The organism is Yoonia sp. 2307UL14-13, from assembly GCF_037572755.1.
Lineage (GTDB): Bacteria > Pseudomonadota > Alphaproteobacteria > Rhodobacterales > Rhodobacteraceae > Yoonia.
Window position 1 is genome coordinate 1 of the sequence record NZ_JBBIFZ010000011.1, and the last position, 56,561, is coordinate 56,561.

The window sequence follows — 56,561 nt, forward strand, 5'->3', positions numbered from 1 at the left end:
TCGAGATGTTCTACAATCCGAAACGCAAGCACACAAACAACGGCATGCTGTCGCCCGTTGACTTCGAAGAAAGACAGCTCAAACTAAAACAGGCGGGTGTCTAGGAAACTAGGGGCACCTCACTATGCTAGTGGCCGCTTCCGCTCGCAAGTCGAGGTGAAACGCTTCTTTGAGGCACAACCTAGCTTCCCGAAAAGCGGTGCGAGCGGTTATGTGCATCCGTCCAAAGTGAAAGAGATGCTCCAGAAACCGGTCTATGCGGGTTGCGTTGAAGCGCAGTGCTGGGGCGTGTCCCTGCGCAAGGGCCACCATGCCCCCCTGATCGACTTTGCGACCTATGAGCGCATTCAGGCCAATCTGCGCGGCAATATCTATGCGCCTGCGCGCAAGGACATCAATGAAGACTTTCCATTGCGCGGGTTTGTGGCTTGCGATGATTGCGGGGAGCCGATGACCTCGTGCTGGTCCAAGGGGCGCAACAAGCACTATCCTTATTATTTGTGTGACACCCCCGGCTGTGCTTCCAAGCGCAAGTCTATCTCGCGCGCGAAGATCGAGGATGGGGCGGAGGCGCTTTTACGCGCTTTAGAGCCTGCCGGACAGGTCATTGAAATGGCCAAAGCCATGTTCAACGATATCTGGGCCATGCGCCTGCGTGAGGCGCAGAGCGCACAAAAGGAACTGGCTGACCAAATCAGGGCCGTTGAGACAAAGATCGAGAATATGCTGGATCGCATCGTTGATGCGCAGAGCGAAACCGTTATTGCCGCCTATGAATCGCGCATTGAAAAGCTGGAGCGTGAGAAACTGCGTTTGCAGGATAAAGCAGACAATTCCATGGGTCCGAAAGGACACCAAAGCGAGTTTATCGAACCGGCGCTTGAGTTTCTCTCAAGTCCTTGGAATATATATCAAAAAGGAAGTTTTGCGCTGCGCCAGACCGTCCTGCGGCTGGCTTTTGCAGAGCCTATTCGCTACCACCGGAAAACAGGTTATCGAACCGCCAAAATATCGTTTCCGTTCAAGGTGTTAGACGAATATTTTTCCGAAAATTGCGAGATGGTGGAGCCTAGGGGAAGGTCCACCACATTTCTAACATACTGACTTACTTGTACAATCTAGTGTGCTAGCTTCTGTGTGTCGCACTTCTGTGTACCACCTAGGCTTATTCTTGTGAAGTGCCTACTGAGGCAGCTTTATGGACCAAGTATATCTTATCCTGATACTATATTCTTTATAACTATATATAATATATGTATTTTATTACCTATACTTCTTTCTATTTGTTCTCATTCGAACCCATAATCTAATCTATAGTCTGATTATCTAATATATATGGTATGAGTATGACCTTATCAATCTCATATTATTATTAAGTATATGATATTATTAATATATTTCCATCTACGATGGATGATACAGATACCAATACTTTGTTCTGTCTTATAGGTTGCAAATTGCATGTATGCACATTTAGGTGGGAAATTTATTGGTTCTGTGCATTTGGTTCTGGTTAGAGCGCATCTGCCATATCCCTTGGTGGACGTTGGTTTCAAAAGAGATAGATCGGGACAAAGATCGCTAAGTGATCTGGTGGACTAGGGCCTTGGGCTGGAACTGGGGCTGGCGGCGTTGAGAGACGATTTGAGGCCCGCCAAGTGCTTTGGTATGGGTGTAGGGTAGGCAAACGTCTAAGATCGCGCTCTACGACGCTCTCAGCGGCTTTTTTGAGGGAGCCAAGAAGGAAGCTGGGGTGCTGGCTGGCTCGAAAGGTCGTGGGGCATGGGGGCAAAAGCCACCAACCGTGAGATAGATGGGCGCACGAAAAAGTTTCTGCGTTTTTCCTGCGCTGTTAGTCTGATCCAGACTTACCAATAACAATATCTGCAACACCAGTAATCACATGATTTGCAACGTCAATGCTATCGCAAGCCACTATCCACTTGACGAATTCAACCACGTCAAGACGCCTTTCTTGTGTTTCGACCTTTGCTACGAACGACTGTGGCTTGTTCAGCCGTTCGGCCAGACCTGCTTGTGTCATCCCAGCATTAAGACGCACCTGTCTTAACCTTTTGCAAAGATACACGTGCTCGGGTGTGCGAAGTGTCTTGTTCAAGGGACTGCCTATTGCTTGCGTGCAGGCAATCGGCTAATCCCAAGTCAGGATAATACCATTTTGGGATATACGTCACTTCAATGGTTCGGTGGTGGTGCTACCGTACTGTTACTAAGAAAGAAATCTGATGTTTAAGCAATTTTTGTATGTATCGTTATTGGGTTTGGCTGCATGTTCGACCACCGCTAACCTGTATCCCATCTCGGGGCCTATGACCCGGCAAGTTCCAGTGCCAACTTTAGTCGCCACAGTTGATGGCATAGCTGGCAATACCGGCAACTTTAATTTCGCAATGCCAAACGGTGCAGCTTGCTCAGGGAAATGGTCCTCTGTCGCACCACAGTTTGCGAGTGTGACCTCTAGCAACCTGTTCTCTCAGTACGGTTCTATTGCAGGTTATTCAACGACTGTTGGCAACGTTCCAAGCGTAAACAAGGGGCAGGCCTTTGCCAACTGCACAGATAACACACGGTTTGATATTGAGTTCTTCACTGGTAGCGGCACTGCCAACGGATATGGCATCGCCGAAGACACAAACGGCAATGTTTACAAAATGCTGTTCTGAGGCCTGAGCATGACTTTCATATTTCCCAGAGTTGCGACTGTGCTTTTGTTGGCCGTAAGTGCATCCGGTAAGGCATATGCGTACTGCCCAGACCCATTGACCTTCTCAAGTCAGTCTTTGGTAGCGCAAGTGAACGAACAACTTGATTGGCTTCTTTGCCTGCATAATGAGCAAGTTAACAGCCTCAACAGACACGCAGATCAGATCAATAGTCTTGCTGACAACCTAAGTAGGCTTGCTGCACTTCTAAGAGCGGAAGGCGACAGAATTGACGGTATTGTCATACGGGAACGGGAAGACAATCAGCGCATGTTGGCAATGGATGCAAGGATTGAAGAATTGATCCAACGGATCGAAGTATTGGAAGATACCAGATAGGCTAATCGCCAGACAAGCATTTTGTCGCGGTATCTTGCAATACTGGCGCATGTTTCCGTTCTACGCCAGGGGGTTGTCAAACCTCGAACTTTTGAAGGGCCTCGCTTAGCTGCTTCAACGTGTACCCCTCTCTCAGATAGTTCTGCTGTGTTACACCCTCTCTTTCATGCCCCACTATGCTTTGTATGATTGGCTGTTGGACATCCGCTTGCGCCAGTCGTGTAACCATTGTGTGTCGAAAGCTATGAAATTTGTGGCTCTCGCTCTTCACTCCCAGAGCAGGTGCAAGCTGATCATTGAACCATCGTCCTAGCTTGCGTCCGTGCCCGTTCTTTGGGCAGTAGCTGTAGTCGCTAAAGAGCCTGACATCTTTGGCACGGTCAGCAACAAAGGCGTCGAAGCCAAGCTCCGTCAGTTTCGGGTGCACAGGCACCCTGCGGCGGCTGGCATTTGCCTTGAGGCGTTTGTTCCCTTCGCCTTCGTCCGTGATGCTGATAAATTGAATACCATCTTCCATCCCAATGTCTGCAATGTTCAGTTGGCAAATCTCATTTAACCTTGCGCCTGTGAACATTGCTATGAGTGTTGCCCACTTGTGGCTCTCTGACTTGACCAGACCTTGCTCATTCTGGGTCAACTCTTGCAGCATCTTCCGCATCGCTTCGGGATCAAACGGCTTTCTCTCTTGTTTGCCGCTCTTTTGGCCCTTCACTTTCATGCCATTGAACAACTTATGTTCGACATAGCCGTTTCGCTCGGCCCAATCGAAGAATGCAGAGTAAATGCTGATATAGCCATTTACTGTAACGGTCGAAATCTTGGCGACGCCATCCACCTTGATTGCTTCTAGCAGTGGCAAGTGACGAGTTTGGGGGAGCTTGTTTCGGTTCTTAGGAACCTCTTGCAATATCTTCTTAACTTTGGATGCATCACGCTTATCGATTGAAGTTATCGATACGTCTTCACCAAGTACCTCAAGTAGCATTTGGAGACCCGCCTGCTTTTTTGCTGTCGTCTTGGCTGTCCAACCATCCTTGCCTGAGTGCTCGTGTATGTAGTCTACGATAACCTGCTTTAGACCCGCATCAGTCGTAGGAACGCCTATCTCACCGGCCTTATCTGTTTCAGCGTCGAAGGCGTAGTTTTCTCGGTTCTTTGCAGCAGATAGTACAGCGTCAATCATGCCGATGTGTGCTAGGCGTCTCTCACGTTGGATACGCGGATAGTTGTCATCCCAATCATCGTCTGAGAAGACACCGCTTCCTTTGGCACCTAAGCCGCTTAGTTCTTCATCTGAAATTTCAGCAAAACCATCCTCACCCAATGCTTCAACATGAGCGGATCGTGTCCATTCAAGAGCCGCAAGACGTTCCTTGGGCATCCCATCGCTATCCAGCACCTCTAGATACTTGGCGAGTAAGTCTTTGAAGCACTTGCGAACCGTCTTACGGATTTCATCTTGTCGTAGCTTTGCCAAGTCAATGTTTCCATGCACCAGTGGCCCAATGGATGCCAGATATCTTGCAGTCGCTCTAGCCCTTTGAGGGCAGCGTGTCCGCAAAGATAGGCGAACTGACCTCCTAGTAGTCTCCGGTTCGGCATTGGGTAAGGGGTACCGGAAGTAATAAATCCCATGTCTTGAAGGACTTACATAAGATGCAATCTTCATCTGTTGTGTTCCACCTATGTGTAACACCAGACATTCAAGTATCTAAGTCATTGTTTTTAAGAGATATGGTGGAGCCTAGGGGAGTCGAACCCCTGACCTCTTGCATGCCATGCAAGCGCTCTCCCAACTGAGCTAAGGCCCCACAATGCGCTGTTGTCTATGCAGCGCACCGGGCGAGATCAAGTGAAAATCGCGCACCGGCCGATGATTTATGGCGTTTGACGAAATGACCGAAATGTCATTTATCACGTATGGCGCTGAAATCTCCGATTTCAGAAAATGTTATGTGATATGGGTCTTTCGCTTAACGCTTTAGTCCTCATCATCCGTGGCAACTTCCGCCAGTTCGTCCAACGACACCGTATCATCGTCATCGTCATCATCCAAAACGTCATCGCCCAGATCAACATCATCTGCGTCGTCGTCGTCATCATCCAGCACCAGATCATCCTCTTCGGTGACCTCTTTGGCCTTCTTGCTCTGCGCGTCCTCGGCATCGGCGACCATCGTCCGGGTCTTGCCCGTATCGACGGTGACTTCCTTGCCGGTATAGGGGCTGATGATCGGGCTCGCGTTCAGATCATAAAAGCGTTTGCCGGTCTCGGGGCAAAGACGTTTCGTGCCCCATTCTTCCTTTGGCATTGGCTATCCCTTCGAATCTTGGTCATGCCCTTGCGGGTGATCGGTGCCACCTGCCATAAGCGGTTTGAGGTGTCAAAGGCTTTGGCATGCGGCGGTGAAGAAAGGTGCATATGGGCTGTCACAGACTGGAAGGCAACCCCCCGATCGACGTGACGATGCGACGGTCTGCGCGGGCACGACGGTTATCATTGCGCGTATCGCGGCTGGATGGGCGCGTGACGCTGACCATCCCTTCGTTTTCGCCCGAACGCGAGGGGATCAGCTTTCTCCGATCGCGCGAAACATGGTTGCGGCAGCACTTGGCAGAGGTCGGGCCAGCAGCCGCTGTTGCGCCCGGGATGACGATCCCATTTCGGGGGCGGGACCTGCCCGTGCAGACCCTGCGGAACGGCCGTGCACAGATCTCAGCCGACGCAATTCTCATCCGATCCGGCGCCGCCGCCGGCGTCCAGGTCAAAGCGTTGTTCAAGATGGCAGCGCGCGACACCTTGGCGTCAGCATCGGACCGCTACGCCGCATCCTTGGGTCGCACCTACACCCGCCTGACCTTGCGTGACACCCGGTCACGCTGGGGATCCTGCACGCAGGCAGGTGCGCTCATGTTCTCTTGGCGCCTGATCATGGCGCCACCCGCAGTTCTTGATTATGTTGCCGCACACGAAGTCGCTCATCTCGTCGAGATGAACCATTCCGCGGCCTTCTGGTCGGTGGTGGCAGGCCTGATGCCGGATCACGAAACGCACCGCCATTGGCTGCGCGTCTACGGGGATACGCTGCATCGCATTGCCTTTGATGATTGACGGGCGAGCATTGTGTGATCACAAAACCCGCATGATCATCCAACCCCGCCCAGTCGATCCGACATCTGCCGCCCATGAGCGGGTCTATCGCGCTTTGCGAACGCGGATCATGCACGGTGAAATCGATCCAGGCAAGGCGCTGACCCTGCGCGGCATCGGGAAATTCTACGACGTATCGATGACGCCCGCACGCGAGGCCGTGCGCCGCCTTGTCGCCGAAGGCGCGCTATCACTCTCTTCATCCGGTCGGGTATCGACCCCTGCACTGTCGAATGACCGGATCGAAGAGTTGGCCACGCTGCGCGCCCTTCTCGAGCCTGAACTGGCGTCGCGCGCGCTGCCGCGTGCCCATTTCGCACTGATCGAACGGTTGGAGACGATCAACCAAAGCGTCAGCCAGATGGTCGCCCGCCACGACGCCAGCGGCTACATCCGCATGAACCTCGAATTTCACCGCACGCTTTACCTGCGGGCCCAGGCACCTGCGATCCTTGCCATTGCCGAAACGGTTTGGCTGCAGCTCGGCCCGACCATGCGGGCGCTTTATGGGCGGCTGAACCGGACAGAGCCACCAACCCATCACCGCCTTATCCTCGCTGCGCTCAAGGCTGGTGATGAACCCGGCTTACGGCTGGCTGTCCGTACGGACGTCACGCAAGGGCTAAGGATGCTGAAAGGCTAAGACGGGTTGATTTCCTTGTCTTCAAAGGCCTGGTACAAAACCCTTCTGAAGTCTTCCGCCGGCATACCCAACCCGTGGGCAAGGCTGGTGACGAATTCGTATTCGGCGGGCAGCATCCGATCACCCGCCATGGTGATGTATAGCACGCCCTGCAACATCATGTCCTTTTCACGATCCCGCAGCCCCTTTCCAAAATTGATGTAGTCCTGCAATGACAGGTTCAGCTTGGCGCGGTCGGAAATCCGCATGATTTCGTTGGCGGCATAATTTTGTTTGGTCATGCGCTGCATTGTCCGCCCGATAAGCTTGATTTCACGCGAAGATACCAGACCATCGCATTTCGCCGCGTGACACAGCGCCGTCAGTATTCGGTTGGCCGCTTTCTTGCGCATCGGTGCATTCGGGTTCAGCGACAAAAGCGACCGCAATCGGTTGATGATGATCGCCACGAGAATAAGCGCGAACGCGATCGGGAATCCGTAGTTCCGCAAATTGCGGTCAAGATCGTTGGCCGCCTCCGCCGGGATGCTCGGATCGATCAGGTTCAACGGCGTCGACTGGGCGGTGATCATCTGCTCGGTGCTGAAAGGGCGCATTTCGGCCCCGGCTGTGCCGCGACATCCATCGCTGGCCAGAACATAGCCCTGGATGTCGGCGGTCAGTTGATAACCCCATATCTGAATACCGCGCGTCCGATAGCACAGCGACATGAAACCGTCATTGTCGCTGGGAATCTTGGTCGGGGCCACGAATTCCAGATCATTGACCAGCAAATCCGCGTAGAACTCCGAAATCGAGAAGTCACGCACATCTTCCAGCGTCAGGGCATGTACGGGCCCAACCATGCCGAATAGCATCAGCAAAGCGATTAGCAGATGTTTCATTGATATCCCGGACGTCTCACTCGATACATTTGCTGTAAAAGAAATAAATGTGGCGGAGTTGTGTTGGTTTAAGTGTATGTCTTAGGCATTTGATAACGTGACGTGAGGTGAAGTCAGTAATATATTCGCCCAATTTGCGCTGAAATATCGCCACAGTGTTGCGCTTTAAGCGACATAACCATTACAAACCCGGTTTGAGCTTAAGCATGGAAACAATCAGCGGCTATCTGAACGGATTTTTCGCATTGATGAACGATCGGTTCTGGTCGCTCGTCGACAAACCCTTCGACTCGTCGAGCCGCCTGTTTTGGTTGTACATAGTGAGCGGGGCACTGATCGCATTTTTCGTCTACCGGTTGAGCGCCCGAACGGCCAAGGACACGCCCTCATCCTTCTTGGGCTTCCTTTTCCCCCGCAAGGTTTGGCAAACCAAATCGGCCTGGCTCGACCTGCGCTATTTCGTGGTCAATCACTTCCTTGGAAAACTGCTCTACATCAGTCTGGCGGGCGGCACCATGATCCTCGCTTACGGTTGGGTTACTGGCGGTGACAGCCTGCTCGAGGTCGTGAAAGCGTCCGAGATGCCCGATGGCGGCGATGTCATCATCTCGATTCTTTACATGTTCGTCGTGGTCGCACTGGTCGATCTGACGGCCTATTCGATCCACTATCTACAACACAGGGTCCCTATCCTGTGGGAGTTTCACAAGGTGCATCACAGCCCCGAGGTCATGCATCCGATCTCGAATTTCCGGGAACATCCGTTCGACAACGTGGCGTATACGATCGGCGTCGGCTTGGTGACGGGTCTGATCGTCGGCGGGGTAAACACGACATTGGGTTATCTGCCTAACATGCCCGTCCTTCTGGGCGCGCCGTTGATGTCGTTTCTGTTCAATCTGGGCGGTTATCACTTGCGCCATTCGCATATCTGGCTCCGCTGGCCCGGACGATGGTCCATGGTGTTTCCGTCACCCGCCCATCATCACGTCCATCACAGCTGCCACCCCGATCACCTCGACAAAAACTTCGCTTTCATCTTTCCACTATGGGATGTGCTGTTCAAAACCTACCACATGCCGGACGACGACCGAGACGTAAAATTCGGCATTCACGGCGCGGCCGAGGATGAATACACGTCGATCTGGCGTCTGTACACGATCCCATTCCGCAACATCTATCGCAAGCTCAAGGCGGGCAAACCGCTGACGATCGCCGAAACACCGCGCGAGGACGACAAAGCGGGCATAGCCGATACCATCAATTCGTAATCAAGCGTGGATCGGCCCATCACCACAGGCAAGCGCGGCTTCCCTGACTGCCTCGGAATATGTGGGGTGCGCGTGACACGTGCGCGCAAGATCCTCGGCGGCGGCGCCGAACTCCATGGCAACGCAAATCTCGTGGATAAGGTCACCGGCCATTGGCCCGATGATATGCGCACCAAGAACGCGGTCGGTGTCTTTATCCGCCAAGATTTTTACGAAACCTTCACCTGAAAAATTCGCCTTTGCCCGTGCGTTACCCATGAAGGGGAATTTACCCACCTTGTAGGCCCGCCCCTGCTTTTTCAGGCTTTCCTCGGTCTCACCCACATTGGCGACCTCGGGATGGGTGTAGATCACGCCCGGGATGACGCCGTAATTCACATGCGGGTGCTGACCCGCGATACCTTCGGCCACGGCCATGCCCTCATCCTCGGCCTTGTGGGCCAGCATCGGGCCATCGATGACGTCACCAATGGCGTAGATACCTTTGACATTGGTGGCATAGCGCGCGTCGGTTTTGATCTGACCGCGTTCAGACACCTCGACTCCGAGGTCGGTGAGGCCGAGACCATCGGTGTAAGGCTTGCGTCCTGTGGCCACCAAAACCGTATCGGCCGTCATCTCATGATCGCTGTCATCCTTGCGCAGCTTATAGCTGACCGTCGCCTTGCCGCGCTTGACCTCCACACCCTGGACAGCGGCGCCGAGTGTGAATTTAAGCCCCTGCTTTGTCAGCATTTTCTGGAATTGCCGTGCAATCTCGGCATCCATGCCGGGCGTGATCGCATCAAGGTATTCAATAACTTCGACCTCGGCGCCCAAGCGGGCATAGACCGAGCCCAGTTCGAGGCCGATAACACCAGCGCCGATCACAACCATCTTTTTCGGAACCTTCGGCAGCTCGAGCGCACCGGTCGACGTCACGACCGTCTTCTCATCGACCTCGACACCCGGAAGCGATGACGCCTCGGATCCGGATGCCACGACGATGTGCTTGGCCTCGTGCACCTCATCTCCAACTTTGACCTTACCTGCTTCCGGAATGGACCCCCAGCCCTTCAACCAGTCTATCTTGTTCTTTTTGAACAGAAATTCGATGCCTCCGGTATTCTGCCCGATGGTCGTGTTCTTGTACTCCAGCATCTGTTTCCAATCGACGCTCTGCGCCTTGCCCTTCAGGCCCATCGTCGCAAAATTGTGCTCTGCCTCGTGCAACATATGGGTCGCGTGCAGCAGTGCCTTGGAGGGGATGCAGCCCACGTTCAGGCAGGTCCCGCCCAACGTTTCGCGCCCTTCGACACAGGCCGTTTTCAGGCCAAGTTGGGCGCAGCGGATCGCGCAGACATAGCCGCCGGGGCCGGAACCGATTACGATGACATCATAGCTGGACATGGATACTCCTTTGGCCATTTTGGCGGGTCGGATTTGCGTCGGAAACCCATCGGAATTGCATCGGACTCTTCATTCGATCAGCGCCGACAGGAACATCAGGATGGTTGCGAGAAAGCCAACCGACCAGATCAGCGATCGCCACGGGGCAAGGCCGAAATAATAGGCCGGAACATAAAGGACCCGCGCAACCAGATAGGCCCAGGCGCAGGCAGCCGTGAAGCCCGTTCCGCGATCACCCAAAGTGACGACCACCACGGCGATCGTGAAAAGGATCAGTGCTTCGAAATGATTGTTCATCGCGCGGATCAAGCGACCGGTCTTGGGGCTGACCTGTTCGATGATGGGTTGGCCCAGGCGGTCTGGGTCGCGTGCGCCAAGTGTTTTTCCCGTGCCCAGTTCAAGGTTGGACGGGACAGCCATAAGAACGAATTGAACGGCCTGCCATAGGCCAGCCAGCGCAAGGACGGTCAGTTCGGGTGTCATGCGGCCAGCAATGCCTCGCTGATTTGATCGGCTTTCTCATCAAAGCTGCCCGTGCGGGCAGACGGATGCAAGGTTCTGATATGCGCGATCCCGAAATGGTGCAAGACGCGGGCCGCGTCTGTGCCCAACGCGATGGGCCGCCTGCCCATCAATTCGTGTTGAACGACTGCCTCGAAGGACGCGCGTGCATCGGCGGGCGGGATGACCGAGGATCGGCTGGCGGTGAGCAGGTGAAAGATTGGCGTGATGTAGATATCGGCGCGTGTCAGCCCTGCCCGAACGAGGACCTTGTCCATGACTTTGTTAAATGGATTGTTCGGCAGACGTCCGGCTTTGCGCAGGACATCCCGATGCCGCAGCGTCGATGGATAGTCCAGCCAATCCTTTGATATGAACATCGGCCCGGTAAGGTTGCCTGACGTCATCTGGATCGGCGACACCCAGTTTCCATCCACGCCCGCATCGGCCAGCGTCCGATAACCGGGTAGCCGAAAGCCGCGTCGCCGGGCAACGGCAGATTGGTAGGCGGCTTCCAATGTCATTCGTCAATCGTGATCGGCGTCCCGTCCGGAACCAGTGCCCAGATCTCGCGCATTTCTGCATTCGTTACCGCGATACATCCATCGGTCCAGTCCCATCTGGTTTGCCACGGCCCCAGCCAGCCCCAGCCGTTCGGCAACCCATGGATCATGATGTTGCCGCCGGGTGAAACACCCCGCGCCTGTGCCTGCGCGACATCGTCGGCGTTCGGATACGAGATATGCAGCGAAAGATGCGCGATGGAATTGGCGTTGCGCCAGTCGATCTCATAGGCGCCGGTCGGGGTGCGTTCGTCCCCTTCCTGCGTTTTATGTCCTACGGGATTGGCCCCCATGGAAATCGGGTAGGTTCTGATCACCTCGCCATCCCGCAACAGCGTCAGGATGCGCTTGTCTTTATCCACATGGATCGCGTCGGCCCGTTCATCGGCTGCGGCCATCGCAGGCGGCGTCCCGGACCCGATCCGCATCATGACCTGCGTGTAAGCCGCCGTGCCGACACCAATCAGAACGATCACGAAAATTGCTTTGATAATCCGCCTCATGCTTCTGATGTCGCATGATCACGCGCGAAGGGAAAGCATCTGACGCGCAACGTGATTTTGTGACGTGACACCGCGGAAAGAGATTGGCATGATCGCCGATACAAGAGCGGTGTCCAACGCAGACGCCGCCAAATGGGAGGAAAAACATGACGACATTCACCATGGGCCGTCGCGCCCTTATGGCAGCCGCTATCGCCGCTTTGGGCATGGGCGGAACAGCACAGGCCGATGGCCATCAGGTGCTGGACAGCATCCACTTTCTGATCCCCGGCGGTGCCGGTGGTGGCTGGGACGGCACGGCCCGCGGCACGGGCGAGGCCCTGACCGAGGCGGGTCTTGTCGGCAGCGCTTCTTACGAAAACATGTCTGGTGGCGGTGGCGGGAAGGCCATCGGCTATCTGATCGAAAACGCCGAAAGCAATTACGGCACGCTGATGGTCAACTCGACCCCCATCGTGATCCGGTCGCTGACGGGCGTATTCCCGCATAACTTCCGGGACCTGACGCTGGTATCCGGCACGATCGGTGACTATGCAGCCATCGTCGTGGGCAAGGACAGCCCGATCAACTCCATGGAGGACTTGCTGGCTGCTTACGATGCCGATCCATCGAATACAGCCATCGGTGGCGGTTCCGTCCCTGGCGGGATGGACCACTTGGTTGCCGCGATGGTCATGGAGGCTGCGGGCCGCGATGCGCTGGATGTGAAATACATCGCTTATGATGCGGGCGGGAAAGCCATGGCTGCGTTGCTGTCGGGTGAGATCGCGGCGCTTTCGACCGGCCTGTCAGAAGCGATTGACCTGTCCAATGCAGGCGAAGTCAAAATCGTCGGTATCACCGCGGATGAGCGCGTGGATGCCGCCCCGGATGCGATGACCATGCAGGAACAGGGGATCGATACGACCTTTGTGAACTGGCGCGGTTTCTTCGGTGCGCCGGGTCTGCCGGAAGAGCAGTTGGTCGCCTATCAGGATGCTATCGCCAAGATGTATGATACGCCGCAATGGGAAGAGGTCCGCGCCCGGAACGGCTGGGTCAACATCCACAATTCCGGCGATGATTTCCTGGCGTTCCTTGAGGAGCAGGAACAGGTCATCGGCGATCTGATGAAAAAGCTGGGATTCCTCTAAGGGCTCTTTCAACGGCGGGGCGCAGGCCCCGCCGTTTTTCGTTTGGGGGGAGGACATCATGGCACTCGATCGCTGGATCGCGCTGATCCTGTTGGGGATCAGTCTGGCTTATGGATATGCAGCGTGGTTCACGATGGATGCCGGGCTGGCCCCGTTCATGCAGCGCAATCCGATCTGGCCCAGCACATTCCCCAAGGTTTTATCCGTAATTGCGGTGATCACGGCATTGGTCATTCTGCTGGGCCTTGAAAAGGGTGAACAGAAAGTCGGCGAGATCGATTATCGCCGGTTGGGCGACTATCACATCGGGCAGGCCGTGCTTTTGCTCGGCCTGATGGCGGCCTACGCCCTATGCCTGCGCCCTTTGGGTTTCATCATCTCGACCGGCGCGTTCCTGATCCTCGGATCGTTCATTCTGGGCGAACGGAAATGGCATTTCATGATCCCGATCGCCCTGACTGCCACGCTGGTGGTCTGGTATCTTGTGCAAGAGGTGTTGGGCATCTACATGCGCCCCCTGCCCGGCTTTCTGGGAGGATAGGCCATGCTAGAAGGATTGCTGATCGGCCTGCAAACGGCCTTTTCCATTCAAAATATCCTGATGGTCATCGGCGGCTGTCTGATCGGGACGTTCATCGGGATGCTGCCCGGCCTTGGGCCAATGTCGATCATCGCGATCATGATTCCGGTGGCGATATCGCTGGGCGATCCGTCAGCGGCGTTGATCCTGCTGGCTGGAGTCTATTACGGGGCGATCTTTGGCGGGTCGACCTCGTCAATCCTGCTGAACGCGCCCGGTGTGGCGGGAACTGTGGCGAGCAGTTTCGATGGCTATCCGATGGCCAAGAATGGTCAGGCGGGCAAAGCGCTGACCATCGCCGCCATCGCGAGTTTCGCGGGCGGAACGATCGGGGCTTTGTTGCTGATGATCTTCGCACCGGCCTTGTCGTCGGTCGCCTTGCTGTTTCACTCCGCCGAGTATTTCGCGCTTATGGTTGTAGGCCTTTCCGCGATCGCGGCTTTTGCGGGCACGGGTCAGGTGGCCAAGGCGATCATGATGACCGTGCTGGGCCTGATCATGGCGACCGTAGGCGAAGGGGCGCTGTTCAACCTGCCCCGCTTCACGATGGGGATCATGGACCTGCAATCGGGGTTCGGCTTCATCACGCTCGCCATGGCGATGTTCGCGCTGCCAGAGGCGCTGTTTCTGGTGTTGAAACCCAAGATTCCCAAGGGCGACGGCAGCGATGATATCAAGGATCTGCGGATCAGCCGGGCCGAAGCGAAATCCATCGCACCCGTCATCGGACGTCAATCGGTGCAGGGGTTCTTTATCGGGGTCCTGCCGGGTGCCGGCGCGACGATCGCCAGCTTCCTTGGCTATGCGGTCGAGCGGAACATCGCGCCCAAACATGAACAGGACGAATTCGGCAAAGGGTCGATCAAGGGCCTGGCCGCGCCAGAGACGGCCAATAATGCCGCCTGCACCGGTTCGTTCGTGCCATTGCTGACACTGGGCATCCCGGGGTCCGGGACGACGGCAATCCTGTTGGGCGCCCTGATCGCGCTGAACGTCACGCCCGGCCCGCGCCTTATGATAGACGAGCCGCAGGTATTCTGGGCCGTCATCATGTCGATGTTCATCGGCAATTTGGTCCTGCTGATCCTGAACCTGCCGCTGATCCCCTACATTGCCAAAGTACTGGCAGTGCCGCGCAATTTCCTGATCCCGTTCATTTTGTTCTTCACGCTGATGGGCGCCTATATCGGGCAGAACAATGCGACGGAATTGCTGATCTTGGTCGGCTTTGGCGTCTGTGCGACTGCGCTCAGGTTCGCGGATTACCCGCTCGCGCCGCTGCTGATCGGCTTCATACTGGGGAGAATGCTGGAGGACAACTTTGCGCGATCGATGCAGCTTTACGATGGGGCGTCGTTCGTATGGGAGCGGCCCATGACATTGGGCCTGCTGCTGATTGCGGTGTTCTTGGTGGTTCTACCCAGCTACCGCGCCCGACGGGCGCGGCTGCGGGCCTCAGGTATTGCGGACGGGGATTGATGGCAAGGTCCCGGCTCAGGGCCGGGGCCTCTGCCTCACCGCAAGTGCGACCGCAGGAACCACGCGAATTTCTCGTGGGTTTGCCCGCGCGCGATGCAGAGGTCCTCGGTTAGCGTGTCGCCGTGGTTCGCCGCCAATTCGCCACAACCGGCAAGCGTCCCTGCCAGCGTCTCCTGCGCCTCGAGCATCATCTTGATCATCTCTTTGTCGCTCGCCGTGCCTTCGTATTCGCTGACTTTCGAACGTTTGATCATACCCGCCAGTGTGCCTTCGGCATGGGCATCGACGGCCTTGATACGTTCGGCCAGGTCATCCTGGGCCGTAAAGTGATCTTCGTATATGTCCTGAAACAGCTGGTGCAGCGGTCCAAATGCCATGCCGGTCACGTTCCAGTGGAAATTCTGCGCGAGCATCGTCGTCACCGCGGTTTCCGCCACGGATTGGTTCAGTGCCTCGGCGATTTCGCCTTTGGCGTCAGGGGTCAGGGCGATGGCGGTCTGGGTCATTCCAACTCTCCAATTTCTATTCTGCAAGGCTGGCTGGCATGTCGTGCTGGCTCGCAAAACATAAATATAGCGGCATCGTAAAAAGCCAAGTGATTTTTAGAATAATTCTAAAGTTTGTGTGCAACGCCATTGATCAGATAAGCGATCTGGCGTTGGTATATATGCGGTACACGTGACCGGATAAGGAAAGCGAAACTGTCCGTATCACCTTGCTGCGCGCAGGTGATGGCCCGCATCACCCATGTCTCATCGAACGACATTTGTGCCGTACCGGGGCGATAAAAGGTGACTTTCCGATCAAGGGCGAGTCGCAGGGATTTCACGAGCGCGCGTGCGTACGCCTCCTGCGCGACGTCCGGGTCGGTCGATAACAATGCGCAGGCCTTGAACAGGTCTTGCCGTGGTGCCGCACGGCACCTAAGCGCCGTTACTCGCAATTCTTCCAGCCGATCATCCGCCGAAAATTGGGGCGCGACCGGCAGAGCGATTTTTTGAACTGGCTGAACCATCATGCGACCTTGCAAAGCAATATACTAACCTGACTATATTAATCAGAAATACCTTGCAAGGAAAGTCATGCTCTCCTGACCATCAACCGCGACGCGCGACGTGTCAGAGCCTGCCGCCGGATGAAGGCGCCGATAAAGATGATGGTCATGACCAGGATGATCGTCGGCGCCGGTGCGCTGTCGATATAGAAGCTGGCATAGGTACCAAGCATCATGGACCCCGCACAGACAAGCACCGCCACCCAAAGCATCGTCGCGAATTGGCGCACGAGCAGGAACGCGATCGCCCCCGGCGCGATCAGAAGGCCGATGGCAAGGATAAGACCAACCGCCGACAGCGTCGCGACGATGGTCAGCGACAAGGCGCTGAGAAGCCCGTAGTGCAACATGTTGACCGGCAGGCCCGAGGCCTGGGCTTGGGCCGGATCGAAGCTATGCAACAGCAGGTCTTTCCATTGCAGGATCAGGGCAAGGCTGACACCTGCCGCGATGATCCCCGCCAGCCAAAGCTCTCCGATATCGACCCCCAGCATATTCCCGAACAGGATGTGGTCGAGATGCGCATTCGTGTCGACCGATACATACAGTACGATCCCCAGCCCGAACATGCCCGAAAAGACGACGCCCATCACCGTATCCTGTTTCACCCGGCTGTTGGTCGCGAGATACCCCGTTGCCAATGCGCAGATCATGCCCGCAATGAAAGCGCCGATAATCAGCGGAATGCCAAATATATAGGCCGCCACCACCCCGGGCAGCACCGCATGGCTGACCGCATCGCCCATCAGCGCCCAGCCTTTGATGACCAGGAAACAAGAGAGCAAAGCGGTCGGAACGCTGACGACCAGGGCGACCAGAAAGGCGTTTTGCATGAACGGAAACTGGAAGGGCAGCAGCAGGTCGGGCATCAGACCGTCCGCTCGATGATGGGCTTTGCTTTAGGTTGTGCGACAGCGGCACGCGCTTTCCGCTTGGCCGCAAGCAGCCCGTGTTTTGGCGCAAAGACAAAGGCCAGCAGAAAGATCAGTGTCTGAAGGCAAACAATGATACCCCCCGTCGCCCCATCAAGGAAATAACTGATATAGGCACCGGCGAAACTTGTGGTGGCCCCGATGATGACGGATGTCACGATCAACCGCGGAAAGCGGTCGCAGAGAAGGTACGCGGTTGCCCCGGGTGTCACGACCATGGCGATGACAAGGAAGGCCCCGACAGTTTGCATTGCGGCGACGACAGAGGCCGACAGCAGGATGAAGAAAACCGCTTTCAACAGGTCAGGCCGCAGCCCGATTGTGCGCGCGTGCGTTTCGTCAAAGAAGGTGACCATCAGATCTTTCCACTTCGCCAACAACACGGCAAGCGAGATGAATCCGATGATGGCCAACTGCAGCGTATCGCCGGGCGTGATGGCAAGGATGTTCCCCATCGTGATCGTCTGGACCGAAATGGCGACCGGGTTGATCGACACGATGAACAGGCCAAGTCCAAAGAAAGACGTAAAAATCAGGCCGATGATGACGTCTGTTTTCAACCCCGAGCGCTCGGACAGGAACAGCATCGCCCCCGCCGCCAGCCCACCCGCGATGAACGCACCCAGCGCGAAGGGCAATCCAAGGATGTACGCCCCCGCGACCCCGGGTACGACGGAATGGGCGAGCGCGTCGCCGATCAGGGACCAGCCTTTCAGCATCAGGTAAGCGGACAGGAACGCGCAGACCCCGCCGACAAGGGCCGAGACCCACATGGCATTGAGCATGTAATTATAGGTAAAGGGCTCCCACAACACGGCCATCATTCGCGGTCCGTGATTTGCGTTTTGTCGTCGTATTGCACCAATGGCCGCTCATCATCGGTTAAGATCGTGATGGCGCGCGCGTCCTCATCATCATGCAGCGCATCGCCGCCAAGGGTAAAGTGGCGCAGAACGCCGCCAAACGCTTTTTCAAGATTTTCGCGGGTAAAGGTGGTCTCGGTCGGGCCGTGGCAAAGGACGGTCCCTTTGACCAGCACCGTCCGGTCGCAAAATTCAGGGACCGAGCCGAGGTTGTGGGTCGAAACGAGCATGACGCGGCCCTCATCCCGGAGTTCACGAAGGAGTGCCACGATCTGATCCTCGGTCTGCACATCGACGCCGGTGAACGGCTCGTCCAGGAGGATCACCTGCCCGTCTTGCGCCAAGGCCCGGGCGAGGAAAACACGCTTGCGCTGCCCGCCGGAAAGCTCGCCGATCTGGCGATAGCGGTAATCCTGCATCCCGACCCGATTCAACGCCTGATCAACGGCGGCTTCATCCGCTGTCTTTGGCCTGCGCATAAACCCCATATGCCCGTAGCGCCCCATCATCACGACGTCTTCGACCAGAACAGGAAAAGCCCAATCGACGTCCTCTGATTGCGGGACATAAGCCACAAGGTTCTGACGCAGAGCGTCCTTGACCGTCAGGTCCAGGATACGGATCGTCCCTTTGGCGGCCGGGACAAAGCCCATGATTGCCTTGAAAAGCGTCGACTTGCCCGCGCCGTTCACGCCCACAAGCGCAGTAATGGTCCCGCGCGGGATGTCGAAACTGGCGTCCCACAATGCAGTATGCCCGTTACGGTAGGTGACTGTCACATCACGCGCGCAAATACCGCCGGCGGGGGTGGCGGTATCTGTCGAAAGGTTCACCTGTTTCTGCATCATATCGCAAACCTAGTTGGTTGCGGCGGTCAGTCCATCCGCGATGGTTTGTGATGTGACGCGCAGAAGGTCCAGATAGGTAGGCACGGGGCCGTCGGCCTCACTGAGAGAATCCACATAAAGGACACCGCCATATGCCGCCCCCGTCTCGCGGGCGACCTGTTCGGCAGGGGCAGTGTTGACGGTGCTTTCGCAGAAGACAACAGGGATATTGTTGTCGCGCACCCCGTCGATGACCGCACGGACCTGCTGCGGGGTACCGACCTGATCGGCGTTCATCGGCCAAAGATACAGTTCCTGCATCCCGAAATCGCGGGCGAGATAGCTAAAAGCCCCTTCGCAGGTAACCAGCCAGCGCTGATCGGCGGGGATCTTCGCGATCGCATCGCGCAGCGGCTGGATCGTCGCGCGTAGCTCATCCTTGTAGGCAGCGGCGTTGGCCAGATATGCCTCGGCGTTGGTTGGGTCCCGTTCGGCGAAGGCATCCGCCACGTTGTCGATATAGATCAGTGCGTTATCCAAACCCATCCAGGCATGCGGATTGGGCTTGCCTTCGTAACTGCCCGCGGCGATCGAGATCGGGTCGATGCCGTCGCTGACGGTGACCGAGGGGACGTCACCGAGGTTCGCCAGAAACTGCTCGAACCATAATTCAAGATTCATCCCATTCCACAGGATCAGATCGGCATCACTGGCGCGGACAATGTCCTGCGGCGTGGGCTGATAGCCATGGATTTCAGCACCCGGTTTGGTGATGGACACGACATCCGCCGCATCACCGGCAACGTTCGACGCCATATCGGCAAGGACCGTGAAGGTCGTGACGACCTTCATGCGGTCGGCTGAGGCCCCGGTGGCCAGCAGCACAAGCGTCAAAGCGGCAACCAGTTTGACGATCACAAAGCGCATCGATTTCCCCATACGGCAATTTCATTCGCTGATGTAAATGCAAATCACTCGCAACTTGTCAAGGAAATTGAGAATGATTCTCAATAAAGGTTACGTGACCGCCGATTTCCGCTGATATTCCGGGCGATCCCACAGCCTATCGTTCATCACATCCGCCAGAATATCGACCGCCCGGACGACATCGCCCTCGTCGATGTAAAGCGGCGTAAAGCCGAACCGCATAATGTCAGGGGCGCGAAAATCTCCGATCACGTCGTGCGCGATCAAGGCCTGCATGGCGGCATAGCCTTGCGCGAACGCGAACGATACCTGCGATCCCCTTCGCGCTACATCGCGCGGGCTGGCCAGGGTCAGGTCCGGACAGCGCGCCTCGACCTCTGCGATAAACAACTCGCTCAACGCGATACTGCGGTCGCGGACGTCTTGCATATCGATACCGTCCCAGACGTCCAACGCCGCTTCCAGCGCCGACATCTGCAGCACAGGCGGCGTGCCGACGCGCATCCGCGCGATATCTGGCGCGGGGCGATAATCGGGCTCGAACGCGAAAGGCGCGTCATGGCCCAGCCAGCCGGACAAGGCCGGATCGATCCGACCAACCAGGTCGGGGCGCACATAGATGAACGCCGGTGCTCCGGGGCCACCATTGAGGTATTTATAGGTGCAACCGACCGCCATTTCACAACCGCACCCCGCCAGATCAACAGGCACAGCCCCGGCGCTATGCGCCAGGTCCCACAGCATGATCGCTCCGGCATCATGCGCGCGGCGCGTGATATCGGCCATGTCGTGCATCCGTCCGGTGCGATAATCGACCTGAGTCAGCATGACGACCGCGACGTCATCGGTGATTGCCTCCACGACGTCCTCTGGTGCGACGACACGCAATTCGTGGCGTGCATCCTGATGCGCGATCAGGCCTTGGGCCATGTACAAATCCGTGGGAAAGTTCCCACTGTCGGACAGGATGACCTTGCGGTCCGACCGCATCTGTAACGCCGCCGACAGCGCCTGGTAGACCTTGATCGACAGCGTATCACCCATCGTCACCGATCCGTCCGGCGCGCCGATCAACCGGGCAACCTTGTCACCGACGCGCATCGGCTGCGCCATCCAGCCGTCTACGTTCCAACCCTTGATCAAATGCCCGCCCCACTCATCGGCCACGACACGGGCCAGATGATCTGGCACCGCACGCGGCAAGGGACCCAACGAATTGCCGTCCAGATAGATCATGCCCTCCGGCAGATCGAACCTGTCCTTCATCGGTAATGTCTGCGCTGCGTCCTTCATCATAGTTGCCCCCGCATGTTCCAAAGTTCGGGAAACAGTTCGACCTCAAGCATCCGGCGCAGATACTTCACGCCCGATGTTCCGCCCGTCCCGCGTTTGAACCCGATAATCCGCTCCACCGTCGTGACATGGTTGAACCGCCACCGGCGAAAGTAATCTTCGAGATCGACCAGCTTTTCCGCCAGCTCGTATAGCGTCCAATACGTGTTGGGGTCCCGATAAACCCGGGTCCACGCCTGCATCACCGTATCATCGGCTTGGTGCGGGCCATCCATCCGGCAAATACTTGGATCGAACGACATTCCCAAAGCCTGCGCCAAATTGTCCAGGGCCACATGATACAGCGATTTCGTCCGCAATTCCTGCCCCAGCATCCGATGCAATTCGGGCCGATGTTCATGTACCTTCATCATCGCCGTATTGCGATTGCCCAGGATGTATTCGATCAGCCGGTATTGATGCGATTGGAAACCGGATGAGGCCCCCAGATCTTCGCGAAAGGCAGTGTATTCGCTTGGCGTCATGGTGCGCAGTACGTCCCAGGCATTGTTCAACTGCTCGAAAATGCGCGAAACGCGCGCCAGCATCTTGAAGGCGGGCGGAAAATCTCCGGCAATCAGATGGGTACGCGCGGTGGACAATTCATGCAACGCCAACCGCATCCACAATTCCGAGGTCTGGTGCTGAATGATGAACAGCATCTCGTCATGCGCGTCCGAGCGCATGTTCTGCGCCCCAAGGATCGGATCCAGCGATAGATAGTCGGCATAGCTCATGTCGCTGGCAAACGACATTTGCGCGCCGTCCTTGGCCGGGTCGTAAGCGGTCATACTGGCTCCTGATCTATGGTTGTCGACCCGACCGTATCCGCCTGATTTATCACTGTACACTCCACACACCTCGGTGTTTCGTGCCGCCTACATAACGGAGATCGAGGATGCGACAAACCTGGCGCTGGTTCGGGCCCAAAGACCAGATCACGATCGGTGATATCCGGCAAGTCGGCGTAGAGGGCATCGTCTCAGCCCTTCACCATCTGCCAACCGGTGACATCTGGACCGTCGATGAAATTGCGAAGCGGCAGCAAGAGATCACGATCCTGCCCGATGGCAAACCAACCGATCTGGCGTGGGAGGTCGTGGAAAGCCTGCCCGTGTCCGAGGCGATCAAGTCCGGCGACCCGGACAGGTATGAACATATCGGCAACTACGTCACCAGTCTGCAAAACCTCGCCGCTGCCGGATTGCGGGTGGTCTGCTATAACTTCATGCCGGTCCTGGATTGGACACGAACTGACCTGCGTGCCCCGCTGCCCACAGGCGGGACGGCGATGCGCTTTGATCTCGTCGATTTCGCCACTTTCGATCTGCATATTTTACGTCGGGCCGCTGCGACCGCGGACTATCCTGACGGCGTGATCGCTGCAGCCGATACCCGACATGCGGCCATGACCACCGACGACGCCGCACGCTTGCAACACAACATCATCGCCGGGCTGCCGGGGGCGAATGACAGCTGGACACTTGCGGATATCCGCAAACACCTGGCCCGCTATGCGGATATCGACAGCGACCGACTACGCGGGAACCTGATCACTTTCCTGCAAGCCGTTGTCCCGGTGGCGGAACGTCTGGGTCTGCGCCTCTGTTGCCACCCGGACGACCCGCCCTTCCCGCTGCTTGGCCTGCCGCGCATCGCGTCGACCACGGATGATTACATCCGGATCATGCGCGCCGTCGACAGCCCCGACAACGGCATCACCCTATGCACCGGCTCTATGGGTGTGACCGAAAACGTGGATTTCCCCGCATTCATCCACGATTGGGGTCATCGCATCCACTTTGCACATCTGCGGAACACGCGCCGAGAGGGGCCGATGATCGGTGGGCGCCACAGCTTTGTAGAGGCCGCGCATCTGGAAGGCGACACCGATATGGTCGCCGTCATTCGGGCCCTTCTGGCGGAAGAGCGCAGGCGTGCCACGGCAGGTCGCGCCGACGCGCAAATCCCGATGCGTCCGGATCACGGCCATGAACTTCTGGGCGATGTCGGCGATAATACCCAACCCGGCTATCCGCTGATCGGGCGCATGCGCGGGCTGGCTGAATTGCGCGGGATCATGACCGCACTGGCCTGACCCCGACATCACAAACCGGCCAAAGGTCGCTTTCCGCAAAACGGATCGGGGCAAACCCACCCATAATCGATGCGGAAGCGAAAGTTGTGGGAGGTCCGTTGATGAACAGCCACGATCCACTTGGCCCCGTCATGCAACCCATCAACAGGGCGCGGGGCCTTCCAAACGCGCACTATATCGACCAAGCCGTATTCGACGCGGAAAAACGCCGTCTGCTTTTCGCCAACTGGGCCGGGATCGGCTTTGCACATGATGTGGCGGAACCCAGTGATGCGAAACCGGTCGATTTCCTCGGCATGCCGCTTTTGATCCTGCGCGACCGGGCCGGTGTCGTCCGGGTTTTCCAGAATACCTGTCGGCACCGCGGCATGATCCTGGTCGACACACCCGGCAAAATCCGCGGCGCGATCCGTTGCCCTTACCATTCGTGGTGCTATGACCTGGATGGCACGCTGAAGTCCACGCCGCATGTGGGCGGGCCCGGACATAACCGACATGAAGACATCGACATGTCTACGCTGGGCCTGATCGAAATCGCCAGCTATGTCTGGCAGGGCGTCGTTTTCGCAAATATCGACGGTAGCGCACCGCCCTTCACCAAAGTGCATGCCGACCTGCTGACCCGATGGCGGGAATTCGATCAACCGCTGCATTTTGGCGGAGAAACATCTTATTTCGCGCTGGATGTCGCGACCAACTGGAAACTCGCCGTCGAAAATTATTGTGAAAGCTATCACCTGCCGTGGATTCATCCCGGCCTGAACACCTATTCGCGGCTAGAGGATCACTACAATATCACCGCACCCGGCAAGTTTTCGGGCCAAGGCACGCTGGTCTACCGACAGCTCTGCGATGACGGAAAGATATTTTCCGATTTCGCGGGGCTACCCGACAAATGGAACGAGGGCGCCGAATACATCGCCGTCTATCCCAACGTCTTACTGGGCGTGCAACGCGATCACACCTTCGCCATAGTGCTGGAACCCAAAAGCTGCGATCAGACGGTCGAACATGTCGCACTGTTTTATGCGGACGATGCGGCTGACAACGATCTAAAGGACAAGAACGCCGATCTGTGGCGCGGCGTCTTCGAAGAAGACCTCTTCGTCGTTGAAGGCATGCAGCGGGGGCGGCACGGAATCAAGTTCGATGGTGGGCGTTTTTCACCTGTCATGGACGGGCCGACCCACAACTTCCATGATTGGGTGGCGCGCCAGATGGCGAACCGCGGGTGAACGATGCCGACCTGAACACCGCGATCCTTTGCGCCCATGATTTGCGGGATCCCGCCCGCCTGATCGGGCTCTACACGAACGCTGCCGACCGACACGAACACACAGGCGATATAGACGCAGCCTGTTTCTTTCTTACGCAAGCCTACGTCTTTGCCCTCGAAGCCGGCGATGACCGGACCGACGTGTTACACCAGCGGCTGGTCAACCACCGACGGGCGTGATCCCGGGACAGCCCTCTGCGGGGCCATCGGATGCCTGCTGGTTTTCCCAAATCTCGCGCTGCCAGGCCAGCCAACCCTGCACCTTCACCAACGGTTCGGGGTCGATATGGCATGTCCGCACCCGCCCCCGCTTGACCGATCTGACGATACCCGATTTTTCAAGCACCTTGAGATGGCGCATAAAGGTTGGCAACGCCATCGCATGCGGTTCGTGCAACGCGCTGACGCTGGCAGGACCCTTGGCCAGCTGTTCGATCACAGCACGCCGGGTCGGGTCGGCCATGGCTGAGAAAAAGGAATCGAGATGCTTGGTCATTGACCATTGGATAGGGTCGCGAGACGGATAAGGTCAATAAACTGAGACACTTGGCCCCGGAACCGGCGGAAAACCGGCAACGCGCGCTGCCTTAATTTTCATCACCCATCAATGCGGCCGCGATCCCCGGCAACCAATCGCGCCTGCCAGCATCGAAAATCGGAAACCCCCCGGCAAATCCCCAATGACACCACCCCATGCCATGCGCCTCGGCTTCTTGCCGCACCGTCTTGATCCAGTCCGCGCGCGCACCCGCTTCGGTTTCAGCCGTCACCCCGAACTCACCCAGCAGCATCGGCAGTCCATACCGGCCGGCCTCCGCAATGTGACCTTTGACCCGATCCCGCTCGGCCGTGCTTCCCCAACCGGTAGGAGGTGGCGGTTCATCAAGCCATGTGGCCTGCTGATGCGTGAATTCCCACGGCCCGTAATAATGAAACGACAGTGCCGTATGTTCATCAAGCCGCGGCAATGCAGACAACTGCGTGATGTTTGACCAATATCCGCCTTCGATCACCACCCATCGCGTTGGATTTTGGGCCCGGATCACCGGCAGGATATCGGCGAATAGCGCCACCGCCATTTCGGTCGTCAACTCTTCCTGCGGCTCGTTGAGAAGCTCAAAGATCAGACGGTCGTCGTGATCGGCGTAATGACCGGCCAGCTGGCTCCAGATCGCCGTGAAGGTTTTGGCATGCGCGGCGGGGTCGGACATGATCCCTTCGAAATGATGCAGATCCAGGATGACATTCAGATCAACCGCCATCGCCCAGCCGATGACCGCATCGACCCGGACAAGGAAACTGGGGGCGATCTGCCCGTCCCAATGCGCGTCGAACCGCACGGGCAGCCGGATCGTGTCGAAACCCTGCGCGGCGATCCATTCGATGTCGGGGCGCGTGATCGTATAGCCCCAATCACCTTCGTTCGGGGCCTCGAGCGCCTGATCAAGGTTGACGCAGCGCTGCACCGGGAAGGCGTGATCGGCAAATGCGGGCCGGACGAAAAGCAGAAATAACAAAATCAATAAACGCATGGCATCAGCCTATGCGGGACTGTTTTGAAATGCACGCTCATCTTGTGCGTCGCGGGCCATCCGATAGGGTAGCGCTATGACCACATCCCCCCGATTCATCCACCTGCGCGTCCACACCGAATACTCGTTGCTGGAAGGTGCCGTTTCCGTCAAGAAACTGCCCGGCCTCGCCGCAAGCATGAACATGCCGGCCGTTGCCGTGACCGACACCAACAACATGTTCTGTGCTTTGGAGTTTTCCGAAGGTGCGGCAGCGGCAGGTGTACAACCAATCATCGGCTGTCAGGTCGACGTCGGCTATGCCACGCCAGAGCCAGGCAAGCGGCCCGATGACCCTGCCCCTATTGTCCTGCTGGCGCAGAACGAGCGTGGTTACGAAAACCTGATGAAGCTGAACTCCTGCGCCTATCTCGATGCCGGGGGTCAGCTGCCGCAGGTCACGGTCGAGGAACTGGCACAATATCATGAGGGTCTGATCTGTCTGTCTGGTGGCCCTGACGGCCCGGTAGGGCGGCTTTTGCAGCAAGGGCAACGGCCCAAGGCCGAGGCGCTGATGGATCGGCTGGCGACGATCTATCCCGATCGCCTTTACGTCGAATTGCAACGCCACCCCGGCGCCGATCATCCGGGGGTAGAGCGGGGCCATGTCGAAATGGCCTATGCCAAAAACATACCCTTGGTCGCCACCAACGATGTGTATTTCCCCAAGACAGACCTGTTCGAGGCCCACGATGCCCTGATCTGCATCGCCGAAGGCGCCTATGTCGATCAACAGGAACCGCGCCGTCGTCTGACGCCACAGCACTACTTCAAAAGCCCGCAGGAAATGACGACGCTGTTCGCCGATCTGCCCGAGGCGATCGAAAATACCGTCGAGATCGCCAAGCGCTGCGCGTTCAAAGCCTACAAACGCGACCCGATCCTGCCGAAATTCGCGGATGACGAGGTCGCCGAATTACGCCGTCAGGCGGAACAGGGCCTCAAGGACCGCCTTGCAGTCATTCCCCATGCCGCCCCCGTTGATGAGTATGAAAAGCGGCTCGAATTCGAGCTGGGGATCATTGAAGGGATGGGGTTTCCCGGCTATTTCCTGATCGTCGCCGACTTTATCAAATGGGCGAAGGAACGTGATATTCCCGTCGGCCCCGGACGTGGCTCCGGCGCCGGGTCACTCGTCGCATATGCCCTGCTGATCACCGACCTTGATCCGCTGCGCTATTCGCTGCTGTTCGAACGTTTCCTGAACCCTGAACGGGTCTCCATGCCCGACTTCGATATCGATTTCTGCATGGACCGGCGTGAAGAAGTCATCCGATATGTTCAGGAAAAGTACGGACGCGACAAGGTAGGGCAGATCATCACCTTCGGTGCGCTTCTGTCCAAGGCCGCGGTACGCGATGTCGGACGGGTCCTTCAGATGCCCTACGGCCAAGTAGACCGGCTATCCAAGATGATCCCTGTCGAAGGCGTCAAACCCGTCAGCATCGAAAAAGCGCTCGCCGACGAACCGCGTTTACGGGAAGAGGCGCGGGCCGAAGAGGTCGTGGACCGCCTGCTGAAATATGCGCAACAGGTCGAGGGGCTTTTGCGCAACGCCTCCACTCACGCCGCCGGGGTCGTCATCGGTGACCGGCCATTGGACGCGCTGGTGCCGCTCTATCAGGACCCGCGCTCTGACATGCCCGCGACCCAGTTCAACATGAAGTGGGTCGAACAGGCAGGGCTGGTGAAATTCGACTTTCTGGGCCTGAAGACGCTGACCGTCATCCAGAATGCCGTCGATCTGATCCGAAAGGCCGGTCGCCCATTGACGCAGGCGATTGACGGCACGCAGCTTTATGACGCGCCCGAAGGTTTCGAATACGATATCGGGGCCATCCCGCTGGACGACGAAAAGTCCTATGCGCTTTATTCCTCCGCCAAAACCATCGCGGTGTTCCAGGTGGAAAGCTCGGGCATGATGGATGCGCTCAAGCGGATGAAGCCCGATTGTATCGAGGACATCATCGCGCTTGTCGCGCTCTACCGCCCCGGCCCGATGGAAAACATCCCCAAATTCTGCGAGGTCAAGAACGGGCTCAGCGACCGTGATAAGCTGCATCCGTCAATCGACCATATCCTCGACGAAACACAGGGCATCATCGTGTATCAGGAACAGGTGATGCAGATCGCGCAGGAAATGGCGGGTTACAGCCTCGGCGGGGCCGACATGCTCCGCCGCGCAATGGGTAAAAAGATCAAAGAGGCAATGGACGCCGAGCGCCCGAAATTCGAGGCCGGGGCGAAAAAGAACGGCGTCGACGCAAAAAAGGCCCGCGAGGTTTTCGACCTGCTCGAAAAATTCGCCAATTACGGTTTCAACAAATCCCACGCCGCCGCCTATGCGGTCGTCAGCTATCAGACGGCCTGGCTTAAGGCGAACCACCCGGTCGAATTCATGGCCGGGGTCATGAACTGCGATATCCACCTGACCGATAAGCTGGGCGTCTATTTCCAGGAGGTGAAAAAGGGGCTGGGGCTGGATTATGTCCCACCCTGTGTGAACCGGTCCATGGCGACGTTTGATGTGAAGGACGGCAAGCTGGTTTATGGGCTGGGCGCGTTGAAAAACGTCGGTGTCGAGGCGATGAAGCTGATTGTCGAGGCGCGTGATGGCATCACAGAGCAACGCAGTCCCGGACGTGATCCGGGACACCAAGGTGCAGACCCCGGAGCGGGGTCAGGAGCGGCGACGCACAAACCGTTTGTCAATGTGTTCGACTTCGCCCGTCGCGTAGACCTCAAGCGTGTCGGCAAGCGGTCCCTCGAAATGCTGGCACGCGCCGGGGCTTTCGACGTGCTCGACCCCAACCGACGGCGGGTTTTCCACAGCCTCGACGCTCTTACCGCCTACTCCGCCGCGATCCATGATCAGAAGTCGTCCAACCAGGTATCCCTCTTCGGCGATGCGGGCGAGGACCTGCCCGAACCGCGCCTGCCCGGTGGCGATGACTGGCTGCCTGCCGAACGTTTGGCCGAGGAATTCAAGGCGATCGGTTTCTACCTCTCGGGACATCCGCTTGATGATTATATGGGCCCGCTGAAACGGCAAGGGATCATGACACTGGACGATGTAACCCAGCGCGCCGAACGCGGTGCGGCCATCGTCAAGATGGCCGGCACGGTTTCCGGTCGACAGGAACGGAAATCGGCGCGGGGGAACCGGTTTGCCTTTGTGCAACTCTCCGATCCGACCGGGCAATACGAGGTCACGATGTTCTCGGACACACTGGAGCAGGCGCGCGAATTCCTCGACAGCGGATCACAGGTCGTCATGACCTGCGAGGCGACCATGGAGGCGGATCAGCTGAAACTGCTGGGCCGCTCGGTCGCGCCCATCGACAATATCGTCGCCGATGCAGGCGGGGCCGGTCTGCGGGTCTTCATCGACGCGCCGGATGCGATCCATTCGGTTGCCTCGATCCTCGAAAATGCCGCGCGGGATGGCGTGCGCGCGGCCAAGGGACCGATCTATTTCTGCCTGATGAACCCCGACCTGCCCGGCGAGGTCGAACTGGACCTCGGTCAGGACTTCCCGGTCAACCCACAGATCAAAGGCGCGTTGCGCAGCCTCGGCGGGGTGATCGAGGTCGAGGATGCCTGAAAACTCATCATCTGCCCAACCCGACGTCGCGGTTGCTCCCAAGGGGCTTGCCAATCGCGGCCGCTAGCGGTTTGCTAGACAAAGCATGGGAGGCCGCTATCTACGCCGCATCGACAGCGCCTGACACCCAGAGACCTTGGTAAGGCGGCAGGTTGACATCATGGATGTGACGTTTCTTCTGAATGGGGAAACTCAGCATGTCGAGACCACCCCGACACGCACATTGCTGGATTGGCTGCGCGAAGATCGCGGGCTGTGTGGCACGAAGGAAGGCTGTAACGAGGGCGATTGCGGAGCATGCACCGTCATCGTGGATGACGGTGGGGGTGCGAAGGCGTTGAATGCCTGCATCCTGTTTCTGCCGCAGCTGCATGGGAAAGCCGTGCGCACGGTCGAGGGGATCAGCGGCCCGGATGGCACGCTGCACCCTGTGCAGCAGGCAATGGTGGATCACCATGGCTCGCAATGCGGGTTCTGCACGCCGGGTTTCGTGGCGACGATGGTGGCCGGGCATATGGCGGGACGAACGGATTTCGATGATCTGCTGGCGGGAAACCTGTGCCGCTGCACGGGTTACGCGCCGATCGTGCGGGCGGCAAAGACAGCTTCCACCGCACCCGCGCCGGACTGGCTGGCGGATCAAGCGCCGGATGTGGCTGCGCCAACCTATGCACCAGAGACGCTGGATGAGTTGGCCGCATGGTACGCTGCGCACCCTGATGCGACCCTGATCGCGGGGGCGACGGATGTCGGCCTGTGGGTGACCAAGCAGTTGCAGGACCTGCCGCAGGTCGCCTTTCTGGGCCGCTGCGCAGAGTTGCGAAAGATCACCGTCGGGGATGACATCCATATCGGTGCTGGGGCGACGATGAGCGAGGTCATGGCCGTGATGGGTGAGTATCACCCATCCTACGCCGAAATGATCCGACGTTACGGGTCTGACCAGGTGCGCAATGCGGCGACCATCGGCGGAAACATCGCAAATGGCTCGCCCATCGGGGACAATCCGCCTGCACTGATTGCGCTGGGCGCGACCCTGCATCTGCGCCACGGAGATGCAGTGCGCGAGATGCCGCTGGAGGACTTCTTTCTGGAATACGGCAAACAGGACCGGAAGCCGGGCGAGTTGGTGACGGGTGTGACGATCCCGAAAGAGGCCCCTGCCCTGCGTTGCTACAAGATTTCAAAAAGGTTCGATCAGGATATCTCGGCTGTGTGCGGATGTTTCAATGTGACGGTCGAGAACAATCGGGTCACCACTGCGCGCATCGTATTTGGTGGCATGGCAGGTATTCCCAAGCGGGCCACGCATGTCGAAGCGGCCTTGATCGGGCAAGAGTGGGAACATGATGCGATTCCAGCCGTCTACGATACGTGGCCAGCGTGGAGGCAGGACTTCCGACCAATGAGCGACATGCGCGCCTCAGCCGAGTATCGTTTGAAGGTCGCCCGCAATCTTCTTGTCCGGTATTACCTGGAAAGTATCGGTGAAAACACATCGGTGCTGGAGGTGAATGCATGAGCATCGCAAAGCCTCTCCCTCATGATGCCGCGAAGCTGCATGTCACCGGCAGTGCGCGATATGTCGATGACCTGCCGGTACCGGCAAACGCGCTGCATCTGGCCTTTGGTATGGCCGAGATCGCGAAAGGCGCGATTACGACGATGGACCTTGATCCGGTGCGGGCGACGCCGGGTGTCGTCGCTGTCTTGACCGCCGACGATCTGCCCTTTGCCAATGATGTCTCACCCTCGATCCACGATGAACCGATGCTCGCGACGGGCGACATACACTATCTTGGCCAACCGATCTTTCTGGTCGTGGCCGAAACGCATCTGCAGGCGCGTAAGGCAGCGCGGTTGGCACAGGTCGCTTATGCCGAAGAAACGCCGATCCTGACGATTGAAGAAGCCCTTACCGCCAACAGTCGTTTCGAGGATGGCCCACGTATCTGGACCAAGGGCCATGTGGATCTTGCCCTGTCAGAGGCCCCGCATCAGGTGCGGGGCAGCATCACGATGGGCGGGCAAGAGCACTTTTATCTCGAAGGGCAAGCCGCGCTCGCCCTGCCGCAGGAAGGCGGCGATATGGTCGTGCATTCCTCGACCCAGCACCCCACCGAGATTCAGCACAAGGTGGCCGAGGCTTTGGGCCTACCGATGCACGCCGTACGCTGCGAAGTCCGCCGCATGGGTGGAGGCTTTGGCGGGAAGGAAAGTCAGGGCAATGCTCTGGCCGTCGCCTGCGCCGTTGCCGCGCGGCTGACCGGGCGCCCGTGCAAGATGCGCTATGACCGCGACGATGACATGATGATCACCGGCAAGAGGCACGATTTCCGCATCGACTACGTGGCTGGGTTTGACAATAGTGGCCTATTGCGCGGCGTTGATTTCACGCAGATGACCCGCTGCGGTTGGGCCCAGGACCTGTCCCTGCCCGTGGCCGACCGCGCGATGCTGCATGCCGACAACGCCTATCACCTGCCCGCCGCGCGGATCACGTCGCATCGACTGAAGACCAATACCCAATCCGCCACCGCCTTTCGCGGATTTGGTGGTCCGCAAGGGGTGTTGGGGATCGAGCGGGTGATGGACCACATCGCCGCTGAGTTGGACATGGACCCGTTGGTCGTGCGGCAGCGTAGTTACTATGCGGCGATGGAGGGAGGGGGGCTGTCTGCCCCCCGCGCTGCGCGCCCCCTCGAAGGTATTTTCGAACAAAAGAAGCAGGGGCTCGACGCGACCTCGCGCGGGGCGGTTAGGTCGGATCTGGATGAGACGGCGCAAGGGCGTAAGGTGGATCTTGATCCACCCACGGTGCAGACAACGCCATATAAGATGCCGGTCACGGATTTCATCCTGCACGAGATAACCGAAGCACTGATAAAGCGGTCCGACTATCGCGCACGCCGCGCCGCCATAGCAGACTGGAACGCTGCTCAGCCCATCCTGAAGAAAGGGATTGCGCTCAGCCCGGTGAAGTTCGGGATTTCATTTACCCTTTCGCACCTCAACCAGGCCGGTGCGCTGGTGCATGTATATCAGGACGGTTCCGTTCACATGAACCATGGCGGAACGGAAATGGGACAGGGCCTGTTTCAAAAGGTCGCGCAGGTCGCAGCGCATCGGTTCGGGATCGACGTCAGCGCGGTGAAGATCACCGCGACCGACACGGGCAAGGTCCCGAATACGTCAGCCACCGCGGCCTCGTCCGGGTCGGATCTGAACGGGATGGCCGTCGCCAATGCCTGCGACATCATCCGCGACCGGATGGCCGCCTGTCTGGCGGAACTGCACCAGACCAGCACCGAAAACGTCAGCTTTGCCGATGGTCATGTGGATATCGGCGGCGACCGCATGACTTTCGCGCAGGCCGCCATGACCGCCTATCAGAACCGCGTCAGTCTGTCGGCGACGGGTTTCTACAAAACACCCGGCCTCAACTGGGACCGGATCAAGGGCGAAGGCACGCCGTTCTTCTACTTTGCGCAAGGGGCCGCCGTCACCGAGGTCGTCATCGACACGCTCACGGGGGAGAACCGCATCTTACGCACCGATATTGTACACGATGCAGGCGCATCGCTGAACCCGGCGCTGGATATCGGCCAGATCGAAGGCGGCTATGTGCAGGGCGCGGGCTGGCTGACGACCGAGGAACTGGTCTGGGATGACAAGGGGCGGCTGCGCACCCACGCGCCTGCGACTTACAAGATTCCGGCCTGTTCGGACCGGCCGGACATCTTCAACGTGGCGCTGTGGGATGCCCCAAACCCGGCGCAGACCATCTATCGCTCCAAGGCCGTCGGCGAGCCGCCCTTTATGCTTGGCATTTCGGCGTTTCTTGCGCTGTCGGACGCGGTGAGTGCTTGCGGTCCAAATTACCCCGACCTGCAGGCACCCGCGACTGCAGAAGAGGTGTTGAACGCGGTTGGAAGGGCACGCGGATGACCTGCATCCGCATCACAGTGACCAAGACCGCTGGATCGGTGCCACGCGAGGCGGGAACACAGATGCTGGTTTGGGCGGACCGTATCGAAGGAACGATCGGCGGCGGCGCATTGGAATGGGACGCGATGGCGGAGGCCCGGGCGATGTTGGCCGATGGACGTGAGGCGTTCACCCGAACGATCCCGCTTGGTCCGGCACTCGGCCAATGCTGCGGCGGATCGGTGACACTGTCATGGGAGCAGGCCGAGACGTTGTCCCAACCATCAACACGCCCGCTCTGGATTTATGGCGCGGGCCATGTGGGGCGGGCGATCACCCACGTCATGGCGCCCCTGCCCGATTTCGACATCACATGGGTGGATACGAGGCCCGACCGCTTTCCTGACACCACAGTGACGACATTGGTCGCCAAGGACCCCGCGCAGGCGGTCAGGCATGCGCCCGCCAACGCCGACCACCTGATCCTCACCTACAGCCACGAGATCGACCTCGTCATCTGCCATGCCCTCCTCAATCACGACTTCCACAGCGCGGGTCTGATCGGCTCTGCAACCAAATGGGCGCGCTTCAAATCCCGGCTCGCCGCATTGGGGCACAGCCCTGCCCAAATCGCGCGCATAGCCTGCCCGATCGGCGATCCAACCCTTGGAAAACATCCCGCAGCCATTGCACTTGGCGTCGCAACCAGCATGATCTCGGGTCGGAACGCCTTGAAGGACCGCGCTGGATGACGACCCCTTTGCTGCAACTGCGCGGCCTGACCAAAGCCTATCCCGGCGTGATCGCCAACAAGGATGTGTCGTTCGATATCCTGCCCGGTGAGGTCCACGCGCTGCTGGGCGAAAACGGGGCGGGGAAATCCACGCTGGTCAAGACCATCTATGGGCTGGTTAAGCCTGATAACGGGTCGATGCTGCTCAACGGCGCTGCGTTTGAACCAGCCGAACCGCGTGCCGCCCGCGCGGCAGGCGTGGCCATGGTATTTCAGCATTTCTCGCTTTTCGACGCTCTGAACGTGGCCGAAAACATCGCGCTTGGTATGGAGAACCCGCCACCCCAGCGGGCGATCAAGGCGCGGGTGCGTGAGGTTTCGGACCAATACGGCCTGCCGCTCGACCCCGACAGGATCGTTGGCGAGTTATCGGCGGGCGAGCGGCAACGGGTCGAGATCATTCGCTGCCTGCTGCAGGATCCGAAGTTGCTGATCATGGATGAGCCGACCTCGGTTCTCACCCCGCAAGAGGTTGCGATCCTGTTTGAGACCTTGCGCAAGCTGAGCGCCGAGGGGACAGCGATCCTCTATATCTCGCACAAGCTCGAGGAAATTCGCGCGCTTTGCGACAACGCGACGGTTTTGCGGTTGGGCGAAGTCGTCGGCACCTGCGATCCGCGCGAAACCTCGGCGCGGGACATGGCGGAGCTGATGGTGGGCACCAAGCTGCACGTGCCGGAAAAGGCGGCACGGCCCGCGGGTGATGTTATTCTCGAATTGAAGGACCTCAGCGTGAAAGCACCGCATCGCTTTGGCACAACGCTGAAAGGTATCTCGCTAGAGGTCCGCAATGGCGAAGTCCTGGGCATCGGCGGCGTTGCCGGGAACGGTCAGGATGAACTGGTCGCGGCGCTCTCTGGCGAGATGCGCGTGGCCCCGCAGATGATCCGCTATCAGGACAAGGATATCGGGCAGATGTCGCCGAATGCGCGCAGACGTGTCGGATTGCTTGCGGCACCTGAAGAACGGATGGGCCATGCGGCTGCCCCCGATATGTCGCTGATCGAGAACGCGGTGATGACCGCCACGACCCGCGAAAACCTGACGCAGCGCGGATTTGTGCGGTGGGCCAAGGCGCGCGGCTTTGCGGAAGGCGTCATCAAGACCTTCGATGTCCGCACGCCGGGTCCTGCGAACACGGCTCGCTCCCTTTCCGGCGGCAACCTGCAGAAATTCGTCATCGGGCGCGAGATCATGCAAGCACCAGATGTGTTCGTCGTGAATCAACCGACATGGGGTGTTGACGCCTCGGCCGCGGCGGCGATCCGGCAGGCTCTACTGGATTTGGCGGCGAAGGGGGCGGCGGTGATTGTGATTTCGCAGGACCTCGATGAACTGATGGAAATCTCGGATCGGTTTGCCGCACTGAACGAAGGGCGGCTTTCCGCTCCGCGTCCCGCGCAGGGGCTGACCGTCGAACAGATTGGCCTGATGCTAGGTGGTGCGCATGATATGGAGGTGGCGCATGTGGATGCGTGAGTATGCCTCCGGCGGGGTGAGTGGCGTCTTGGAAACGATCTGGGGGATCGTTTCAGCCACGAACGGGCGGAGCCCTTTTGTCCAAAAGAAGGTAGGGGTGCCCGGATGATCACCCTTGAGAAGCGCCCGCAGCCATCACGTGTTTGGACCTTTGCCACGCCGGTCCTGGCCGTGCTGCTGACCATGATCTGCGGTGGGCTGCTGTTTGCGGCGCTTGGCAAAAACCCGTTCGAGACGATCCGCACGATCTTTCTCGATCCGCTGTTCTCCGAATTCGCTTGGTTCTACCGCCCACAACTCTTGATCAAGGGCGCTCCACTGGTTCTGATCGCGATCGGCCTGTCTTTCGGCTTTCGCGCTGGCATCTGGAATATCGGCGCGGAGGGACAATACATCGTCGGTGCGATCTGCGGGGCGGCTGTTGGCCTCGCATTTTTTCCGACGGAGTCCTTCATCATCTTCCCGCTGATGGTGCTGGCAGGGGCCATCGGCGGATGCCTCTGGGCCATGATCCCGGGTTTTCTGCGGGTCAAGTTCGGCACCAACGAAATCCTCGTCTCCCTGATGCTAGTTTACGTGGCCGAGCAATTACTGGCCTCCATGGCGCTCGGTGCATTACGTAACCCCGATGGGCAGGGCTTCCCGGGCAGCCGCAACCTTGCGCGGTATCCATCGGCGGCAAACCTCGAATTGATCGAAGGGACCGGCATGCATTGGGGTGTCGTCGCGGCGCTGATCGCGGTGATTTTCGCCTACATCGCACTCTCGCGGCACATTTTCGGGTTTCAGGTAAGGCTCGCCGGGCAAAGCCCCCGCGCCGCGCGCTTCGCCGGGGTGAACCCCGGGTTGCTCGTGCTGATCTGCATGGGGCTGTCCGGGGGATTGGCAGGGCTGGCCGGATTGTTCGAGGTGGCGGGGCCAGCGGGCCAGATCAGCATCGACTTCAATGTGGGTTACGGGTTCACGGCGATCATCGTGGCCTTCCTAGGGCGGCTGCATCCGGTGGGCATCCTGCTGGCGGGCGGGTTGATGGCACTGACCTATATCGGCGGCGAAATCGCGCAATCAAACCTCGGGCTGCCGCTTGCGGCGATCCAGCTGATGCAGGGGATGCTGTTGTTCTTCCTGCTGGCGGTAGATGTGCTGACGAACTATCGGGTGCGGTTCGGGCGGAGGCAGATGGCGTGAATACAGCTTGGCAAAGCGCTAAACGAGACGTTGCCGTCGCAGTACTACTCGCCAGTATGGCCTTTTGCATCGGCTCGATACCCGCGTTGATCGTGCTCATGTTATTGGTGGAGGAAAACATCTTCGGCTGGTTCATCGCCGCTTTCGTTCTGTCCAACATAGCTTTCGCGCTGATCAGCAATTTGTTCGAGCAAAGGCAGAAAATTGATGAAAGTCGGCGAACCCATCCAGTGCCAAAAGCATGGTATCGACAGTACGCACTACTCATTGGACTTGTGGTCGGTTTCATTGTGACGTTCGTCACCGCAGGTCTGAGATTGGACATCCTCTAAATGGACCTCACCGCGATCAACCCCATCCTCCTGCTCGCCTCCCTCATGGTCGCCGCGACCCCCATCCTGCTGGCGGCTATCGGGGAACTCGTGGTCGAGCGGTCCGGCGTTCTGAACCTCGGCGTCGAGGGGATGATGATCGCCGGCGCTGTCTGCGGGTTTATCGTTGCGGTCAATTCCGGCTCGCCTTGGCTAGGATTCATCGGCGCGGCATTCGGCGGTGCCATCCTGTCCCTTGTCTTCGGCATCCTCACCCAGTTCCTGCTGTCCAACCAGGTCGCGACCGGCCTCGCCCTGACCCTCTTCGGCCTCGGCCTCAGCGCACTACTGGGCCAAGGCTATATCGGCATCAAAGCTCCGGCCTTCCCAGATTGGCACATCCCTCTGCTAGGGGACATCCCCGTCATCGGCCCCATCGTCTTCCAACACGACCCTATGGTCTATGTCGGCCTTCTGATCGTAGCAGCCACATGGGCCTTCCTCACCTATTCGCGCGGCGGCCTGATCCTGCGCGCTGTCGGAGAAAACCACGAGGCCGCACATGCGCTCGGCTATCACGTCATCCGCGTTCGCCTGCTTGCCATCATGTTCGGCGGGGCCTGCGCCGGGCTCGGCGGCGCCTACCTGAGCCTCGTCCGCGTCCCGCAATGGACCGAAGGGATGACGGCGGGCGCAGGCTGGATCGCGCTGGCCATCGTCGTCTTCGCCTCTTGGCGCCCATGGCGGCTTTTGATCGGTGCCTATTTGTTCGGCGGCGTCACCGTCCTGCAGCTTAATTTGCAGGCCGCCGGCGTCGCCATTCCGGTCGAATACCTTTCCATGACCCCCTATCTGGCAACCATCGTCGTTCTGGTTATTATGCGGGCGGGACGGGCGCCGGGGTCACTTGGCCAATCGTTTCATGCTTCACGTTGAAGCAATTACCAAGGGGATGAATAATGACAATCAAGAAACTATTGGCTGGCGCCACTATTGCGCTTGGCCTGGCGACAGGGGCCTTCGCTGACGGGCACGAACCGACGACCGTGGGCTTTGTCTATGTCGGACCGGTCGGCGATGGCGGCTGGACCTATGAACATGATCAAGGGCGGCTCGCGGTCGAGGAACATTTCGGCGACGCCGTTGAAACGGTCTTTGTGGAAAGCGTACCCGAAGGCCCTGACGCCGAGCGGGTGATGACCCAGATGGCGCTGCAAGGGGCCGACCTGATCTTTACGACCTCGTTCGGTTACATGGATCAGACGATCAACGTGGCCGAGCAGTTCCCGGATGTGAAATTCGAACATGCGACCGGGTACAAGCGGGCCGACAATGTCTCGACCTACTCTGCCCGGTTCTACGAAGGCCGCGCCGTGCAGGGGCATATCGCGGGTCACATGACCGAAAGCAACATCATCGGCTACATCGCGTCCTTCCCGATCCCCGAGGTGATCCGGGGTATCAACGCGGCTTATCTGCACGCCAAGGAAGTGAACCCCGATGTCGAGTTCAAGATCGTCTGGGCCTATACATGGTTCGACCCCGCAAAAGAGGCCGAGGCAGCGACCGTACTGATCGAACAAGGCGCCGATGTGGTGCTCCAGCATACGGACTCCACCGCGCCACAGGCCGCCGCGCAGCAGGCAGGGAACGTGATCACCTTCGGGCAAGCCTCTGACATGGCAGAGTTCGGGCCGTTCCCCCGCGTCTCGTCCATCATCGACGATTGGGCCCCCTACTACATCGCGCGCACGCAGGCGGTGATCGACGGCACATGGGAAAGCACCGACACATGGGACGGGATCGCCCCGGGCATGGTCAAGATCGGTGAGATCACGGATGCCGTACCAGCCGAGGTCAAAGCGAGCGCCGAAGCGATGATCGAATCTATGCGGTCGGGCGAATATCACCCGTTCACGGGACCGATCAACAAACAGGACGGCAGCGTATGGCTGGCAGAAGGCGAAGTCGCCGATGACGGCACTTTGGCCGGTATGGACTTCTACGTCGAAGGACTGACTGCCGAAATTCCGCAGTAAGCCATTGAAAAACAAACAAAAAGGCCCTGCGCATTGTGGGGCCTTTTCACTTTTCATCCATGAAACGACCCCATGGTATTTTCGCAACGATTCCAACGCCCCATGCGCCCAACACGTTTGTGATTAGACCAAAAGCAACCTATTCCGCGCATAATCGTTCATTGAATCATAAGTTTGCCACGCTGGGGAGCGTTCACAATGTTAACTCGCCGTCATTTTGTCATGACTTCCGCCGCCATGTTCTCGACGCCCATTGCCGCTGTCGCGAATGAAGAGGCCGCAGCACTCATCGAAGAAGCGCCCGCGCGTCGCCCGGTCTCGAACCGTGCGATGTGGAACACCTGGGATCGCCGGATCACGCCCGCGAATTATGATCCAGCGACATCGAACCCGTGGGGATTGCACCCGCGGTTCTTGCCACAACTGGTGCAGGCGAATGACGGGCTTTCGGCCGGGGATGTCCACGTCGATGCCGTGGCACGATATCTGTACCACATCCGCGGTGACGGAACGGCCATGCGTTATGGCGTCGCCATCGCGCGCGGCAACCTCTACGAACCGGGTACGTACACGATCCGGCGCAAGGCGAAATGGCCCACATGGACACCGACGAAGGCCATGATCGAACGTGACCCGCATCTTTATGAACGTCACGAAGACGGGATGGATGGCGGCCCACGCAATCCGTTGGGATCGCGTGCGCTTTATCTGTTTGTCGGTCGGCGCGACACCTATCTGCGGATCCACGGCACACCCAGCCCCCGCTCCATCGGTGGCCGCGCAAGTTCGGGCTGCGTGCGGATGGTGATGGCGCATATCAATGGGCTGTATGACAATGTGCAAACCGGCGTGACGGCGCATCTGTATCCGGCAGATAACGTCGTGACGGCGCGAAGCTAGGGGCAGAGGTCCCGAACCACGTCCGGGACAATGTCACACAGTATCAAACTATCGCAGCCCCGGACCTGATCCGGGGCTTTTTTGGGCTTTAGGCAGCCTCAGTCGGCGATTCTTCCTTGGGATTGCAGATTGGTCGCCCATCGGGCGTCCGCAGCGGCAGGAACGTCGTCTCGACCGGACCGCGATAAAGGTACTCATAGCAGCCATCTGCAGGGTTGATCCGCACCTCATCGAGATTCTGGTTCGGTGCGGCGATCGATATGACCCCTTCAGGCACCGTGCGCAGCAATGACGGGTCACGCCCGGCCAGTTCATTCTGCAATTCGGTGCAGGCACCCAAAAATCCGGCGACCATCAATACGCCATACTGAAACCCGTTTTTCATCAATGCCCTCCTGACTAACGGCCTGTCCTATAGCGGACATTTCGTCGCGGCGATAGGCGTCGATCAAAGTTCGCTAATCTTGTCAAACGACGTGGCAAGAATGCATGTTTTTTGAAAGACGACCTCGCCCTGATTGTCTTCCCGGACGACATGGAGACCGCGCTCGAACGTCTCGCTGGCAAAGGGTGAGCCCGCCCGCGCGGCACTCGCCACGTTGTAGCTGTGATAAGCCGTGTATTCATACGCCCCATTATGAAAGGTAATCTCGCGTAGTTTTGTCGGACCGGCACCTTTGTCGGCTAGGATCACCATATCATCTGTCGCCCGCTCCATAACAAGTTCGGGTGCACCATCAACCGGGCCATAACTGTAGATGTAATTGCCATCTTCCTGGGTGATCGTCACCGCATGGGTGCTGCCTTCGAGGATACAGTGAAAGACCGTACCGGTCGGTACGATTTGTGCGTTGAGTCTCTCATCGATAAGGTTCACGGCGCCTGCCCCCTCATCATCGTAAAGATTGCAATAACTGAACACGAGACCTGGTGATATTGGGTAAATCTCTACAAAGTCGTCGTCAGTGGGATTTTGATATGTCGTCCCGGCCACGGTGATCTCACAACTTGCACGTTCTTCTGGACCGACAGACAGACCTGCATCAACGTATAGATCGAAGGCGAGCGTCAGTACGTCGTCTGTGAACTGATACGCATTTACGGCACTTGCCGCGGCGCTACTGCGGCCGATGGCAATCAGATGGCCGAAGTGCCTTATGAAAAGCCGACCATTCATCGTCCCAACATAACCAAATCGCTCTGCCTGCGGATCATACCGAAAGGTGTCGTAGTCACCGTTAACCATCCCAATCAGGGTGAACACACCGAGGTCGGCCCAGCCGTCCCGGTCGACATCAACCAGATGGGGTGGACGCTGAGCCCGCAAAACTGGTGGAAAGCCGCGACGATGTTCAAATTCCACCTCGAAATCATTCGGGTGCGGCTCCCAGATGACCTCAAAAAGTCGGTTGTTTTGGATCCAACTCAGCTGACATCTGCTTTCGGCCCCGTCTGCGAGGAACGGAGCGAAACGTTGTGAATAAACGTCGTCCTCAACTGGGCATGTTGGCAAAGGCGTCGCCGCAACAGCGCCCGCCCAGAAGACACCCGCCAGAGCCGCGCTAAACCCGTTCAATCGCAATCGCCGTCCCCTCTCCGCCGCCGATACAAATCGCGGCAATACCGCGTTTCAGGTCGCGCTTTTCCAGCGCATTCAACAAGGTCACGATAATCCGAGTCCCCGACGCGCCGATCGGATGGCCCAAGGCACACGCCCCGCCATTTACGTTCATCTTGTCGCGCGGGACGCCCATTTCGTGCATGAAGGCCATGGGCACGACCGCGAAGGCCTCGTTCACTTCCCACAGGTCGACGTCCTCGACCGACCAGCCGATCTTGGCCAACAGCTTTTGCGCCGCAGGCACCGGCGCGGTCGTGAACCAGCCCGGCGCTTGCGCGTGGCTGGCATGGCCAAGTATCCGCGCCCGCGCGCCTGCCGCGCCTTCTTTCGCCAAAACCAGCGCCGCCGCCCCGTCCGAGATGCTCGAGGCATTCGCCGCCGTCACCGTCCCATCCTTGCGAAACGCGGGTTTCAACGTCGGAATTTTCTCGGGCCGCGCCTTCCCCGGCTGCTCATCCCGCGTAATCACCTCTTCGCCGGTGCGCGCATGCACGGTGACCGGCGTGATCTCATCATCGAACGCGCCGGACCTCTCTGCATCCAGCGCATTCGACAGCGACGCCAGCGCATAATGGTCCTGAGCCTCGCGCGTGAACTGATACTTCTCGGCACAATCCTCGGCAAAGGTCCCCATCAGGCGCCCTTTGTCATAGGCATCCTCCAACCCGTCCAGAAACATCGAATCCTGCACCTCCTGATGGCCGATCCGGGCACCCGCCCGCATCTTGGGCATCAGGTAGGGGGCGTTGGTCATGCTCTCCATCCCGCCAGCTACCATCACATCAGCCCCGCCCAGCGCGATCTGGTCAAAGGCCATCATCGCCGTTTTCATCCCCGACCCACACATCTTGTTCAGTGTGGTCGCGGGCACATCCTCGCCCAGCCCGGCGATAAATCCCGCCTGCCGCGCCGGGGCCTGTCCCTGCCCAGCGGGCAGCACACAACCCATCAGCACCTCATCCACAGTCGACACCCCCGCACCATGCATCGCGGCCCGGATCGCGGCACCACCCAAATGCGCCGCATCCACATCGGCGAACACACCCTGGAACCCTCCCATCGGCGTGCGGGCCGCCCCGGTAATGACAACCTTTTCCATGTCCAGACCTCCATCCATACCTTTCAAAGCTATGGCCACAATCGGCAAAGGAAAAGCCCCGAAACCGCCCCATTCCGATCACGCTCGCGCCCTGATCAAACGGCATCTTGTTTTCATAGCCGAAGGGCTTTCCCCGGCGCTGTCTGTTCATAGCCCCCACCCATGCAGGCAGCGTCGGGACAATCCTCCCCAAAATCACATTGCACCCGCCCGGGACACGCTTAACGTGGCGACAAAACCCGGAGGACATCATGCGCGATTTTCACCAACCCGGACGCTCGGCCGTCTATGCAACCAACGGCATGTGCGCGACGTCGCATCCCTTGGCGGCCAAGGTCGCGGTGCAGATCATGGAATCAGGCGGTAACGCGATGGATGCCACCATCGCCGGGGCCGTCCTGCTGGGCTTTTGCGAACCGCAGATGACCGGGATCGGCGGCGATTGCTTTGTGCTGTTCAACCCGCCCGGCTCGGACGAGATCAAGGCGCTCAACGGTTCAGGCCGAGCGCCCGCCGGGATCGAAGCGGATGCCCTGCGCGCCAAAGGCGATGTCATCGCCCCCTACGCTGCCGACGCCGTGACCATCCCCGGCGCGGTCGATGCCTTTTGCCGTCTGTCCAAGGATTGGGGCAAGATCGGGCTCAAAGCCACGCTCGCCCCCGCCATCCACTATGCCGAGGCCGGAGTGCCGGTCGCTGAGCGTGTCGCGTCGGACTGGGCGCAGGCGGTCGACAACCTCTCCGGCCACGCCCGCGACCTGTTCCTGATGAACGGCGCGGCCCCCACCCCCGGCCAGATCTTCCGCGCACCGGGCCAGGCCAAGGTCCTGCGCGAAATCGCGATGCACGGGCGCGAAGCATTCTACGAAGGCGAAATCGCCGAAGATATGGTAAACACCCTCCGCGCCCAAGGCGGCACCCACACGCTGGACGACTTCGCCAACACTACCTGCGACTACACCACCCCCATCATGGGCGATTACGGCGGGCTCGACCTCTACGAACATCCGCCCAACGGCCAGGGCGCCACCGCGATCCTGCTCCTCAACATCCTCAAACATTTCGACATTGCGAGCATGGATCCTTGGGGGACCGAGCGCGCACATATAGAGGCCGAGGCGACCAAGCTCGCCTACGACGCCCGTAACCGGTTCCTGTCGGACCCGGATCACATGACGCGGCTCGACCATATGACGTCACCCGAGACAGCCGCGAAACTGGCGGCGTTGATCGACCCGAACAAAGCCATGCCCGGCGCAGTGCCGGGGGCCGAAGCGGTGCACAAAGACACGATCTACATCACCGTCGTGGACAAGGACCGCATGTGCGTCTCGCTGATCTATTCGGTCTTCCACTCCTTCGGCGCGGGCATCGCGTCCGACAAATACGGCATCCTGTTCCAGAACCGCGGCGCGGGCTTCACGCTGGAACAGGGTCACCCAAACGAGGCCGGCCCCGGCAAACGCCCCATGCACACGATCATTCCCGCGATGCTAAAGAAGGGTGGCAAGGTCCACATGCCCTTCGGCGTCATGGGCGGACAATACCAATCCACCGGGCACGCGCGGTTCGTGACGAACATCACCGACTTCGGGCTATCCCCCCAAGCGGCCATGGACGCCCCCCGCAGCTTCGCGGAAGGAGACATCCTGAACGTCGAAACCGGCTATTCCGACACCGTGCGCAGCGCCCTCAGCGACCTCGGGCACAACGTGCAAACACCAGCGACGGCAATCGGCGGATCACAGGCGATCCTGTTGCATGAGGACGGGGTACTGGAAGGAGGGAGCGATCCGCGGAAGGATGGGTGTGCGGTGGGGTATTAAGCGCAGAGGGCAGTGCTCGACCGCGGGTGGGTGTGAAGCGCCCGCCCATGGGGGTGGTCGGGCGCTGCCCGGTGGTGCCCACCGGGCGGATAAGATTGAAAAGGTGCGCTCAATTACATGAGTCTATTTGCCAATCCCATCGGAATAAACTGGCCCTGCGTCTTGATCCAGTTTGCCAGTTCATCAGCTCCTAGCCGTCGTCCTTGATCGAATGCCGGAACGACCCGTGCCGACATCGCAAAACTCATCACATTTTCCGACTGTAGGCCCATTAGCGAGTCAAAAAATGCGGCTATGTAGTCAAGTGCGCTAACGCCTTCGGGTTGCTGGTTTTCCGTTTGAAAGTAAGCCATATCGGCGATGCCAAATAAGTAACCCAACAACATAGGATCATCCGCAAACTTGATCGTTAGCTGATCCATTGAATGCTCGCCAAAGGTCAGCTGCTGCATGACCATTTGCTCAATTACATGAATTAGCGGTAGCGGTTCCTTATTGCTCAATTTTGACCTACCCCGCCCGCAACGACCGCAAAAACAACCCGATCCCACCCACAAGCAGCACCAGAATCACGATCAGATCAAATGCGCTCATCCGTGTCAGTTGCAGTTCCATATTCGCGATGACGCCGAAGATCAGGCCGATCAGTGATCCTCCGGCCAAGAGCCATCCGATCCAGTTCTTCGAGTTATAGAAAATCATCCCCACCCCGAACATGAACGGGATCAGAATCATGCCGCTGGTGATGGGGAACCCGCCGAACCGGAACGCCACCGCGCCCAGCCCGAAATTCGGCCGCACGACGATGCTGTTCAGCAGCAGATAGCCGCCCCCGATCATCATGATCAGCCCGATCAGAAAACTGCCCGTGCCCCCGTCGGACCCACCTGCGCCGCGTGCCATGCTCACCCTCGTCCTTAACCTGCCCCCCTGTCTAAGCGATCCGTTAACAGGGTGAAACCCATCCGTACGGACAGTGTGTGTACAGCGTGTGCACGCTGTGTGTACGCCCGCTGTACACATGTCACAGCGCCATATGCCGGTTCACATCCTCGTAAGGCGGGACAAGTTGCCGGTCACGATATCGGTGAATGCCGCGCACCCGGTCAGCAATTCAGTCTGTGGCGGCAGCCCACCGGGGGGTCCGGTCGGTCACGTAACACTCCGTTAATCCGGGCGGGCGCAGACCAACCGCAGATCAGGCGAAAAGCCCCATCGGCGCAGGCGCGAAATCGGGAAAAACGCCCGTCAGATCAGATGTTTGCATGTGCCGGGTCAGCACTTCGGACAGGACATTCCGGTAGTCCGTCGTGATCGCGAGATCAGCGCCCATATCCAACGCTTCATTCGCAAGCCCCGGCCAGTCTCCCAACATTCGCCCGCCACGGATATCGCCACCCAGGACCATCATCGCGTTGCCATAGCCGTGGTCGGTGCCACCGGCCGTATTGCCGCGCAATCGACGACCAAATTCGCTCATCACGACAACGGTCACATGTTCCTGCACTGCACCTAAATCTCGCCAGAATGCGGTGACGGATTCCGACAAGTGATTGACATGGTTCGCAAATTCTCCGGCCTGATCCACATGCGTATCCCAGCCGCCGTAATCAGCGGTGGCGACCCGCATGCCCAGATCCGTCTTGATCGCATGAGCAATCGTGCGCAGCGCCCCGGCAAGCGGGCCATTCGGGTAGTCGATATCTGTCTTGTAGCCCTCCCGCTCACCAGTCTCTGATGAGATCAGCCTGTCAGTCAGCAAGGTCGACAGCCCCATCAGTTGTCCAACCTGCGGCCCGATCAGCGGATGCCCGGCAAAGCCGTCCAGCATCTGCTGACCGATTTGGTGGGCAAGATCGTGACCGGTGGGCAGGATCAGGTCCTCCAGCGCATCAGCCACCGGCACGCCACCGCCACCACGCAGGCTTTCCGGCGCGCTGCCGCCCACGGCAAGCGCGGGCAACGGGCCCTCCGGGCTCATCATGGCCAGCCACCGGCCCAACCAGCCACCAGCGGTGCTGGCCGTACTCGCCCGTTCCATCCTGTCTTCGGCGTCGAAATGGCTGCGGGTACCGTCTGTCAGACCCGCCGCGTGAATGACGGCCAGTTCATCAGCCGCAAACAGCTCGGACAGCCCTTTGGCCCGATGGTGAAACCGGAAATCCACGTCATCGGCCTGATCTTTCAGGATAAACCCGGCATCATCACCCTTCCGGGCTACACGCAATTCCGGTCGGCGCGCCGCTATCAAATCAGTATCGCCACTTGGCGAGATGAGGTTCAGCCCATCGGCCCCGCCCCGCAGAAAGATCACGACAAGGATCGGATCGGCCATCGCTTACCTCAACATGAATTGCGGTTGCAGGGCGGCAGCGGCATTTGCGACGCCCGTGACCCAGACACGGTCTTCGCGATCTTCGGGCAGGCCGTTGACCTCCAAGGTCGCCAGCGCCTTGCGAACCGTTCCTGTCACGGCACCAAAGCGCGTTTCGACATGCGCAATCAGGGCGTTCAATGAGCCAAAATCGCCCAGCGACCCGCTATCGCGCTCTTGCGCGTTCATCCAATCCTCATGGGCATAAAGCGCCAACCCGACCATACCATTCAGCGTGCGCGTATTCGCCCAGTCCACGGTCAGATCGGAATGCCCCGTCGGCGGTTTCACCTGATGCTGGGTCCAGCCCGCACGGGTCAGGTGCCAATCGAAATCGGTACTAGGGCTAATGACCTGCGCGCCACTCGCCCGATAAATCGCGGCGAGATATTCGAAGGGACGGCGCAATTTCGCGGGTTGTGTCGCGCTGAATTCGGGATGCAGGATCGCGGTCCGCAGGACGTGTGCAATCTGGTCATCTGCCGCTGCGTGATCGCGGAAACTTTGCGTAACCGCATCGTGGTAGTCATCCGAAGGCGCCTCGATCCCCAGCCGGATCAACAGCTTACGGGTCACGTGCCGCGCCGTCGCCGGATGCGCCGCGAGCATGTCAAGCACCTGTTCCCCATCCGCCATCGGCCCGCGATTGGGCTGGAATTCAACGCCAAGCACACGCTTTTGATAGGGGTCGTGCCATGCTTCGATATAGTGGAATTTGCCGGTTTCCGGCGCGTTCACACCCTCTGACACCCAACGCCCGTCACCGATGCTCCACCCGGTAAAGGCGCGCGCGACCTCATAGACATCCTGATCGATATAACCTTCGGCACGACCATCCAAAGCACCCGGCACATCGCGCCAGTTATCATAAAGGTCGTTGTAATAGGCCCCGATCCCCAGCGTGTGCAGTTCCAACAATTCGCGGGCAAAGTTCTCGTTCGCCGGGCTCGCGCGGCTTTCGTCGTTGTTGAGATAGCGCAGCATCGACGGGGCGCGTGTGACTTCGCCCAGAAGCGTGCGGAAATTGCCAAAGGCTTGTGCTCGGATCGCCCGATCATAAGCCGGGAAGAACACGGCAGTTTTGGCATTGGTCAGCGCATTGACGCTGAAATGCTCGTGCCAGAACCCCGTCATCACCTCGCGCAGCTGCGCATCGGCATGCACTGCGCGGATAAGCGATGCTGCAACGACCTCTTTCGCGGGGCGGATTCGTTCGGGCCAGGCATAAGGCTGTTCGAAATCAAGAAGGGGCACGAGGTCTGCGGGTTCAGCTTTCAGCGCAGAAAGCGGGCGCATCTCATCGACGGCCTCCCATGTCGCGCCTTGGTCATTTTCGCCCGCATCAAATTTGATATGAAGCTCTGCAGTGTCCAGCATGCCCTGCACTGCCGGATCATTGGCAGGCTTCGCCAATTCGGCGTCCAGCCATCCCCGAAGCCCCAGCGCGACGAACCGATCGCGGCCTTCGGGCGTCGCGCCATATGTCAGGCGGTTAAGCGCGGCGATATCAGGGGATGGGGTGGCTGCAGCCAGCTTGGTGCCGCTGAGAACAAGCAGCGAAAGCAGGCCTTTATGCAATTCCCGCCGTGTAATCTGCATACATGTATTGTCAGCCCGGGCGCCGAGAAAACCAAGTGGGTTGCCGAAAACACGCAGAAACCAGCGGGTTTTGACCTAGAGTTTCACGAGTTCGACCCCAGCCGCGCTAAGCTCTGCCCGCACGGCGCGCGCCATATTCACCGCATCCGGTGTGTCGCCATGCATGCAGATCGTATCGATACGGCAGGGAATCTGCTTGCCGCTTTCCGCGATGATCGCACCGGCATCCAGCATGCGCAGGATGCGCGCGGCGGCCTCCTTCGCGTCATGCAAAACCGCGCCCGGTTTGCTGCGATCAACGAGGGTCGCATCGTCATTATAGGCGCGGTCCGCAAAAATCTCGCCCGCCCAGTTGCAGTTCAGATCGCGCACGGCCTGCTGCTGCGCTGTTTCGGCCAAAACCATGATGACGATATCAGGGGCGACCTCCAAGGCCGCCGCATAGCAGGCACGCGCCAAAGTGACATCCTCCGACGTCATGTTCCCCAGCGCGCCATGCAGCTTGAGATGCCGCACGCTACCCCCGGCCCGGCGCGCGACCGCCTGGGCCGCTCCGAGTTGATAAACAACGGCATTCGCGATTTCCTCATGGCTCAGCGGCAAACGCCGCCGCCCGAAACCCTTGAGGTCGGCAAAACCCGGATGCGCCCCGATCCCGACGCCTTTTTCGACTGCGGTGCGCATCGTGCGATCCATCACATCCGGGTCGCCCGCATGAAAGCCGCAAGCGATATTGGCCGAGGTGATGATGTCCAGCAGCGCCGCATCATCACCCATTTTCCAACGGCCAAAACCTTCGCCCATATCCGCGTTCAAATCGACTTTGCGCATCTATTTAGGACCTCTCCAGATCATCCCCGCGGGTCACTCCGCCAATCAGTTGGTAGCCCAGCAGATCGGCGATGTCATGCGGATCACGGGTCAGCGGCCCGCATGCGGCACGAAGGTCACGCAAGATGCGCTGCTCGCTGCGATAGGTCGCTTCTGCCTCGGCCACATTCAGCCATTGGAACCGCACTGGCGCGCCCGGCATGGCCTGCGCCACCTTGGGCAGGTCATCCGGAATCACCGTCCCGATCCGGGGGTATCCCCCGGTCGTCTGACCCTCGGACAACAGCACGTAGGGCACACCATCGCCCGTCATTTGCACGTCGCCGGGTACGATAAGATCCGACGCGATGTTGGGCTTGCCGTCCATCCCGAACGGTGCGCCGTCGTGGTCCATGCGGACACCTTGCCGGTTGCCCCGTGGGCTGCGGACAAAGGATGTACCCGCAAACCTTTCCAGGGTGTCTTGCGCAAAAAAATCCGTCTGTGGTCCCGGCATCAGACGGATCGTACCACCGCCAAGCCGGTCGACAACGGGCAAATGCCGTGGCCCGCCCAAAGGATCGTCGTCCGAACCAATCGGGATCGTATCGCCCTCTTTCAGCGGCGCCCCGATCCCCGCCGTCAGATGGGCCGCCCGGCTGTCCATGACTTTCGGCGTCAGAACGCCGCCCTTGAACGCCAGATAACCGAACACCCCCTGCCGTGCACCGCCGACACGCAAACGCTGGCCTGCGCGCAACGGGTGCGTCACGTTCAAAGCGACCGGCGCGCCGTCAATGTCGGCCTGCATTACTGCTCCGGTCAATGCGATCCGCGTGTCACTGCCGGTACTGAATGTGCCACCTGCCCCCATCATTTCGAGTACGGCATTGTCAGGTCCCGTCTCCAACAAGGCCGCGGCCTCCAAAAGCGCGAGCCTGTCAGCCGCGCCGCCACGCGAAAGCCCCTGAGCGGTCCAGCCCGGGCGGCCAAGATCCTGCACCGAAACACCGGGCGCAACGCCGTGGACCCGCAGCATCATGATGACCCATCCCGACATCGGGCGCCGCCGTCGGGGTCGCCTTCAGCACGCAACGCATCGATTTCATCGCCCGACGCAATCTCGAACGTCACGGTATCGCCGGGCGCGAAGGCGAACGGCTTTGCCGCGTCGGGGCGATAAACTTCGAATGCGGTCTGGCCGATATGCCGCCACCCCGTGGGTGCATCGGCGGCCCAGATGATCAACTGACGCACGGCAGTGATCAGTGCACCGCGCGGCAGGCTTTCAGTCAGACTGTCTTGCCGCGGCAGTTCCCACTGCGCGGGCAGCATCCCCATATAGGCCTGACCGGGGGCAAAACCGATGGCGATCACGCGCAGCTCGGCCGCGGTGATCTGGTCAATCGCCTGATCGGCGGTCAGGCCGGCCAAAGCGGCGGCCTCGGTCAGTTGCGGCGCATGTTCGGGGGCAAAGGACACCGGTATCGTCCAGTGGCGACCCCGTGGCTTTGCAGCCGCCACATCGATCTGCGGCACGACCTCGCGCAAAGCCGCCGTCACCGTCACGCGGTCGGTTACATCAGGGTCGAACGCCACACGGACCGACGTCAGGGATGTGGCGACCTCGATCACCCCCTTCAGACCAGCCGATCGCACCGCATCGCGAAAAGCCAGGGCCTTTACATTGGCCTCATCGTTCAACACACGGGCGAAACGCACAAGCACGCCATCGACGCCAAGCGGGCAGTATTCGGGAAAATGCGACGCTGTCATCGGGCGGTCATCCGTCCTGTTTTTGAAGGCCATGGGCCCGGACAAGACAAAGCCTAGTACGTTCCGTTCCGCTGGTTCAACCGTTCGAGGTTGACGATGGTCGACAACATCAGCCGGTCCTGTGACCAATCACCTGATCGCTGGATCGAAAGCGCGCCAAGGCCAACCGCGACGACCAACGGAACCAAAAGAACCGGCACGCACCATCTTTGACCGGGGACACCACCGACCTCGATCATCTGAACGATCCTGTGACGCAGGAAACGCGCATGCCCCCGCCCACGCGCCTGCAAAAGGGCCACGACAGGCATTTTCATCCCATCGCGTCGTTGGACAGCCTTGGCACATACCTGCAAAAGGCAATTCGCATAGTCCTGCACGCACAATCCCTTCCGCTGCATGACCTGCTGATCGCATGCCAGTTCGCGCTGTCGTTCGACCTGGCCTTTCCAATATCGCATCGCCGGATTGAACACGAAAAGCGGACGCAGGATTTCCAGCAGGCATTCCCATGTCAGATCGCCTTGCCTGACATGCTGAAATTCATGGGCCAGCGCGATGTGCAGATCGACAGGATTTTCCAACATCTCGGCCGGAAGGATGATGTAGTGATTTCGCAAACCTCGGGTCGAAAACGGTACCGATGCCGACTGTGTCAGGCGAACCTGCACCCGCCCGGCGGACCGCCAAAGATAACTGTGCTGCACCACCTGCCGGACCTGCGTGAGATTGCGGATCATCCGCAACGTGGCAAAACAGATGCCCGCCAGACCCATCGCCGCCACGATCTGTCCTGCAGTCGTCGACATCGTCGCGACCTCCAGCACGATCGTGTCCCGTGTGGCCAGCAGCGCCTCGAACGCGGTCGGTGCCATGGCAAAGTGGCCATCCAGATAGCCTGCGACCACAAGGTCAGACAGGTTCAAACCGACGGCATTGGGTGCCCAGAACATCGCAAGAAACGGGGCGATCGCGATCGCGACAAGCAGCCCGTAGATCAGTTGCAGCTGCACGTTATGGGCAGATCGCAACCTTGTCCTGATCAGGATCGTCTGGGCCGCAAACCAGATCAGCGCCCCGAGCGCAAGAATGATATTGGCATCGATATAGGCGTGCAGAATCGTCTCAAGGGGCATCATTTTCCAGTCTCCGCCGCAGCAACGCCTGTATTTCCTTGAGGGATTCTTCGGACAATCCGTCATCATCGACCAGACGGGCGACCATCGTGGCCGGTGTGCCATCGAACAACTTGTTCGACAGATCGCGCAGTGTCTTGGCCTGATAGGCATCCTTGGCCAGCACAGGCACGTAGATAAACGTCTTGCCCCGCTTGGTGCTGGTGACGAAACCCTTCTGCTCCATGATGCGCAGGATGGTCGCGGCAGATGTGTAGGCCAGATTGCGGTCAGGATTCAGCCGGGCCAGCACGTCGCGCACGCTGCCCTCACCCATCGCCCAAAGCTCTGTCATGAATTCCAGCTCGACTTCCGTCAAAAACTCGTTCCGCTTTTTCTGCCGCATCTATCGTCCTGTCACGTGTTGGTCTGCTCGTTCCCCCCACAAAGCAGTAAATACGAAAGGTGTATTATCTCCAAGCATCTCACACTTTCCAAAAGCAAAAGATCAGCCAGGCCATGGCAAGCCCCAGCGGAGCCCAAAGCGGCATGCCGAAAAAGCCAAGCCAGGCAAGAAAGATATATGCCGACCCCAGGAGCGAGATGAAAAGCCTGTCCCCAAGCGTCGTGGTCAGACCCAGCACGCCCCTGCGTTCCAGCCCATCCTTGTACCGGAACCCTTCCAGAACACCGATCAGGGCGATGGCAGCGAAAAGCGCGCAGAAGAACGCGAATGTGGCTGGGGTCCAGGCCATCCAGAAACTTGGCCATAGCGGCGCAGTCCACGAAAACGGCTCTTCTTCTTGATTGGCGGCGACATTGCCCCAACCCTGCGCCAATGCCGCGCCCGGCAACATGGCAAGGATGAAGATCAGGCGTTTCATCGGCACCTCCCTAAACCCGGCCCAGGGCAAAGCCCTTGGCGATGTAGTTCCGCACGAAATAGATCACGATAGCCCCCGGCACGATTGTCAGCGTGCCCGCGGCGGCAAGCAGCCCAAGCTCGTACCCCGCAGACGACGCCGTCTTGGTCATCGTCGCCGCGATGGGTTTTGCGTCCACCGCCGTCAGCGTCTTAGCCAGCAGCAATTCGACCCACGAGAACATGAAGCAAAAGAACGCTGCCACCCCGACCCCCGCCTTGATCGACGGCAGGAAAATCGTCACGAAAAAGCGCGGGAAGGAATAGCCGTCAACATAGGCGGTCTCGTCCAACTCCTTGGGCACTCCGCTCATGAATCCTTCCAAAATCCACACCGCCAGCGGAATGTTGAACAGGCAATGTGCCAAGGCCACGGCGATATGCGTGTCGAAAAGGCCAACCGCCGAATAAAGCTGAAAGAACGGCAAAGCGAACACCGCCGCCGGGGCCATCCGGTTGGTCAGGAGCCAGAAAAACAACTGCTTGTCGCCCAGAAAGCGATAGCGCGAGAATGCGTAGGCCGCAGGAAGCGCCACGGCGAGCGAGATCACCGTGTTGATCGACACGTAAAGGATCGAATTGATATAGCCCCAATACCATGTCGGATCGGTAAAGATCGTCTGGTAATTCTCCAACGTGAACGTCTGCGGGAACAGAGTGAACCCGGCGAGGATTTCGTTCGTCGTCTTGAAGCTCATCGAGATAAGCCAATAGATCGGCAACATCAGGAACAGGATGTAAGCGATCGGGATCAGGCTGCGCTTTTTCATTTCCCGTCATCCTTCGTCATCAACGTGTAGAACAGCCAAGACACCAGCAGCGTGATCGCGAAATAGATCAGGCTCATCGCTGCCGCCGGGCCCAGATCGAACTGACCCAGGGCGATCTTGACCAGATCGATCGACAGCAACGTCGTGGAGTTGCCGGGGCCACCACCGGTCAACACGAAAGGCTCTGTGTAGATGTTGAAGCTGTCCATGAACCGCAGCAGGATCGCGATGGTCAGCACCGTCTTCATCTTGGGCAGCTGGATATAGCGGAACACTTTCCACGGGCTCGCTCCGTCGATCTTGGCGGCCTGGTAATAGGCATCCGGAATCGACACCAACCCCGCATAAGCCAGCAACACCACGAGCGACGTCCAATGCCAGACATCCATGGCGACGATCGTGATCCAGGCCGCAAGCGGCTGTTGGGTCATGTCATAAGGCACGCCCAGCACGTCGTTCATGAAATAGCCCAGCATCCCGATCTTGGGCAGGGCAAAGATGTTCCACATCGACCCGACCACGTTCCACGGGATCAGCATGGGCAGCGCCATCAGGACAAGGCAGACCGGCACCCACGGCCCCTTGCGCGGCATGGACAGGGCGATGACGATGCCCAAGGGGATTTCGATCAGCAGGATGATCCCGGTGAACAGAAACTGACGGCCCAGTGCCGCGTGAAACCGTTCAGAGTTCAAAAGCTGTTCGAACCAGCCCAGCCCCTCCCAGAAGAACACATTGTTGCCGAAGGTTTCCTGCACCGAATAATTGACCACCGTCATCATCGGGATCAGCGCGTTGAAGGCGACCAGCAGCAGGACCGGCAGGACAAAGAACCACGCCTTCTGGTTTTCGGTTTTCATTCGTCTCTCTCCTGTCGCAGTCCCCGACGTGATCTGGGACCTCCTGTGCGATCTACGTTCAGATCCCGGATCAAGTCCGGGACTGCGTTACACCTCATTGTCCGGCCCGCGTGGCCAGCCACCCATCACGGTAAAGCCGCGTCTTGCTGGGCTCGAACGCCACATGCGTCGCCGCCCCCTGCAAGGGCGCCTCGCCCTCGATCACCGCCTTGACCGACGCATGGCCGACCTTCGCCTCGACCACCGCGTGGCGCCCCACATCAGACACCTTGTGCACGACCGCAGGCAGGCCCTTGTCGCCCAACGACACGAATTCCGGACGCACACCGATCTGGGTCACAGCGCCGACGCCCTGCTCAATCTCACCCTCAAGCGTGATCAGCGTGTTCTCGAAAAACGCCGCCCCGTCGCGCACCTCGCAAGGCAGCACATTCATGCCCGGCGACCCGATGAAATGCCCGACAAACGTATGCGCGGGCCGCTCGAACAATTCGACCGGCGTGCCGATCTGCACGACCTCGCCCTCTTGCATGACGACGACCTGATCGGCAAAGGTCAGTGCCTCGGTCTGGTCGTGGGTGACGTAGATCATCGTCGCCCGCACCTTCTGATGCAGTTCTTTCAGCTTGCTACGCAGCTTCCACTTCAGGTGCGGGTCGATGACCGTCAGTGGCTCATCGAACATGACGACGTTCACATCGTCACGGACAAGACCGCGCCCCATGGAAATCTTCTGCTTGTTGTCCGGCGACAGGCCCGCAGCCTTGCGGTCCATCATGTCGGTCACTTCCAACATCTCGGCGATGGCCATGACCCGCTGGTTCACCTTGGCCTCGTCCACCCCACGATTGCGCAGCGGAAAGGCAAGGTTATCGAACACGGTCATCGTGTCGTAGATAACCGGAAACTGGAACACTTGCGCGATGTTGCGCTGGTTCGGCGGCAGGCCGGTCACATCCTGACCATCAAACAGGATCTTCCCGTCCGACGGCGTCAGTAGCCCCGAAATGATGTTCAAAAGCGTCGATTTCCCGCACCCGGACGGGCCCAGCAATGCATAGGCACCGCCATCGGACCATTCCAGATCGATCTCTTTCAGGGCGTAATCCTCGGGCCCTTTCGGGTTGCGGTAGTAACTGTGCTTGAGGTCGGAAAGCGTGATCTTGGCCATCAGGCACCTCCTCCGGCAACGATCCGACCGTCTTCGGCGAACAAAAGACAGGCAGACGGATCAAGGTAAAACGGATGGTCCTCGCCCACCTCATAAGGATGCACGCCATGGGCCAGTGAGACCCAATCAGCGTCCGCCATGGCAAAATGCGCGCTGCTTTCCGACCCGCTCAGCTCGGTCACCAGCACCTTGCCGTTCAGCTTGACAGTATTGGCGGGGGTGGGGATCGGCGTCACGTGATGGGGACGGATCGCGACATGGTAATCGCCATCGGCCACATCCTTCATCTTGGCTGAATCCCACCGGGCACTTTCGCCCATGATCAGGGTACTGCCCTGT

59 protein-coding genes and 1 tRNA gene (1 of these 60 running past the window's edge) are annotated in these 56,561 nt (G+C 59.0%); 24 read left to right on the plus strand and 36 right to left on the minus strand.

Translation table 11 applies throughout. The annotated features are described in order from the left end of the window. Positions 1-156 precede the first annotated feature (156 nt). On the plus strand, positions 157-1,104 hold the full coding sequence (locus V8J85_RS18825; protein WP_339955326.1) for a recombinase zinc beta ribbon domain-containing protein: 948 nt from the start codon (positions 157-159) through the stop codon (positions 1,102-1,104). Between the two features lie 748 nt (positions 1,105-1,852). On the opposite strand, the gene V8J85_RS18830 is transcribed toward V8J85_RS18825, so the two are convergent. Beyond that, positions 1,853-2,119 carry a helix-turn-helix domain-containing protein gene (locus V8J85_RS18830; protein WP_339955327.1) on the minus strand — a complete coding sequence of 89 codons (267 nt, stop codon included), beginning with the start codon at positions 2,117-2,119 and terminating at the stop codon, positions 1,853-1,855. Between the two features lie 127 nt (positions 2,120-2,246). On the opposite strand from V8J85_RS18830, the gene V8J85_RS18835 reads away from it, so the two are divergent. Next, positions 2,247-2,684, plus strand: a complete 438-nt coding sequence (locus V8J85_RS18835; RefSeq protein WP_339955328.1) for a hypothetical protein — start codon at positions 2,247-2,249, stop codon at positions 2,682-2,684. 129 nt (positions 2,685-2,813) lie between these two features. Further along, complete coding sequence (locus V8J85_RS18840; RefSeq protein ID WP_339955329.1) at positions 2,814-3,062, plus strand: hypothetical protein; 249 nt, start codon at positions 2,814-2,816, stop codon at positions 3,060-3,062. A 76-nt stretch (positions 3,063-3,138) separates the two neighbouring features. Here the strand turns inward: V8J85_RS18840 and V8J85_RS18845 are convergent, their stop codons facing one another. The 3 genes from V8J85_RS18845 to V8J85_RS18855 all read right to left on the minus strand — a co-directional run bounded on the left by V8J85_RS18845 (position 3,139) and on the right by V8J85_RS18855 (position 5,373). Further along, on the minus strand, positions 3,139-4,539 hold the full coding sequence (locus V8J85_RS18845) for a site-specific integrase (RefSeq protein WP_339955330.1): 1,401 nt from the start codon (positions 4,537-4,539) through the stop codon (positions 3,139-3,141). 258 nt (positions 4,540-4,797) lie between these two features. Beyond that, positions 4,798-4,873 (minus strand) — tRNA-Ala (locus tag V8J85_RS18850). A 170-nt stretch (positions 4,874-5,043) separates the two neighbouring features. Next, positions 5,044-5,373 carry a TIGR02300 family protein gene (locus V8J85_RS18855; protein WP_339955331.1) on the minus strand — a complete coding sequence of 110 codons (330 nt, stop codon included), beginning with the start codon at positions 5,371-5,373 and terminating at the stop codon, positions 5,044-5,046. Between the two features lie 110 nt (positions 5,374-5,483). Here V8J85_RS18855 and V8J85_RS18860 point away from each other — a divergent pair, with 110 nt between their 5' ends. Both V8J85_RS18860 and V8J85_RS18865 read left to right on the plus strand, forming a co-directional pair. Beyond that, on the plus strand, positions 5,484-6,173 hold the full coding sequence (locus V8J85_RS18860) for a M48 family metallopeptidase (protein WP_339955332.1): 690 nt from the start codon (positions 5,484-5,486) through the stop codon (positions 6,171-6,173). A 31-nt stretch (positions 6,174-6,204) separates the two neighbouring features. Then, positions 6,205-6,855 carry a GntR family transcriptional regulator gene (locus V8J85_RS18865; RefSeq protein ID WP_339955333.1) on the plus strand — a complete coding sequence of 217 codons (651 nt, stop codon included), beginning with the start codon at positions 6,205-6,207 and terminating at the stop codon, positions 6,853-6,855. On the opposite strand, the gene V8J85_RS18870 is transcribed toward V8J85_RS18865, so the two are convergent. After that, positions 6,852-7,739, minus strand: coding sequence for a TerB family tellurite resistance protein (locus V8J85_RS18870; protein WP_339955334.1), 888 nt, complete (start codon positions 7,737-7,739; stop codon positions 6,852-6,854). The two genes, V8J85_RS18865 and V8J85_RS18870, sit on opposite strands and share 4 nt — an antisense overlap. A gap of 206 nt (positions 7,740-7,945) precedes the next feature. On the opposite strand from V8J85_RS18870, the gene V8J85_RS18875 reads away from it, so the two are divergent. Next, positions 7,946-9,010, plus strand: a complete 1,065-nt coding sequence (locus V8J85_RS18875) for a sterol desaturase family protein (RefSeq protein ID WP_339955335.1) — start codon at positions 7,946-7,948, stop codon at positions 9,008-9,010. Here the strand turns inward: V8J85_RS18875 and lpdA are convergent, their stop codons facing one another. The 4 genes from lpdA to V8J85_RS18895 all read right to left on the minus strand — a co-directional run bounded on the left by lpdA (position 9,011) and on the right by V8J85_RS18895 (position 11,966). Then, positions 9,011-10,399: a dihydrolipoyl dehydrogenase gene (gene lpdA, locus V8J85_RS18880; protein ID WP_339955336.1), complete on the minus strand. Its 1,389-nt coding sequence runs from the start codon at positions 10,397-10,399 to the stop codon at positions 9,011-9,013. Positions 10,400-10,468: 69 nt separating this feature from the next. After that, positions 10,469-10,882 (minus strand): MAPEG family protein, encoded by a 414-nt coding sequence (locus V8J85_RS18885; RefSeq protein ID WP_339955337.1) that lies wholly within the window; start codon positions 10,880-10,882, stop codon positions 10,469-10,471. After that, entirely contained in the window at positions 10,879-11,424 is a 546-nt protein-coding gene (locus V8J85_RS18890) for a hypothetical protein (protein WP_339955338.1), read from the minus strand. The genes V8J85_RS18885 and V8J85_RS18890 overlap by 4 nt, the downstream gene beginning before the upstream one ends. Then, complete coding sequence (locus V8J85_RS18895; RefSeq protein WP_339955339.1) at positions 11,421-11,966, minus strand: L,D-transpeptidase family protein; 546 nt, start codon at positions 11,964-11,966, stop codon at positions 11,421-11,423. Before V8J85_RS18895 ends, V8J85_RS18890 begins: the two co-directional genes overlap by 4 nt. Before the next feature lie 146 nt (positions 11,967-12,112). Here V8J85_RS18895 and V8J85_RS18900 point away from each other — a divergent pair, with 146 nt between their 5' ends. The 3 genes from V8J85_RS18900 to V8J85_RS18910 are packed head-to-tail and all read left to right on the plus strand — an operon-like array spanning position 12,113 to position 15,158. After that, entirely contained in the window at positions 12,113-13,099 is a 987-nt protein-coding gene (locus tag V8J85_RS18900; RefSeq protein ID WP_339955340.1) for a Bug family tripartite tricarboxylate transporter substrate binding protein, read from the plus strand. A gap of 58 nt (positions 13,100-13,157) precedes the next feature. Next, positions 13,158-13,640, plus strand: coding sequence for a tripartite tricarboxylate transporter TctB family protein (locus tag V8J85_RS18905; RefSeq protein WP_339955341.1), 483 nt, complete (start codon positions 13,158-13,160; stop codon positions 13,638-13,640). Positions 13,641-13,643: 3 nt separating this feature from the next. Further along, on the plus strand, positions 13,644-15,158 hold the full coding sequence (locus tag V8J85_RS18910; protein WP_339955342.1) for a tripartite tricarboxylate transporter permease: 1,515 nt from the start codon (positions 13,644-13,646) through the stop codon (positions 15,156-15,158). 35 nt (positions 15,159-15,193) lie between these two features. Here V8J85_RS18910 and V8J85_RS18915 read toward each other — a convergent pair whose 3' ends face one another. From V8J85_RS18915 to V8J85_RS18950, 8 genes are all read right to left on the minus strand, one after another. Next, positions 15,194-15,664 (minus strand): Dps family protein, encoded by a 471-nt coding sequence (locus V8J85_RS18915; RefSeq protein WP_339955343.1) that lies wholly within the window; start codon positions 15,662-15,664, stop codon positions 15,194-15,196. A 107-nt stretch (positions 15,665-15,771) separates the two neighbouring features. Continuing rightward, positions 15,772-16,176: a hypothetical protein gene (locus V8J85_RS18920; RefSeq protein ID WP_339955344.1), complete on the minus strand. Its 405-nt coding sequence runs from the start codon at positions 16,174-16,176 to the stop codon at positions 15,772-15,774. Between the two features lie 62 nt (positions 16,177-16,238). Further along, a complete protein-coding gene (locus V8J85_RS18925; RefSeq protein WP_339955345.1) occupies positions 16,239-17,081 on the minus strand; it encodes a metal ABC transporter permease in 843 nt (280 codons plus the stop codon). After that, the gene (locus V8J85_RS18930) at positions 17,081-17,965 is read right to left on the minus strand and encodes a metal ABC transporter permease (RefSeq protein ID WP_339955448.1); all 885 of its coding nucleotides are present in this window, start codon (positions 17,963-17,965) and stop codon (positions 17,081-17,083) included. The genes V8J85_RS18925 and V8J85_RS18930 overlap by 1 nt, the downstream gene beginning before the upstream one ends. Next, on the minus strand, positions 17,965-18,855 hold the full coding sequence (locus V8J85_RS18935) for a manganese/iron ABC transporter ATP-binding protein (protein WP_339955346.1): 891 nt from the start codon (positions 18,853-18,855) through the stop codon (positions 17,965-17,967). The genes V8J85_RS18930 and V8J85_RS18935 overlap by 1 nt, the downstream gene beginning before the upstream one ends. Before the next feature lie 9 nt (positions 18,856-18,864). Then, complete coding sequence (locus V8J85_RS18940; RefSeq protein ID WP_339955347.1) at positions 18,865-19,761, minus strand: metal ABC transporter substrate-binding protein; 897 nt, start codon at positions 19,759-19,761, stop codon at positions 18,865-18,867. 90 nt (positions 19,762-19,851) lie between these two features. Continuing rightward, positions 19,852-21,057, minus strand: a complete 1,206-nt coding sequence (kynU, locus tag V8J85_RS18945; RefSeq protein WP_339955348.1) for a kynureninase — start codon at positions 21,055-21,057, stop codon at positions 19,852-19,854. Then, the gene (locus tag V8J85_RS18950) at positions 21,054-21,884 is read right to left on the minus strand and encodes a tryptophan 2,3-dioxygenase (RefSeq protein WP_339955349.1); all 831 of its coding nucleotides are present in this window, start codon (positions 21,882-21,884) and stop codon (positions 21,054-21,056) included. The genes kynU and V8J85_RS18950 overlap by 4 nt, the downstream gene beginning before the upstream one ends. Before the next feature lie 107 nt (positions 21,885-21,991). Here V8J85_RS18950 and uxuA point away from each other — a divergent pair, with 107 nt between their 5' ends. From uxuA to V8J85_RS18965, 3 genes are all read left to right on the plus strand, one after another. After that, positions 21,992-23,191: a mannonate dehydratase gene (gene uxuA / locus V8J85_RS18955; protein WP_339955350.1), complete on the plus strand. Its 1,200-nt coding sequence runs from the start codon at positions 21,992-21,994 to the stop codon at positions 23,189-23,191. Positions 23,192-23,292: 101 nt separating this feature from the next. Continuing rightward, on the plus strand, positions 23,293-24,426 hold the full coding sequence (locus tag V8J85_RS18960; protein ID WP_339955351.1) for an aromatic ring-hydroxylating oxygenase subunit alpha: 1,134 nt from the start codon (positions 23,293-23,295) through the stop codon (positions 24,424-24,426). Then, positions 24,423-24,647, plus strand: coding sequence for a hypothetical protein (locus V8J85_RS18965; RefSeq protein WP_339955352.1), 225 nt, complete (start codon positions 24,423-24,425; stop codon positions 24,645-24,647). The genes V8J85_RS18960 and V8J85_RS18965 overlap by 4 nt, the downstream gene beginning before the upstream one ends. On the opposite strand, the gene V8J85_RS18970 is transcribed toward V8J85_RS18965, so the two are convergent. Beyond that, positions 24,628-24,963 carry an ArsR/SmtB family transcription factor gene (locus V8J85_RS18970; RefSeq protein ID WP_339955353.1) on the minus strand — a complete coding sequence of 112 codons (336 nt, stop codon included), beginning with the start codon at positions 24,961-24,963 and terminating at the stop codon, positions 24,628-24,630. The two genes, V8J85_RS18965 and V8J85_RS18970, sit on opposite strands and share 20 nt — an antisense overlap. A gap of 91 nt (positions 24,964-25,054) precedes the next feature. Further along, a complete protein-coding gene (locus V8J85_RS18975) occupies positions 25,055-25,999 on the minus strand; it encodes a glycoside hydrolase family 5 protein (protein ID WP_339955354.1) in 945 nt (314 codons plus the stop codon). Between the two features lie 76 nt (positions 26,000-26,075). On the opposite strand from V8J85_RS18975, the gene dnaE reads away from it, so the two are divergent. The 10 genes from dnaE (at position 26,076) to V8J85_RS19025 (ending at position 40,279) form a co-directional block, all read left to right on the plus strand. Next, positions 26,076-29,642, plus strand: coding sequence for a DNA polymerase III subunit alpha (gene dnaE / locus V8J85_RS18980; protein ID WP_339955355.1), 3,567 nt, complete (start codon positions 26,076-26,078; stop codon positions 29,640-29,642). A 160-nt stretch (positions 29,643-29,802) separates the two neighbouring features. Continuing rightward, on the plus strand, positions 29,803-31,164 hold the full coding sequence (locus V8J85_RS18985) for a xanthine dehydrogenase small subunit (protein WP_339955356.1): 1,362 nt from the start codon (positions 29,803-29,805) through the stop codon (positions 31,162-31,164). Further along, the gene (xdhB, locus tag V8J85_RS18990; protein ID WP_339955357.1) at positions 31,161-33,590 is read left to right on the plus strand and encodes a xanthine dehydrogenase molybdopterin binding subunit; all 2,430 of its coding nucleotides are present in this window, start codon (positions 31,161-31,163) and stop codon (positions 33,588-33,590) included. The genes V8J85_RS18985 and xdhB overlap by 4 nt, the downstream gene beginning before the upstream one ends. Then, positions 33,587-34,321 (plus strand): xanthine dehydrogenase accessory protein XdhC, encoded by a 735-nt coding sequence (gene xdhC, locus V8J85_RS18995; protein WP_339955358.1) that lies wholly within the window; start codon positions 33,587-33,589, stop codon positions 34,319-34,321. The genes xdhB and xdhC overlap by 4 nt, the downstream gene beginning before the upstream one ends. After that, positions 34,318-35,841 carry an ABC transporter ATP-binding protein gene (locus V8J85_RS19000; RefSeq protein WP_339955359.1) on the plus strand — a complete coding sequence of 508 codons (1,524 nt, stop codon included), beginning with the start codon at positions 34,318-34,320 and terminating at the stop codon, positions 35,839-35,841. Before xdhC ends, V8J85_RS19000 begins: the two co-directional genes overlap by 4 nt. Positions 35,842-35,946: 105 nt before the next feature. Next, on the plus strand, positions 35,947-37,029 hold the full coding sequence (locus V8J85_RS19005; RefSeq protein ID WP_339955360.1) for an ABC transporter permease: 1,083 nt from the start codon (positions 35,947-35,949) through the stop codon (positions 37,027-37,029). Further along, positions 37,026-37,361, plus strand: coding sequence for a hypothetical protein (locus tag V8J85_RS19010; RefSeq protein ID WP_339955361.1), 336 nt, complete (start codon positions 37,026-37,028; stop codon positions 37,359-37,361). Before V8J85_RS19005 ends, V8J85_RS19010 begins: the two co-directional genes overlap by 4 nt. Then, positions 37,362-38,276: an ABC transporter permease gene (locus V8J85_RS19015; protein ID WP_339955362.1), complete on the plus strand. Its 915-nt coding sequence runs from the start codon at positions 37,362-37,364 to the stop codon at positions 38,274-38,276. It begins immediately after the preceding gene. Positions 38,277-38,299: 23 nt separating this feature from the next. Beyond that, positions 38,300-39,379, plus strand: a complete 1,080-nt coding sequence (locus V8J85_RS19020; protein ID WP_339955363.1) for a BMP family ABC transporter substrate-binding protein — start codon at positions 38,300-38,302, stop codon at positions 39,377-39,379. A 198-nt stretch (positions 39,380-39,577) separates the two neighbouring features. Continuing rightward, on the plus strand, positions 39,578-40,279 hold the full coding sequence (locus tag V8J85_RS19025) for a L,D-transpeptidase (RefSeq protein WP_339955364.1): 702 nt from the start codon (positions 39,578-39,580) through the stop codon (positions 40,277-40,279). 88 nt (positions 40,280-40,367) lie between these two features. Here V8J85_RS19025 and V8J85_RS19030 read toward each other — a convergent pair whose 3' ends face one another. Together V8J85_RS19030 and V8J85_RS19035 are read right to left on the minus strand one after the other, a co-directional pair. Next, on the minus strand, positions 40,368-40,664 hold the full coding sequence (locus V8J85_RS19030; RefSeq protein ID WP_339955365.1) for a hypothetical protein: 297 nt from the start codon (positions 40,662-40,664) through the stop codon (positions 40,368-40,370). 63 nt (positions 40,665-40,727) lie between these two features. Beyond that, positions 40,728-41,156: a hypothetical protein gene (locus V8J85_RS19035; protein WP_339955366.1), complete on the minus strand. Its 429-nt coding sequence runs from the start codon at positions 41,154-41,156 to the stop codon at positions 40,728-40,730. 264 nt (positions 41,157-41,420) lie between these two features. Between V8J85_RS19035 and V8J85_RS19040 the strand changes: the two genes are divergently transcribed. Further along, positions 41,421-41,759 carry a hypothetical protein gene (locus V8J85_RS19040; RefSeq protein ID WP_339955367.1) on the plus strand — a complete coding sequence of 113 codons (339 nt, stop codon included), beginning with the start codon at positions 41,421-41,423 and terminating at the stop codon, positions 41,757-41,759. Positions 41,760-41,841: 82 nt separating this feature from the next. On the opposite strand, the gene V8J85_RS19045 is transcribed toward V8J85_RS19040, so the two are convergent. Further along, entirely contained in the window at positions 41,842-42,999 is a 1,158-nt protein-coding gene (locus V8J85_RS19045; protein WP_339955368.1) for a thiolase family protein, read from the minus strand. A 251-nt stretch (positions 43,000-43,250) separates the two neighbouring features. Between V8J85_RS19045 and V8J85_RS19050 the strand changes: the two genes are divergently transcribed. Beyond that, complete coding sequence (locus tag V8J85_RS19050) at positions 43,251-44,825, plus strand: gamma-glutamyltransferase family protein (RefSeq protein WP_339955369.1); 1,575 nt, start codon at positions 43,251-43,253, stop codon at positions 44,823-44,825. 113 nt (positions 44,826-44,938) lie between these two features. On the opposite strand, the gene V8J85_RS19055 is transcribed toward V8J85_RS19050, so the two are convergent. The 14 genes from V8J85_RS19055 to V8J85_RS19120 form a co-directional block, all read right to left on the minus strand. Continuing rightward, on the minus strand, positions 44,939-45,277 hold the full coding sequence (locus tag V8J85_RS19055) for a hypothetical protein (protein ID WP_339955370.1): 339 nt from the start codon (positions 45,275-45,277) through the stop codon (positions 44,939-44,941). A 58-nt stretch (positions 45,278-45,335) separates the two neighbouring features. Then, positions 45,336-45,728: a hypothetical protein gene (locus V8J85_RS19060; RefSeq protein ID WP_339955371.1), complete on the minus strand. Its 393-nt coding sequence runs from the start codon at positions 45,726-45,728 to the stop codon at positions 45,336-45,338. Positions 45,729-46,023: 295 nt separating this feature from the next. Next, complete coding sequence (locus V8J85_RS19065) at positions 46,024-47,160, minus strand: DUF1501 domain-containing protein (protein WP_339955372.1); 1,137 nt, start codon at positions 47,158-47,160, stop codon at positions 46,024-46,026. A 3-nt stretch (positions 47,161-47,163) separates the two neighbouring features. Beyond that, positions 47,164-48,798, minus strand: coding sequence for a DUF1800 domain-containing protein (locus V8J85_RS19070; protein ID WP_339955373.1), 1,635 nt, complete (start codon positions 48,796-48,798; stop codon positions 47,164-47,166). 75 nt (positions 48,799-48,873) lie between these two features. Next, positions 48,874-49,629, minus strand: coding sequence for a LamB/YcsF family protein (locus V8J85_RS19075; protein WP_339955374.1), 756 nt, complete (start codon positions 49,627-49,629; stop codon positions 48,874-48,876). Positions 49,630-49,633: 4 nt separating this feature from the next. Continuing rightward, a complete protein-coding gene (locus V8J85_RS19080; RefSeq protein ID WP_339955375.1) occupies positions 49,634-50,668 on the minus strand; it encodes a 5-oxoprolinase subunit C family protein in 1,035 nt (344 codons plus the stop codon). Continuing rightward, positions 50,647-51,417, minus strand: coding sequence for a 5-oxoprolinase subunit B family protein (locus V8J85_RS19085; RefSeq protein ID WP_339955376.1), 771 nt, complete (start codon positions 51,415-51,417; stop codon positions 50,647-50,649). The genes V8J85_RS19080 and V8J85_RS19085 overlap by 22 nt, the downstream gene beginning before the upstream one ends. 20 nt (positions 51,418-51,437) lie before the next feature. Next, positions 51,438-52,523 carry a M56 family metallopeptidase gene (locus tag V8J85_RS19090; RefSeq protein WP_339955377.1) on the minus strand — a complete coding sequence of 362 codons (1,086 nt, stop codon included), beginning with the start codon at positions 52,521-52,523 and terminating at the stop codon, positions 51,438-51,440. Continuing rightward, a complete protein-coding gene (locus tag V8J85_RS19095; protein ID WP_339955378.1) occupies positions 52,510-52,905 on the minus strand; it encodes a BlaI/MecI/CopY family transcriptional regulator in 396 nt (131 codons plus the stop codon). Before V8J85_RS19095 ends, V8J85_RS19090 begins: the two co-directional genes overlap by 14 nt. Positions 52,906-52,984: 79 nt before the next feature. Next, positions 52,985-53,383 (minus strand): DUF2160 domain-containing protein, encoded by a 399-nt coding sequence (locus tag V8J85_RS19100; RefSeq protein ID WP_339955379.1) that lies wholly within the window; start codon positions 53,381-53,383, stop codon positions 52,985-52,987. Between the two features lie 10 nt (positions 53,384-53,393). After that, a complete protein-coding gene (locus V8J85_RS19105; RefSeq protein WP_339955380.1) occupies positions 53,394-54,191 on the minus strand; it encodes a carbohydrate ABC transporter permease in 798 nt (265 codons plus the stop codon). After that, complete coding sequence (locus tag V8J85_RS19110; protein ID WP_339955381.1) at positions 54,188-55,051, minus strand: carbohydrate ABC transporter permease; 864 nt, start codon at positions 55,049-55,051, stop codon at positions 54,188-54,190. Before V8J85_RS19110 ends, V8J85_RS19105 begins: the two co-directional genes overlap by 4 nt. Before the next feature lie 94 nt (positions 55,052-55,145). Continuing rightward, complete coding sequence (locus V8J85_RS19115) at positions 55,146-56,222, minus strand: ABC transporter ATP-binding protein (protein WP_339955382.1); 1,077 nt, start codon at positions 56,220-56,222, stop codon at positions 55,146-55,148. Further along, positions 56,222-56,561, minus strand: the 3' end of a protein-coding gene (locus tag V8J85_RS19120; protein ID WP_339955383.1) for an ABC transporter ATP-binding protein. Its footprint extends 734 nt past the window's final position; only the last 340 of its 1,074 coding nucleotides appear in the window; its start codon lies beyond the right edge, outside the window; its stop codon occupies positions 56,222-56,224. The genes V8J85_RS19115 and V8J85_RS19120 overlap by 1 nt, the downstream gene beginning before the upstream one ends.

Excerpts from the sequence above, each read along its gene's own strand:
- V8J85_RS18860 (WP_339955332.1), top strand. The coding sequence starts at position 5,484 with ATGGGCTGTCACAGACTGGAAGGCAACCCCCCGATCGACGTGACGATG.
- V8J85_RS18900 (WP_339955340.1), top strand. The coding sequence starts at position 12,113 with ATGACGACATTCACCATGGGCCGTCGCGCCCTTATGGCAGCCGCTATC.
- V8J85_RS19105 (WP_339955380.1), bottom strand. The coding sequence starts at position 54,191 with ATGAAAAAGCGCAGCCTGATCCCGATCGCTTACATCCTGTTCCTGATG.
- V8J85_RS18975 (WP_339955354.1), bottom strand. The coding sequence starts at position 25,999 with ATGCGTTTATTGATTTTGTTATTTCTGCTTTTCGTCCGGCCCGCATTT.
- V8J85_RS18985 (WP_339955356.1), top strand. The coding sequence starts at position 29,803 with ATGGATGTGACGTTTCTTCTGAATGGGGAAACTCAGCATGTCGAGACC.
- V8J85_RS19050 (WP_339955369.1), top strand. The coding sequence starts at position 43,251 with ATGCGCGATTTTCACCAACCCGGACGCTCGGCCGTCTATGCAACCAAC.
- xdhC (WP_339955358.1), top strand. The coding sequence starts at position 33,587 with ATGACCTGCATCCGCATCACAGTGACCAAGACCGCTGGATCGGTGCCA.
- V8J85_RS18835 (WP_339955328.1), top strand. The coding sequence starts at position 2,247 with ATGTTTAAGCAATTTTTGTATGTATCGTTATTGGGTTTGGCTGCATGT.
- V8J85_RS18960 (WP_339955351.1), top strand. The coding sequence starts at position 23,293 with ATGAACAGCCACGATCCACTTGGCCCCGTCATGCAACCCATCAACAGG.
- V8J85_RS19045 (WP_339955368.1), bottom strand. The coding sequence starts at position 42,999 with ATGGAAAAGGTTGTCATTACCGGGGCGGCCCGCACGCCGATGGGAGGG.
- V8J85_RS19040 (WP_339955367.1), top strand. The coding sequence starts at position 41,421 with ATGGCCGAAGTGCCTTATGAAAAGCCGACCATTCATCGTCCCAACATA.
- V8J85_RS18915 (WP_339955343.1), bottom strand. The coding sequence starts at position 15,664 with ATGACCCAGACCGCCATCGCCCTGACCCCTGACGCCAAAGGCGAAATC.
- V8J85_RS18950 (WP_339955349.1), bottom strand. The coding sequence starts at position 21,884 with ATGACCGCTTACGACCCGGCCAAGGACGGCGCGCAAATGTCGTTTGCC.
- V8J85_RS18885 (WP_339955337.1), bottom strand. The coding sequence starts at position 10,882 with ATGACACCCGAACTGACCGTCCTTGCGCTGGCTGGCCTATGGCAGGCC.
- V8J85_RS18920 (WP_339955344.1), bottom strand. The coding sequence starts at position 16,176 with ATGATGGTTCAGCCAGTTCAAAAAATCGCTCTGCCGGTCGCGCCCCAA.
- V8J85_RS19000 (WP_339955359.1), top strand. The coding sequence starts at position 34,318 with ATGACGACCCCTTTGCTGCAACTGCGCGGCCTGACCAAAGCCTATCCC.
- kynU (WP_339955348.1), bottom strand. The coding sequence starts at position 21,057 with ATGATGAAGGACGCAGCGCAGACATTACCGATGAAGGACAGGTTCGAT.
- V8J85_RS18895 (WP_339955339.1), bottom strand. The coding sequence starts at position 11,966 with ATGAGGCGGATTATCAAAGCAATTTTCGTGATCGTTCTGATTGGTGTC.
- xdhB (WP_339955357.1), top strand. The coding sequence starts at position 31,161 with ATGAGCATCGCAAAGCCTCTCCCTCATGATGCCGCGAAGCTGCATGTC.
- V8J85_RS18855 (WP_339955331.1), bottom strand. The coding sequence starts at position 5,373 with ATGCCAAAGGAAGAATGGGGCACGAAACGTCTTTGCCCCGAGACCGGC.
- V8J85_RS19005 (WP_339955360.1), top strand. The coding sequence starts at position 35,947 with ATGATCACCCTTGAGAAGCGCCCGCAGCCATCACGTGTTTGGACCTTT.
- V8J85_RS19030 (WP_339955365.1), bottom strand. The coding sequence starts at position 40,664 with ATGAAAAACGGGTTTCAGTATGGCGTATTGATGGTCGCCGGATTTTTG.
- V8J85_RS19075 (WP_339955374.1), bottom strand. The coding sequence starts at position 49,629 with ATGCGCAAAGTCGATTTGAACGCGGATATGGGCGAAGGTTTTGGCCGT.
- V8J85_RS18890 (WP_339955338.1), bottom strand. The coding sequence starts at position 11,424 with ATGACATTGGAAGCCGCCTACCAATCTGCCGTTGCCCGGCGACGCGGC.
- V8J85_RS18870 (WP_339955334.1), bottom strand. The coding sequence starts at position 7,739 with ATGAAACATCTGCTAATCGCTTTGCTGATGCTATTCGGCATGGTTGGG.
- V8J85_RS18875 (WP_339955335.1), top strand. The coding sequence starts at position 7,946 with ATGGAAACAATCAGCGGCTATCTGAACGGATTTTTCGCATTGATGAAC.
- V8J85_RS19115 (WP_339955382.1), bottom strand. The coding sequence starts at position 56,222 with ATGGCCAAGATCACGCTTTCCGACCTCAAGCACAGTTACTACCGCAAC.
- V8J85_RS19070 (WP_339955373.1), bottom strand. The coding sequence starts at position 48,798 with ATGCAGATTACACGGCGGGAATTGCATAAAGGCCTGCTTTCGCTGCTT.
- V8J85_RS18930 (WP_339955448.1), bottom strand. The coding sequence starts at position 17,965 with ATGGCCGTGTTGTGGGAGCCCTTTACCTATAATTACATGCTCAATGCC.
- V8J85_RS19080 (WP_339955375.1), bottom strand. The coding sequence starts at position 50,668 with ATGTCGGGATGGGTCATCATGATGCTGCGGGTCCACGGCGTTGCGCCC.
- V8J85_RS19020 (WP_339955363.1), top strand. The coding sequence starts at position 38,300 with ATGACAATCAAGAAACTATTGGCTGGCGCCACTATTGCGCTTGGCCTG.
- V8J85_RS19060 (WP_339955371.1), bottom strand. The coding sequence starts at position 45,728 with ATGGCACGCGGCGCAGGTGGGTCCGACGGGGGCACGGGCAGTTTTCTG.
- V8J85_RS19110 (WP_339955381.1), bottom strand. The coding sequence starts at position 55,051 with ATGAAAACCGAAAACCAGAAGGCGTGGTTCTTTGTCCTGCCGGTCCTG.
- V8J85_RS18970 (WP_339955353.1), bottom strand. The coding sequence starts at position 24,963 with ATGACCAAGCATCTCGATTCCTTTTTCTCAGCCATGGCCGACCCGACC.
- V8J85_RS19090 (WP_339955377.1), bottom strand. The coding sequence starts at position 52,523 with ATGATGCCCCTTGAGACGATTCTGCACGCCTATATCGATGCCAATATC.
- V8J85_RS18865 (WP_339955333.1), top strand. The coding sequence starts at position 6,205 with ATGATCATCCAACCCCGCCCAGTCGATCCGACATCTGCCGCCCATGAG.
- V8J85_RS19025 (WP_339955364.1), top strand. The coding sequence starts at position 39,578 with ATGTTAACTCGCCGTCATTTTGTCATGACTTCCGCCGCCATGTTCTCG.
- V8J85_RS19085 (WP_339955376.1), bottom strand. The coding sequence starts at position 51,417 with ATGGCCTTCAAAAACAGGACGGATGACCGCCCGATGACAGCGTCGCAT.
- V8J85_RS18940 (WP_339955347.1), bottom strand. The coding sequence starts at position 19,761 with ATGCGCTTTGTGATCGTCAAACTGGTTGCCGCTTTGACGCTTGTGCTG.
- dnaE (WP_339955355.1), top strand. The coding sequence starts at position 26,076 with ATGACCACATCCCCCCGATTCATCCACCTGCGCGTCCACACCGAATAC.
- V8J85_RS18935 (WP_339955346.1), bottom strand. The coding sequence starts at position 18,855 with ATGATGCAGAAACAGGTGAACCTTTCGACAGATACCGCCACCCCCGCC.
- V8J85_RS19015 (WP_339955362.1), top strand. The coding sequence starts at position 37,362 with ATGGACCTCACCGCGATCAACCCCATCCTCCTGCTCGCCTCCCTCATG.
- uxuA (WP_339955350.1), top strand. The coding sequence starts at position 21,992 with ATGCGACAAACCTGGCGCTGGTTCGGGCCCAAAGACCAGATCACGATC.
- V8J85_RS19055 (WP_339955370.1), bottom strand. The coding sequence starts at position 45,277 with ATGCAGCAGCTGACCTTTGGCGAGCATTCAATGGATCAGCTAACGATC.
- V8J85_RS18925 (WP_339955345.1), bottom strand. The coding sequence starts at position 17,081 with ATGCCCGACCTGCTGCTGCCCTTCCAGTTTCCGTTCATGCAAAACGCC.
- V8J85_RS19100 (WP_339955379.1), bottom strand. The coding sequence starts at position 53,383 with ATGAAACGCCTGATCTTCATCCTTGCCATGTTGCCGGGCGCGGCATTG.
- lpdA (WP_339955336.1), bottom strand. The coding sequence starts at position 10,399 with ATGTCCAGCTATGATGTCATCGTAATCGGTTCCGGCCCCGGCGGCTAT.
- V8J85_RS19065 (WP_339955372.1), bottom strand. The coding sequence starts at position 47,160 with ATGGCCGATCCGATCCTTGTCGTGATCTTTCTGCGGGGCGGGGCCGAT.
- V8J85_RS18910 (WP_339955342.1), top strand. The coding sequence starts at position 13,644 with ATGCTAGAAGGATTGCTGATCGGCCTGCAAACGGCCTTTTCCATTCAA.
- V8J85_RS19095 (WP_339955378.1), bottom strand. The coding sequence starts at position 52,905 with ATGCGGCAGAAAAAGCGGAACGAGTTTTTGACGGAAGTCGAGCTGGAA.
- V8J85_RS18905 (WP_339955341.1), top strand. The coding sequence starts at position 13,158 with ATGGCACTCGATCGCTGGATCGCGCTGATCCTGTTGGGGATCAGTCTG.